At 65.4% G+C, this 57243-nt stretch carries 53 protein-coding genes and 1 tRNA gene (1 of these 54 only partly in view); 40 read left to right on the top strand and 14 right to left on the bottom strand.

What is annotated here, in order from left to right; genetic code table 11:
* A protein-coding gene (locus QK287_RS13780; protein ID WP_282360437.1) for an HIT family protein crosses the window boundary here: on the top strand, positions 1–256 show its 3' portion. Its footprint begins 173 nt before the window's first position; only the last 256 of its 429 coding nucleotides appear in the window; its start codon lies off the left edge, out of view; its stop codon occupies positions 254–256.
* Between the two features lie 51 nt (positions 257–307).
* On the opposite strand, the gene hrpA is transcribed toward QK287_RS13780, so the two are convergent.
* Complete coding sequence (hrpA, locus tag QK287_RS13775) at positions 308–4333, bottom strand: ATP-dependent RNA helicase HrpA (protein WP_282360436.1); 4026 nt, start codon at positions 4331–4333, stop codon at positions 308–310.
* 111 nt (positions 4334–4444) lie between these two features.
* Here hrpA and QK287_RS13770 point away from each other — a divergent pair, with 111 nt between their 5' ends.
* Both QK287_RS13770 and QK287_RS13765 read left to right on the top strand, forming a co-directional pair.
* Positions 4445–5110, top strand: a complete 666-nt coding sequence (locus QK287_RS13770) for an SDR family NAD(P)-dependent oxidoreductase (RefSeq protein ID WP_253032418.1) — start codon at positions 4445–4447, stop codon at positions 5108–5110.
* Positions 5111–5191: 81 nt separating this feature from the next.
* On the top strand, positions 5192–6022 hold the full coding sequence (locus tag QK287_RS13765; RefSeq protein WP_282360435.1) for an SDR family oxidoreductase: 831 nt from the start codon (positions 5192–5194) through the stop codon (positions 6020–6022).
* Positions 6023–6080: 58 nt separating this feature from the next.
* Here QK287_RS13765 and QK287_RS13760 read toward each other — a convergent pair whose 3' ends face one another.
* On the bottom strand, positions 6081–6248 hold the full coding sequence (locus tag QK287_RS13760) for a hypothetical protein (protein WP_282360434.1): 168 nt from the start codon (positions 6246–6248) through the stop codon (positions 6081–6083).
* A gap of 81 nt (positions 6249–6329) precedes the next feature.
* Here QK287_RS13760 and QK287_RS13755 point away from each other — a divergent pair, with 81 nt between their 5' ends.
* Positions 6330–7298: a helix-turn-helix domain-containing protein gene (locus tag QK287_RS13755; RefSeq protein WP_282360433.1), complete on the top strand. Its 969-nt coding sequence runs from the start codon at positions 6330–6332 to the stop codon at positions 7296–7298.
* Positions 7299–7311: 13 nt separating this feature from the next.
* Here QK287_RS13755 and QK287_RS13750 read toward each other — a convergent pair whose 3' ends face one another.
* The 6 genes from QK287_RS13750 to QK287_RS13725 all read right to left on the bottom strand — a co-directional run bounded on the left by QK287_RS13750 (position 7312) and on the right by QK287_RS13725 (position 12048).
* Positions 7312–7623, bottom strand: coding sequence for a protealysin inhibitor emfourin (locus QK287_RS13750; RefSeq protein WP_282360432.1), 312 nt, complete (start codon positions 7621–7623; stop codon positions 7312–7314).
* Between the two features lie 107 nt (positions 7624–7730).
* On the bottom strand, positions 7731–8789 hold the full coding sequence (locus QK287_RS13745; RefSeq protein ID WP_226774438.1) for a M4 family metallopeptidase: 1059 nt from the start codon (positions 8787–8789) through the stop codon (positions 7731–7733).
* 229 nt (positions 8790–9018) lie between these two features.
* Positions 9019–9091, bottom strand: a tRNA-Arg gene (locus QK287_RS13740).
* A 78-nt stretch (positions 9092–9169) separates the two neighbouring features.
* Positions 9170–10705 (bottom strand): oxidoreductase, encoded by a 1536-nt coding sequence (locus QK287_RS13735; RefSeq protein WP_282360431.1) that lies wholly within the window; start codon positions 10703–10705, stop codon positions 9170–9172.
* Entirely contained in the window at positions 10702–11574 is an 873-nt protein-coding gene (locus QK287_RS13730; RefSeq protein ID WP_226774440.1) for an FAD:protein FMN transferase, read from the bottom strand. The genes QK287_RS13735 and QK287_RS13730 overlap by 4 nt, the downstream gene beginning before the upstream one ends.
* A 36-nt stretch (positions 11575–11610) precedes the next feature.
* A complete protein-coding gene (locus QK287_RS13725) occupies positions 11611–12048 on the bottom strand; it encodes a hypothetical protein (RefSeq protein ID WP_226774441.1) in 438 nt (145 codons plus the stop codon).
* Positions 12049–12233: 185 nt separating this feature from the next.
* Here QK287_RS13725 and argS point away from each other — a divergent pair, with 185 nt between their 5' ends.
* The 27 genes from argS (at position 12234) to QK287_RS13590 (ending at position 41595) form a co-directional block, all read left to right on the top strand.
* Complete coding sequence (gene argS / locus QK287_RS13720; protein WP_282360430.1) at positions 12234–13883, top strand: arginine--tRNA ligase; 1650 nt, start codon at positions 12234–12236, stop codon at positions 13881–13883.
* 5 nt (positions 13884–13888) lie between these two features.
* Positions 13889–15391 carry a diaminopimelate decarboxylase gene (gene lysA / locus QK287_RS13715; RefSeq protein ID WP_282360429.1) on the top strand — a complete coding sequence of 501 codons (1503 nt, stop codon included), beginning with the start codon at positions 13889–13891 and terminating at the stop codon, positions 15389–15391.
* Positions 15392–16738, top strand: coding sequence for a homoserine dehydrogenase (locus QK287_RS13710; protein ID WP_226774444.1), 1347 nt, complete (start codon positions 15392–15394; stop codon positions 16736–16738).
* Entirely contained in the window at positions 16739–17845 is a 1107-nt protein-coding gene (gene thrC, locus QK287_RS13705) for a threonine synthase (RefSeq protein ID WP_282360427.1), read from the top strand.
* Positions 17846–17847: 2 nt separating this feature from the next.
* Positions 17848–18834, top strand: coding sequence for a homoserine kinase (thrB, locus tag QK287_RS13700; RefSeq protein ID WP_226774446.1), 987 nt, complete (start codon positions 17848–17850; stop codon positions 18832–18834).
* A gap of 40 nt (positions 18835–18874) precedes the next feature.
* Entirely contained in the window at positions 18875–19090 is a 216-nt protein-coding gene (locus tag QK287_RS13695) for a hypothetical protein (RefSeq protein ID WP_226774447.1), read from the top strand.
* A 69-nt stretch (positions 19091–19159) separates the two neighbouring features.
* Positions 19160–21361: a transcription termination factor Rho gene (gene rho / locus QK287_RS13690; protein ID WP_282360425.1), complete on the top strand. Its 2202-nt coding sequence runs from the start codon at positions 19160–19162 to the stop codon at positions 21359–21361.
* Between the two features lie 105 nt (positions 21362–21466).
* Positions 21467–22540: a peptide chain release factor 1 gene (prfA, locus tag QK287_RS13685; RefSeq protein ID WP_226774449.1), complete on the top strand. Its 1074-nt coding sequence runs from the start codon at positions 21467–21469 to the stop codon at positions 22538–22540.
* A gap of 17 nt (positions 22541–22557) precedes the next feature.
* Entirely contained in the window at positions 22558–23469 is a 912-nt protein-coding gene (gene prmC, locus QK287_RS13680; RefSeq protein WP_282360497.1) for a peptide chain release factor N(5)-glutamine methyltransferase, read from the top strand.
* Positions 23466–24233, top strand: coding sequence for an L-threonylcarbamoyladenylate synthase (locus QK287_RS13675; protein ID WP_282360424.1), 768 nt, complete (start codon positions 23466–23468; stop codon positions 24231–24233). Before prmC ends, QK287_RS13675 begins: the two co-directional genes overlap by 4 nt.
* A gap of 1 nt (position 24234) precedes the next feature.
* On the top strand, positions 24235–25143 hold the full coding sequence (locus tag QK287_RS13670) for a glycosyltransferase (protein ID WP_282360423.1): 909 nt from the start codon (positions 24235–24237) through the stop codon (positions 25141–25143).
* Between the two features lie 6 nt (positions 25144–25149).
* A complete protein-coding gene (locus tag QK287_RS13665) occupies positions 25150–26106 on the top strand; it encodes a glycosyltransferase (protein WP_226774452.1) in 957 nt (318 codons plus the stop codon).
* A 174-nt stretch (positions 26107–26280) separates the two neighbouring features.
* Positions 26281–28155: a nucleoside-diphosphate sugar epimerase/dehydratase gene (locus QK287_RS13660; RefSeq protein ID WP_226774453.1), complete on the top strand. Its 1875-nt coding sequence runs from the start codon at positions 26281–26283 to the stop codon at positions 28153–28155.
* Positions 28155–29177 (top strand): UDP-phosphate glycosyltransferase, encoded by a 1023-nt coding sequence (locus QK287_RS13655; RefSeq protein WP_226774454.1) that lies wholly within the window; start codon positions 28155–28157, stop codon positions 29175–29177. Before QK287_RS13660 ends, QK287_RS13655 begins: the two co-directional genes overlap by 1 nt.
* Positions 29178–29295: 118 nt before the next feature.
* Positions 29296–29781, top strand: coding sequence for a hypothetical protein (locus tag QK287_RS13650; RefSeq protein ID WP_282360422.1), 486 nt, complete (start codon positions 29296–29298; stop codon positions 29779–29781).
* Positions 29774–30103 (top strand): hypothetical protein, encoded by a 330-nt coding sequence (locus tag QK287_RS13645; protein WP_282360421.1) that lies wholly within the window; start codon positions 29774–29776, stop codon positions 30101–30103. Before QK287_RS13650 ends, QK287_RS13645 begins: the two co-directional genes overlap by 8 nt.
* Before the next feature lie 91 nt (positions 30104–30194).
* The gene (atpB, locus tag QK287_RS13640; RefSeq protein ID WP_226774457.1) at positions 30195–30995 is read left to right on the top strand and encodes a F0F1 ATP synthase subunit A; all 801 of its coding nucleotides are present in this window, start codon (positions 30195–30197) and stop codon (positions 30993–30995) included.
* Positions 30996–31072: 77 nt separating this feature from the next.
* On the top strand, positions 31073–31276 hold the full coding sequence (atpE, locus tag QK287_RS13635; RefSeq protein ID WP_226774458.1) for an ATP synthase F0 subunit C: 204 nt from the start codon (positions 31073–31075) through the stop codon (positions 31274–31276).
* 58 nt (positions 31277–31334) lie between these two features.
* The gene (locus QK287_RS13630; RefSeq protein ID WP_226774459.1) at positions 31335–31883 is read left to right on the top strand and encodes a F0F1 ATP synthase subunit B; all 549 of its coding nucleotides are present in this window, start codon (positions 31335–31337) and stop codon (positions 31881–31883) included.
* Entirely contained in the window at positions 31883–32707 is an 825-nt protein-coding gene (locus tag QK287_RS13625) for a F0F1 ATP synthase subunit delta (protein ID WP_282360419.1), read from the top strand. Before QK287_RS13630 ends, QK287_RS13625 begins: the two co-directional genes overlap by 1 nt.
* Before the next feature lie 82 nt (positions 32708–32789).
* Positions 32790–34427, top strand: a complete 1638-nt coding sequence (gene atpA / locus QK287_RS13620; protein WP_282360496.1) for a F0F1 ATP synthase subunit alpha — start codon at positions 32790–32792, stop codon at positions 34425–34427.
* Positions 34428–34503: 76 nt separating this feature from the next.
* Complete coding sequence (locus QK287_RS13615) at positions 34504–35397, top strand: F0F1 ATP synthase subunit gamma (protein WP_226774461.1); 894 nt, start codon at positions 34504–34506, stop codon at positions 35395–35397.
* A 78-nt stretch (positions 35398–35475) separates the two neighbouring features.
* The gene (gene atpD, locus QK287_RS13610; protein ID WP_226774462.1) at positions 35476–36930 is read left to right on the top strand and encodes a F0F1 ATP synthase subunit beta; all 1455 of its coding nucleotides are present in this window, start codon (positions 35476–35478) and stop codon (positions 36928–36930) included.
* Position 36931: 1 nt separating this feature from the next.
* Positions 36932–37216, top strand: a complete 285-nt coding sequence (locus tag QK287_RS13605) for a F0F1 ATP synthase subunit epsilon (protein ID WP_226774463.1) — start codon at positions 36932–36934, stop codon at positions 37214–37216.
* Positions 37217–37226: 10 nt separating this feature from the next.
* Positions 37227–37658 carry a DUF2550 domain-containing protein gene (locus tag QK287_RS13600; protein ID WP_226774464.1) on the top strand — a complete coding sequence of 144 codons (432 nt, stop codon included), beginning with the start codon at positions 37227–37229 and terminating at the stop codon, positions 37656–37658.
* A 5-nt stretch (positions 37659–37663) separates the two neighbouring features.
* Complete coding sequence (locus QK287_RS13595; protein ID WP_282360418.1) at positions 37664–39046, top strand: alpha/beta hydrolase-fold protein; 1383 nt, start codon at positions 37664–37666, stop codon at positions 39044–39046.
* A gap of 41 nt (positions 39047–39087) precedes the next feature.
* Positions 39088–41595 carry a DUF2156 domain-containing protein gene (locus QK287_RS13590; protein WP_282360495.1) on the top strand — a complete coding sequence of 836 codons (2508 nt, stop codon included), beginning with the start codon at positions 39088–39090 and terminating at the stop codon, positions 41593–41595.
* A 123-nt stretch (positions 41596–41718) separates the two neighbouring features.
* On the opposite strand, the gene QK287_RS13585 is transcribed toward QK287_RS13590, so the two are convergent.
* Together QK287_RS13585 and nucS are read right to left on the bottom strand one after the other, a co-directional pair.
* Complete coding sequence (locus tag QK287_RS13585) at positions 41719–41922, bottom strand: cold-shock protein (protein ID WP_069952225.1); 204 nt, start codon at positions 41920–41922, stop codon at positions 41719–41721.
* Between the two features lie 279 nt (positions 41923–42201).
* On the bottom strand, positions 42202–42897 hold the full coding sequence (nucS, locus tag QK287_RS13580; protein WP_226774466.1) for an endonuclease NucS: 696 nt from the start codon (positions 42895–42897) through the stop codon (positions 42202–42204).
* 59 nt (positions 42898–42956) lie between these two features.
* On the opposite strand from nucS, the gene QK287_RS13575 reads away from it, so the two are divergent.
* Both QK287_RS13575 and QK287_RS13570 read left to right on the top strand, forming a co-directional pair.
* A complete protein-coding gene (locus QK287_RS13575; protein WP_282360416.1) occupies positions 42957–43325 on the top strand; it encodes an ATP/GTP-binding protein in 369 nt (122 codons plus the stop codon).
* A gap of 34 nt (positions 43326–43359) precedes the next feature.
* Complete coding sequence (locus tag QK287_RS13570; protein ID WP_226774468.1) at positions 43360–44157, top strand: alpha/beta fold hydrolase; 798 nt, start codon at positions 43360–43362, stop codon at positions 44155–44157.
* A gap of 48 nt (positions 44158–44205) precedes the next feature.
* Here QK287_RS13570 and QK287_RS13565 read toward each other — a convergent pair whose 3' ends face one another.
* Positions 44206–45498 (bottom strand): AI-2E family transporter, encoded by a 1293-nt coding sequence (locus QK287_RS13565; RefSeq protein WP_282360415.1) that lies wholly within the window; start codon positions 45496–45498, stop codon positions 44206–44208.
* A 200-nt stretch (positions 45499–45698) separates the two neighbouring features.
* Here QK287_RS13565 and QK287_RS13560 point away from each other — a divergent pair, with 200 nt between their 5' ends.
* From QK287_RS13560 to QK287_RS13530, 7 genes are all read left to right on the top strand, one after another.
* Positions 45699–47546, top strand: a complete 1848-nt coding sequence (locus QK287_RS13560; RefSeq protein ID WP_282360414.1) for a hypothetical protein — start codon at positions 45699–45701, stop codon at positions 47544–47546.
* Positions 47547–47633: 87 nt separating this feature from the next.
* The gene (locus QK287_RS13555; RefSeq protein ID WP_282360413.1) at positions 47634–48623 is read left to right on the top strand and encodes a tetratricopeptide repeat protein; all 990 of its coding nucleotides are present in this window, start codon (positions 47634–47636) and stop codon (positions 48621–48623) included.
* Positions 48623–49723, top strand: coding sequence for an NADH:flavin oxidoreductase/NADH oxidase (locus tag QK287_RS13550; protein ID WP_282360411.1), 1101 nt, complete (start codon positions 48623–48625; stop codon positions 49721–49723). Before QK287_RS13555 ends, QK287_RS13550 begins: the two co-directional genes overlap by 1 nt.
* Before the next feature lie 72 nt (positions 49724–49795).
* Positions 49796–50602 (top strand): ABC transporter ATP-binding protein, encoded by an 807-nt coding sequence (locus QK287_RS13545; RefSeq protein WP_282360409.1) that lies wholly within the window; start codon positions 49796–49798, stop codon positions 50600–50602.
* Positions 50584–52155 carry a transporter gene (locus QK287_RS13540; RefSeq protein ID WP_282360408.1) on the top strand — a complete coding sequence of 524 codons (1572 nt, stop codon included), beginning with the start codon at positions 50584–50586 and terminating at the stop codon, positions 52153–52155. Before QK287_RS13545 ends, QK287_RS13540 begins: the two co-directional genes overlap by 19 nt.
* Positions 52156–52232: 77 nt before the next feature.
* Positions 52233–52562 carry a DUF3039 domain-containing protein gene (locus tag QK287_RS13535; protein WP_226774474.1) on the top strand — a complete coding sequence of 110 codons (330 nt, stop codon included), beginning with the start codon at positions 52233–52235 and terminating at the stop codon, positions 52560–52562.
* A 202-nt stretch (positions 52563–52764) separates the two neighbouring features.
* Positions 52765–54552 (top strand): DEAD/DEAH box helicase, encoded by a 1788-nt coding sequence (locus tag QK287_RS13530; RefSeq protein WP_226774475.1) that lies wholly within the window; start codon positions 52765–52767, stop codon positions 54550–54552.
* A 73-nt stretch (positions 54553–54625) separates the two neighbouring features.
* Here the strand turns inward: QK287_RS13530 and QK287_RS13525 are convergent, their stop codons facing one another.
* The 3 genes from QK287_RS13525 to QK287_RS13515 all read right to left on the bottom strand — a co-directional run bounded on the left by QK287_RS13525 (position 54626) and on the right by QK287_RS13515 (position 57084).
* Complete coding sequence (locus QK287_RS13525) at positions 54626–54973, bottom strand: hypothetical protein (RefSeq protein ID WP_226774476.1); 348 nt, start codon at positions 54971–54973, stop codon at positions 54626–54628.
* A 108-nt stretch (positions 54974–55081) separates the two neighbouring features.
* The gene (locus QK287_RS13520) at positions 55082–55756 is read right to left on the bottom strand and encodes an isochorismatase family protein (protein WP_226774477.1); all 675 of its coding nucleotides are present in this window, start codon (positions 55754–55756) and stop codon (positions 55082–55084) included.
* Entirely contained in the window at positions 55756–57084 is a 1329-nt protein-coding gene (locus QK287_RS13515) for a nicotinate phosphoribosyltransferase (RefSeq protein ID WP_282360406.1), read from the bottom strand. The genes QK287_RS13520 and QK287_RS13515 overlap by 1 nt, the downstream gene beginning before the upstream one ends.
* Positions 57085–57243: the final 159 nt, after the last annotated feature.

The raw sequence follows: 57243 nt of genomic DNA, 5'->3' as shown, positions 1-57243 counted from the left end.
CCGCGTGATGCAGGTGGCCCAGACGATCGGGGCAGTCCAGGTCGGGGTGTTCGACGCGGCACGCGCCGGCCTCATTGTGGCCGGCTACGAGGTCAACCACCTCCATGTCCATGTGTGGCCGTCCCGCACGATGGCGGACTTCGACTTTGGCTCGGTGGACCAGAATCCCGATCCGGCCCGGCTGGACGCCAACGCCAAAAAGCTCCGCGAAGGGCTCCGGAAAGCCGGACACTCGGCACACGTTCCGGACGCCTGAGGCGTCGCCGCTCCGAGCCGCTGGCACCGGCCTGACGGCCCCAACGGGTCGTCAGGCCGGTGCCAGCGCCTTGTTGAGCACAGCGCGGATCCGCTTTTCCGAGACGGAATAGGCTGTCCCCAGCTCGACGGCGAAGAGGCTCACCCGGAGCTCCTCGATCATCCAGCGGACCTGGGTTAACTCGGTCCCGGCCCGCCTGCCCGGCAGCAGTGCCGACGCGGCGTCGTCGTAATCGTCTTCCAGTGCCTGGACGGCGGCCATGTGCTGGGCGTCCCGCGAGACGTTCGTTGGGAGTTTCTCGAGGCGCTTCTCGATCGCCGCGAGGTAGCGCGGCAGCTGGCTGAGCTGGCTGTAGCCGGTGCGTGCCACAAAACCGGGAAACACAAGCTGCTCCAGCTGGCTCTTGATGTCGTTGAGTGCGCTGATCAGGGCCAGGCTCGTTGTGCCTTTGAGCGCCCGCTCGATCCGCCGGGTGCTGGCGAGAATCCGCTCCACGACGGCGGTAACCGTAAAGACGGTATCGATGAGGTCCGCCCGGACTTTCTCGTACAGGGCGTTGAACGATCCTTCGTCCCACGGCAGAGCGGCAGGGGTGAGCTTGTCGATGGCGGCGAGGGCGCAGTCGGCAATCAATGCCGTCACGGAGCCGTGCGGGTTTTGGCTGAACGTCAGCTTTTCCGTGTTGTTCAGGTGTTCCAGGACGTAGCGGTCCGGCGGCGGCACCCTCAGTGCGAGCAGGCGGATGACGCCGCCGCGCATGGCCTGCTCTTGTTCGGAGCTGGTCTGGAAAAGCCGGAGTGCCACCGACGCTCCCTCATCCACGAGCGCAGGGTAGCCGGTGACGGTGTGGCCCTTCACGGTGCCCCGGACCTCGCGCTGCACTGTTCCGAAGGACCAGGAGGTCAGTGCCGCCTTCTCGGCGAAACCGGTCGAGGCTGCGGCCTCCCCGGAGGCCGCAGTTGTGGACGCCGTGCCGGCAGCCTGCGCTGCCCCGGTGCCGGCCACCGTGTTCTTGGACGTGCCGTGGCCCGTAATGCCGGACCGCGGCGCCGTTGTTGCGGGCGTGGCGCCCAGCGACTCCGCGATGGCGCGGCGGGTAGCCGGTGCCAGCCGATCCTGCAGCACTGAAAGGTCCTTGCCTTCCTCCAGTACCTTTCCGCCGGAATCCACCACGCGGAAGCTGACCCGCAGGTGCGGGGGAACAGCGTCCCAGCTCCAGGAATGCGGCGGGATGACCTGGCCGCGGATCCGGCGCAGGACCAGCTCGAGGGAGGCCTCCAGCTCGTCGGCGGCCGGATCGAAGTCCGCCTCGAGGGCTGCGACGGCCTGCCGGGCGACGTCCGGTGCCGGCACGAAGTTCTTACGCACCTGCTTGGGCAGCGACTTGATCAAGGCGGTGACCAGCTCCACGCGCTGGCCCGGAATGAGCCAGCGGAACGCCGCGTCGTCCAGCTGGTTCAGGAACAGCACGGGCACCTCGGCGGTGACGCCGTCGGACGGGTTGGGCGGCGACCCGGGGGCGACGGGATGGAACTCGTAGCTCAGCGGCAGCTCAAAGCCCTTGTGCAGCAGGGTCTTCGGGTAGGCCGAGTCATCCAGGGCATCGGCGTCCTCACTGATCAGCAACGCCTGGTCGAAATCGAGCAGCGCCGGGTCCTGCTGCCGCGCGTCCTTCCACCACTTGTCGAAGTGGCGCTCGGAGACAACGTCCTTGCCGATCCGGGCGTCGTAGAACTCGAAGAGCGTCTCGTCGTCCACCAGGATGTCCCGGCGCCGCATCCGTGCCTCCAGCTCCTCGACCTCGTGCAGCAGGGCCCGGTTGCGGTGGAAGAACTTGTGGTGGGTCTGCCAGTCGCCCTCGACGAGGGCATGGCGGATGAACAGCTCCCGGCAGAGCTCGGGGTCCACCTTGCCGTAGTTGATCCGGCGGCTCGGGATGATGGGCACGCCGTACAGCGTGACCTTTTCATGGGCCATCACCGAGCCCATCTTTTTGGACCAATGCGGCTCGCTGTAGCTGCGCTTGACCAAGTCCGGCGCCACCTGCTCCACCCAGAGGGGATCGAACTTCGCGGCCACCCGCGCCCACAGTCTGCTCGTCTCCACCAGCTCAGCGGCCATCACGAAGGTGGGGGATTTCTTGAACAAGGCCGAGCCCGGGAAAATCGCGAAGCGGCTGCCGCGGGCGCCGGCGTATTCGCGCTTGCGCTCGTCAAGGATGCCAACATGGCTCAGCAGGCCCGAGAGCAGGCTGATGTGGATGCCCTCATGGTGGCCCACCGGATCGGCGAGGCGTTTGTTGTCCAGGCTGATGCCGAGCGGCCGGGCCAGCTGGCGCAGCTGGGCGAAGAGGTCCTGCCATTCGCGGACACGCAGGTAGTTGATGAACTCGGCCCGGCAGAGCCGGCGGAACGCAGTGGAGGAGAGCTCCTGCTGCTTTTCCTGGAGATAGTTCCAGAGGTTCAGGAAACCGGTGAAGTCCGAGTTCTCGTCCCGGAACCGTGCGTGTTTCTCCGCGGCGAGCTGCTGTTTGTCGGTCGGGCGCTCGCGCGGATCCTGGATGGTGAGGGCCGCGGCAAGGATCATGACCTCACGGACGCAGCCGCGCTTGCCGGATTCGACGATCATCCGGCCGAGCCTCGGGTCCACCGGCAGCTGGGCAAGCTGCTGCCCGACGGCGGTAAGCCCGCCGCTCCTCCCGGCGGTACCGGCCGGCGGCCGGCGGCCGGCGCGCTCACCCGTCTCCTCCGGCGCGCGTGCTGTGCTCAGGGCACCGAGCTCGCGGAGGAGCGAGACGCCGTCGTTGATGGCCCGGGAGTCCGGCGGCTCCACAAACGGGAAGTTTTCGACATCCTTCGGCCCGCGGGCGACTCCCATAGCGGTCATCTGCAGGATGACCGCGGCGAGGTTGGTGCGCAGGATTTCCGGATCGGTGAATGGCGGCCGGGACTGAAAGTCCTCCGCCGAGTAAAGCCGGATGGCAATGCCGTCGGAGACACGGCCGCAGCGCCCCGAACGCTGGTTTGCCGAGGCTTGGGATACCCGCTCGATCGGCAGGCGCTGGACCTTGGTGCGGTGCGAATAGCGGGAAATGCGGGCGGTGCCGGTATCGATGACGTATTTGATGCCGGGGACGGTCAGGGAGGTCTCGGCAACGTTGGTGGCCAGCACAATCCGGCGCTTGGCCCCGGGGTGGAAGACCTTGTGCTGTTCCTGCAGGCTCAGCCGGGCGAAGAGCGGGAGCACCTCGGTTCCGGCGAGCTTCCGGTTGGACTGGATCCTGCCGTTGAGGGCCTCGGCGGCGTCGCGGATTTCACGCTCGCCGGAGAAAAAGATGAGGATGTCGCCGGGCGCTTCCTGCGCGAGTTCGTCGACGGCGTCGCAGACGGCGTCCAGCGGGTCACGGTCCTCTTCCAGTTCATCGTCGGAGGCCCCGTCCGCGTCATCGCCGGTGGCTCCGCCGGCCGGCTGGGAGAGCGGCCGGTAGCGGATTTCGACCGGGAACGTCCGACCGGAGACCTCGATGATCGGCGCCGGTACGTCCTCGCTGCCGAAGTGCTTTGCGAAGCGCTGCGGGTCGATGGTGGCCGAGGTGATGATGATCTTCAGATCCGGCCGCTGCGGCAGGATCCGCTTGAGGTAGCCGAGGATGAAGTCGATGTTCAGGCTGCGCTCGTGGGCTTCATCGATAATAATGGCGTTGTATTTCCGCAGCAGCTTGTCGCGCCGGATCTCCGCCAGCAGAATGCCGTCGGTCATAAGCTTGACCTTGGTGTTGCGGCCGACCTCGCCCGTGAACCGGACCTGGAAGCCGACCTCCTGGCCGATCTCCACGCCGAGTTCCTCCGCGATGCGTTCGGCCACGGTGCGGGCCGCGAGCCGCCGCGGCTGGGTGTGACCGATCAGGCCGTTCTCGCCCAGGCCAAGCTCCAGGCACATCTTGGGAATCTGGGTCGTCTTACCTGAGCCGGTCTCGCCGGCAATGATGGTCACCTGGTTGGCCGCAATGGCCGCCATCAGGTCCTCGCGGCGCTCGGAAACGGGCAGCTCGGCGGGGTAGGAAATATGAAAAGTCATGGCTTCAGACAGTCTACTGGGAACTGTCGGGCCAGCGCCGCCAGTGCCGTCCGCGCGAAGAAACTAAGCGTGCTGAGGAATATGTCGGTGCCTGATGGTCTTGGCGTAACTATGACTACTATCGCAATCATTGGAGCAGGATCCGGACTCGGCAAGGCGGTCGCGCGGCGTTTTGGCGCGGAAGGCTTCGCCGTCGCGCTGATTTCCCGTCACCAGGGAAACGTTGATGCCCTGGCCGCGGAGCTTGCCGGCGACGGCATCGAAGCCCGGGGCTTCGCCGCAGATGTCCGTAATCCCGAATCGATCACGAAGGCACTGGAACGCGCCACCGAGGCACTCGGCCCGATTGAGGTCCTGCAGTACAGTCCGCTGCCGCAAAAAGACTTTATGCGACCGGTGCTTGAGACGACCCCGGCGGACCTTGTGGGTCCGGTGGAATTCTCCATCTACGGTCCGGTCGCGGCAGTGCACCAGGTCCTTCCCGGAATGCGCTTCTTGGGCAAGGACAAGGGGACGATCCTTTTTGTCAACGGCGGTTCGGCCGTGAAGCCGGGACGCAATGTCACGGGTACCTCGGTCGCCTTTGCGGGGCAGGCGGCCTACGCCCAGCTGCTCAACGAAGTCCTGGGCGAGGAAGGCATCCAGGTGTCGCAACTCATTATCGGCGGGCGCATCATCGAAGGGGACCCGGAGAAGGACCCGGCAGTGCTTGCCGGCCATTTGTGGGAGCTGCACAGCAAGCGTGACCGGTTCCGCCTCCAGATCAGTGCCGATTAGGAGGTCAGGCCACGGGCTCGACCGTCGCAAAAGAGTGTTTTCGAATGGAACCGGTATTGGCCGGGGTAAGGACGTTTGCAGATGAGTACTAAAACTTGGTTCATTACCGGATCGTCCCGCGGATTCGGGCGGGAATGGGCTCTCGCGGCGCTCGGGCGCGGTGATAACGTCGCGGCTACGGCGCGCGATACGAAGGCACTTGCGGACCTTTCCGCCGAGTTTGGCAACCAGGTCCTGCCGATCCGGCTTGATGTGACTGACCGGGAAGCGGTCTTTGGGGCTGTGGCCAAGGCACAGCAGCACTTCGGCCGGCTCGACGTTGTGGTTAATAACGCCGGCTACGGCCAGTTCGGGACGGTCGAGGAACTTAGCGAGTCAGAGGCCCGGGACCAGATAGAGACGAATCTTTTTGGTGCGCTGTGGGTAACCCAGGCTGCGTTGCCGTTCCTGCGGAGCCAGGGCAGCGGCCACATCCTGCAGGTGTCCTCCGTGGGCGGCGTCTCGGCATTCCCCACTGTGGGCATCTACCACGCCTCCAAGTGGGCGCTGGAGGGTCTGAGCCAGTCGCTTGCGCAGGAAGTGGAAGGCTTCGGCATCAAAGTGACATTGATCGAGCCAGGCGGCTTCGCTACGGATTGGGGCGGCAGCTCGGCGCGCCACTCCAACGCCCTGCCGGCCTACGACGCGGTGCGGGAGCAGGCTGCCAATCGGCCCAGCCGCCGCGGAACGCCGGGAGACCCCGTGGCTACGAGGGATGCCATCCTGACGCTGGTGGACTCTGAGGCACCCCCGTTGCGCATCTTCTTCGGCGAGGCGCCGCTGGGGATCGTGACGGCCGATTATGAAGCGCGGCTGGCTGCCTGGAACGAATGGCAACCACTCTCCGTAGCCGCCCACGGCGGACGGAGCTAATAAAAGGAGGCCCCGCTGCCGGTCCGTGGACCGGCAGCGGGGCCTCCTTTCGTCCGGCTCAGAAGATCCGAAGGGTATGGCTGACGCTGGGCAGGTCCCGTGCGGACCAGGAGTCGTCCGAACGGACCGGCGGGTTGTGGCCCGGCCCGTCCCTGCGCAGTGCGGAGACGGTGGCGCCGATGCCAACGACGGTTAGGATAACGACGGTGATTCCGACGAGTTCCATAGCTCCATGGTTCGCCGGTCCGGGGGTCAAACAAAGTGGCAGAAACGCCTATAAAGACATAATTTCTGCCATGCTTGCTTGATGATCAACTCAGTGGCGATGATCGTGGTGCCGCGCTTTTCAATCTTCGAATTCGCGACGGCCTTCGAAGTGTTTGGCGTCGATCGCTCGGAGCGCGGAACCGGCGTGCCGGTTTTTGATTTTCGGGTCTGCACTCCGGTACCCGGCGATGTCCCGATGAAGTCAGGACTGTCCATGCGGATAGATTTCGGGCTCGACGCCGCGGCGGACGCGGACCTCGTGATCATGACCCCCTACGACCGGGACGGGGACCTTCCCGAGCCCGTCCTTGAGGCGCTCCGTGCCGCGCACGCCCGCGGTGCCTGGGTGATGTCCATCTGTTCCGGGGCTTTTGCGCTGGCCCGGGCTGGACTGCTGGACGGCCGCCGCTGCACCACCCACTGGCACTTTTCCCGGGAGCTCGCCGGACAGTACCCTGCAGTTTTGGTCGACGAGGACGTCCTTTACGTCGAAGACGGCCGAATCATCACGAGTGCCGGCACGGCCGCAGGTATCGACGCCTGCCTGCATTTGGTCCGGGTGGAATTTGGGGCCGCCGTCGCAGCGGCCATCGCCCGGGACATGGTGGTGCCGCCGCACCGGGACGGGGGCCAGGTCCAATTCATCGACCGGCCAATACCGGCCTGCGGCTCCGCGCCCATGGAGGAATTGCTGCAATGGATGCTCCGCCATCTGGGGGAGGAGCATCCGGTCAATGAACTTGCCGCCCGCGTCCATATGTCACCCCGGACGTTCGCCCGTCGGTTTCGTTCCGAAACGGGCGCCACCCCTGCTGCCTGGCTCAATTCCCAGCGTGTACTCCGCGCCCAGGAGCTGTTGGAGACCACTGACCTCACAATTGACGAGATCGCCCGCGCCTCAGGTTTCGGCCATTCGGTGCTGTTGCGGCACCACTTCGCCAAGGTGCTTGACACCAGCCCGCGGTCCTACCGCCGTACTTTCCGCGGACACCTGTCGACTGCTGTCTAACGGACCCGCTGAGTCATCGAAGCGGCGCGGTCACCCCGCCCGACGTTGGCTCCGCCGCAGCTTTGGCCGTTTCCACGAGGTCCCGCCACGGTCCGGTGACGGCGTTCTCCGGCAGGATGGCGCGCCGCTGTCCGGCCCGGATGTTGTACAGGAACCGGTCGGGCTGCCCCCCGTCGGCTCCCCGGGCCGCAGCCGGGACCGTGTCCCAGGGGCAGGCCTCGATCAGCGGTTGCCAGAGATCCGTATCCTCCGGCGGCGCGGGTTGCACGGTCCACGTCCGCTTTATGCCGGCAATGCCACCGCTGCGCTGGACAGTAATCTTCACTAGGCACCGGCTTGAATCGAAAACGGGTTTGGTAGGACGGCCATTTGCATGGACCTCGAATTTTTAGGGCGGTGACGTTCACGGGATCCGGAGCGGGACCGGGAAGTCTACCGCCGGACGCCAGTGAACTTTACCTTCACAGTTTCCCACGCGGAGAGCACGGCGTCATGCTCTTTGGATTCGGCTCCGAAAAGCTCCCCGGCCGAGGCCGCAGTGGCCTTGGCGAATGCGCCGAAGGTGGCATCCGGAGCCAGGGTGCCGCCCGTCAGCGTTTCGTACCAGATCCGTCCCGGCGCCTCCCAGGCGTTGCCGCCCAGCGCCGCCGCCACGAGGTAGAACGCCCGGTTGGGGATGCCGGAGTTGATGTGCACGCCGCCGTTGTCGGCACTGGTGCGCACATAGCCTTCCATCGAGCCCGGCTGCGGGTCCTTGCCGAGAACGTCGTCGTCATACGCAGTGCCGGGGTCTTTGAGGGAACGCAGGGCGGCCCCCTGGACCTTGTCCGTAAAGAGGCCCTCGCCGATCAGCCAGCTGGCCTCCGCCGTCGTCTGCTTCCCGAGAAACTGCTCAACCAGGGCGCCGAAGACATCTGACATTGATTCGTTCAGTGCGCCTGCCTGGTTGCGGTAAACCAAGCCGGCCGAGTACTGCGTGACGCCATGGGCGAGTTCGTGGCCGATCACACTCAGGGACTTTGTGAACCGCTCGAAAACCTCGCCGTCGCCGTCGCCGAAGACCATCTGCCGGCCGTCCCAGAAGGCGTTGTCGTACAGGCGGCCATAGTGAACCGTGGCATCAAGGTGAAGTCCATTGCCGTCGATGGAGTTCCGGCCGAAGGCCTCGGCGTAGAGCCGGTGGGTGTGGCCCAGACCGTCGTAGGCCTCGTTGGCTGCGGGGTCGTTGACGGGTGGCTCACCCTCCTTGCGGACCATGCTGCCGGGGAGTTGCTCGGCTGATTTGGCGTCATAGACTGTCCGTTCCGGTGGGGACGGCCTAAGTTCGCGCAGGGCGGGATGGCTGCCTGGCCCGGGTGTGGCACGGGAAGCCTGAAACCCCGGGACGTGCAGCAGGGCTTCCTTGGCTGCACGCGCTACCGCGGAGTGTTCGGGTCCGTGCTGGGCTGCCAGGCGGCGGAGCAAATACGGAGGAATGATGGTGCAGTACATGTGAGACCCCTTTGCGCTTCGGCGGGATCCGGTAGTGGTGCGGTGGCCGCACCCGGGCAGGCCACCGCCTCCAGCCACCAGGCCGAGACCCCGCTGCCGATGCACCCAGCCTACGAGCGGGCACCGACAAATGGCAGGGTGGCGCGCCTTGAATGGCCCGTCCGCCTGCCCGTTGCGTCGAGATGCAAAGAACCCCGCCGTTTCAATGAAACGGCGGGGTTCTTGTTTGTGCCCTCGATTGGAATCGAACCAACGACCTTCTGCTCCGGAGGCAGACGCTCTATCCCCTGAGCTACGAGGGCAGTCAGGGTTCCTGCCGTTACCGGCGGGACGTCCTAGAGCTTAGCAGGAAGGGGGCCTCCAAGGGAAAATCGACGCGCTCAGTAGCCGGAGAAGGAGTCCACGTGGATCCTCCGAGCCCCGGACCGGCGGGCAGCGGCGCTGAGTGAGCGGACACTCGCCGGCGAGCCCGACACGTAGACATCCCGGTCCGCGACGTCGGGAACAAGATCTTTCAGCGAGGCACCATCGATCCGGACGGCGCCCGCGTCCTGCATAAACGCCGGCGGGGCGGACCCGTCGGCCAGGCGGGCGATAACCCGGACGCCGGTGCGTTCGAGCTCATCGGCGTAGGCGAGTTCGGCGGCACTCACGGCGAGGTACAGCAGGACCACGTCCCGCGCACCGGCGGAAGCCCCGGTCAGCTGGGCCAGATACGGGGTGATGCCGATACCGGCCGCGATCAGCAGCACCGGCGCTCCGGCCGCCCGCGGCAGCACAAAGTCGCCGCCGATGCTGGTGGCCGTCAGTTCTTGGCCGGGTTCCAGGGCCAGGAGCGACTGTTTTGCCGTGGAGAGCTGACCGCCCGTCCCGACCCCGATCGTCAGCGCGGTCGAGTCCGGCGGATTGGTCAGGCTGAAGACCCGCCGCCGGCCTTTGTGGTCGGCCTTCGAATGCGGCAGGTTCAGTTCGATGTACTGTCCCGGGGTGAAGCGGAGCGGGCGCTCCGGCTGGAAGCTGAATTCCGTCGTCGTCGGGGTCAACGGACGCGAGCCCCGGAAGCGGAGCAGCACACGGCCGCGCTGGCCGGCGGCAAAAGCGAGGGCGTTCCCTGCCAGCAGCGCCAGTTCGGGGGAATTGGCCACGAAGCCCAGGTTGTACGGGACGGCGAACAGCAGCCCGACGACGGCGGCCAGCGCCAGCTGCTGCCACCGCCGCGGCGGCAGGGTGAGCGGCTCGGTGAGCATAAAACCGACGAAGAACAGCACCGGGCGCTGTGCCAGGGTCTGCCACAGCGCCTCGCCCGGCAGCATCCCGGTGCGCAGCAGTTCCACGGCTGCAACTGACACTGCAACCAGCGTGAACACGGACGCCATCAGCAGCTTCCGGACCCGGTAGAGCACCAGCAGGACCCCGGGCAGCATCAGCCAGAGCATTGCCGGGGTGGCGGCCCACCAGGTGGCGATGTTGAGTCCGGTCAGCCCGGTGAGGAACGCCCCCGCCGCCGCCGGGTTGAAAAGGTGGCGGCCGCGCCAGGCCAGCGCGTATTTAGATACCGAGGCCAGCACGCAGGCGAGGGCGACACCGGCCAGATCCAGGTACTGCAGCCCGGCCGAGAACTGCGTCGGCCAGAACAGGAAGTACAGCAGCAGCCCGGTAATCAGCGCCGACTCGGAGTGCGGCCGCACATGGAACACTGCTGCGAGGCCCCGGTTGGAGGCATAGCTCAAGCCCAGGCAGAGGACCAGGTGGGCGGTCATCTCCGGGAGCCCGAACGTCAGCCAGCCGAGCACATCGAGCAACAGGCTGTAGCCGGCCAGCACGGCCAGGACCCACAGGACCAGCCGGTACATCGTAAACCGGCCCAGGGCTGCGTCCAGCCGTGAGCTGAGAGGTGTCGGGATTGTGGTGGTCATGGGAACAGCACCCCTTCAAAATCGGCTGAGTACTCGGCGTGGCCGTCCGAGTGGACCGTCAGCCAGGCGACGTCGAATGTCTCCTGCAAACGGGATCCCTCGACGAAAAACAGCGCAGTTGCCAGTGCATCGGCGACCATGGCCGTCGCAGCCATGGCCCAGCTGGCAACGACGGTGCGCACCGGCACCCCGGTGGTTCCGTCCAGCACGTGGTGCAGTCCGTCGCCCCAGGCCCGCCGGTTTGCAGCGGACCCGCAAAGTGCGCCGGATCCCAGACGCACGATGCCGATGGCCCGGTCAGGATCATAAGGATGCTCAAGGCCCACATCCACACCCAGGGCGCCGGCATTGAGCAAATCACCGCCGGCATCGATGAAATGTTCCTCGATCCCGGCGTCGCGAAGTACTGCGGACATCAGGTCCGCCAGCTGGCCTTTGCCGGCGGCCCCGACGTCGATCACCACCGGGGCGCTGATGGTCAACACCCTTCCCTGCCAGTTCAGCACCTCGTCCCAAACCGGGGCAGGCAAGGGCACCCCGACCGGGCGCAGGGAGTACCCGGCGTTATAGCCGAGCTGTTCGAGGCTGGCGCCGATGAGCGGTGTCATGGCACCGCCGGTGAGCGTATACAGCGTCTGATAGAGCGGCCCCAGGGTGGCTGCCTCGGCCGGCAGGACGTAGCGGCCCGGCCGCCTCGCCGCGGCAGAGATCAGGGAGTCCGGCCGGAACCGGGACCAGGCGCTGTCGTAGTCCGAGAGGGTGGCGAGCAGCCGGCGGCGGAGCGCGTCCGGAAGCGGTGCGGGTGTTGAGATCTCCCAACGGGTACCGATTCCTTCGAAACGGAAACCGGTCCAGCCCGGATGCGCCACGTTTCCTCCTGCCGGCTGCTGGCTATGACTTGCTGGTCATGACGCGGCCTCGGCCTTGATCTTCTCGACAGCCTGGTTGAAGCCGCCGCTGGTCAGCGAGGAGCCCGCCACTTTGCTGACCTTGATCTCGTCGAGCCTTTTGCCGGAAATCTGGGCCTTGATGCCACTGGCGAATTCGCCCTGGAACTTCTTGGTGTTGGGGTTGGATGGGTGGGGGGTGATCTGGACATCGGATACTGCACCGGCGGCCAGTGTCAGTGTCACGCCGACGGTCTCGGTGCCGTTGGGCGAGACATAGCTGCCGTCGGCGCTGTACGTGCCGTCCCTGTAGGCGGCGGTGCCTGCCGCGGCGGACGGTGCGGTCCCGGTCGCGGCGGTTCCGGCGGCCTGTCCGGGTGCGCAGCCCGCCGCGGAGCCCACCAGGGAGAGTCCGGCGATGCCAACGAAGACGCTTTTCCGGAACGAGGTGGTCATACGGCTGCTCATTTCTGTAGCGACGATCGGAGGCGGTGGTGACGGAAGGCTGCGTGCATTGATCGGCGCCCGCCGCCGTTACCCCATAACAACGTATATTTCAGCGTAGTGGTTCATCCCGCGATCCGGGCCGGTCCAACAGTCGCCAAATTCCCGTCACACCACCGCCCCGGTAGGCTGGAACCGTGACCCCTGAAGAACTCTCCCTCGCCATATCCGCCTGCCTGAAAGACGCCGTCGCCGCCGGTGAAATCGGCCTTTCCGCATCCGACGTCCCGGATGAGGTGCGCGTTGAGCGTCCGAAGAACCGGGACCACGGCGACTGGGCCACCAACATTGCCCTACAGCTGGCCAAGGCCGCGGGCACCAACCCGAGGGAGTTTGCTTCCCTGCTCAGTGCCCGGCTGACGTCCATTGCCGGGGTGTCCGCCGTCGAGATCGCCGGGCCGGGGTTCCTGAACATCACCGTGGATGCCGGCGCTGCCGGCGCCCTGGCCAAGGCCATCGTCGAAGCTGGAGCCGGTTACGGCACCAATACCGCGCTCGCCGGCCACACGATCAACATGGAATTCGTTTCCGCGAACCCCACCGGCCCGCTGCATATCGGCCATACCCGGTGGGCCGCGCTGGGCGATGCAATCGCCCGCGTCCTCCGGGCCTCCGGCGCCGATGTCACGGCCGAGTACTACGTCAACGATGCCGGCTCGCAGATGAACGTCTTTGCCGATTCAGTGCTTTCCCGGCTTCGCGGCCGCGGAGTGCCCGAAGGCGGCTACCCGGGCGAGTACATCGCGGATCTGGGCCATGAGGTACTGACCCGCCATCCGGACATCCGCGAGCTGACCGACGTCGCCGCCCTGCCGGTGATCCGGGGCGCGGCGTACAAGGCCCAGCTGAAGGACATTCAGCGGACCCTGGCCGATTTTGGGGTCGACTTCGATGTCTACTTTTCCGAACAGGAACTCCACGACGCCGGCGCCATTGGGGACGCCGTAGCGCGGCTCCGGGAACAAGGACACGTCTACGACGACGGCGGCGCGGTCTGGCTGCGCACCACCGACTTCGGTGATGACAAGGACCGCGTGATGATCCGCGCGAACGGCGAACCCACCTACTTCGCCGCCGACGCCGCTTACTACCTGTCCAAAAAGGACCGCGGCTACACCGAGAAGATCTACCTGCTCGGTGCCGACCACCACGGCTACATCAACCGGCTCAAGGCCATTGCTGCCGCTGCCGGGGACGATCCGGAGGTCAACATCGAGGTCCTGATCGGCCAGCTGGTCTCGGTCAACGGCGCCAAGCTCTCCAAACGCGCCGGGAACATCATCGAGCTCAAGGACCTCATCTCCTGGCTGGGCAAGGACGCGGTCCGTTACTCGCTGGCGCGCTTCCCTGCTGACTCACCACTGACCCTGGACCCGGAACTGCTGAAGAAACACAGCAATGAGAACCCGGTGTTCTATGTCCAGTACGCGCACGCCCGGTCCTGCGGTACGGCCCGCAATGCCGTCGCCGCCGGAGTGGACCGCAGCGCTTTCGAGGCGTCCCTGCTGGAACACGCCACCGAAAATGAGCTGCTCTCCTACCTCGGCAGTTACCCTTCGATTGTGGCCAGGGCCGCTGAACTGCGCGAGCCGCACCGCGTGGCGCGCCACCTGGAAGTCATCGCCGGCGCCTACCACCGGTGGTATGACGCCTGCCGTGTGGCGCCCCAGGGCGACGAACCGATCACCGACCTTAACCGCACCCGGCTGTGGCTCAACGACGCCACCAGCCAGGTGCTGGCCAACGGACTGGAACTGCTGGGCGTCTCGGCGCCGGAACGGATGTAACCGTTATGACCACCAACCCTTCCATCACCTCCGGTGCGGCCTCCCCGCTCGCGCCGGACTGGCTGGCCGTCCCCGCGGACCTCAACGCCCTGCACAAGCCGTTGTGGGCCGGCGGGGTGGCCCGCAATAACAGCGGGGAGCTGACCATAGACGGGCTGGCCGTCAGCGAACTGCAGCGCGAGTTCGGTACTCCGCTGTTTGTGTTGAGCGAGAGCGACTTCCGGGCCCGGGCCAGGGCTTTTTCCGATGCTTTTAATAACGCTTTCGCCGACATCTGCGGGGGAGTGGACGTCTACTACGCGGGCAAGTCCTTCCTGTGCACCGCGGTGGTCCGCTGGGTGGAGGAGGAGGGGCTGCGCTTGGACACGGCCTCCGGCGGCGAACTCGCCGTCGCGGCCCGCGCCGGGATCCCCGGCGCGGACGTCGCGCTGCACGGCAACAACAAGTCCGACGCCGAGATCCACCGTGCCCTGGACATGAAACTGGGCCGGATCGTCATCGACAGCCTGGCCGAGCTGGACCGCGTAGCGAAGATCGCAGACGCCCGCGGCGAAACGGCGAAGGTGATGCTGCGGCTGACCCCGGGCGTGCACGCCCACACCCACGAATTCATCGCCACCGCCCACGAGGACCAGAAGTTCGGTCTTTCCATGGCCGGGGATTCCACCGAACTGGCCGGGCTGTCCGCGGCCGAGGAAGCCGTGGCTGCGGCTTCGGGCTACCCGGGCATTGAACTTCTGGGCCTGCACTGCCACATTGGTTCGCAGATCTTCGAGCCGGACGGATTTGCCCTTGCCGCGGAGAAGCTGCTCGACTTCCTTGCCGCGATGCAGGAAAAGTACTCGATAGTGCTGCCCGAGCTCGACCTTGGCGGCGGCTACGGTATCGCGTACACGCCTGTGGATACGCCGCGGCCGGCCGCCGAGATCGCGCAGGCGATGGCCGCCGTCGTCCGTTCCAAATGCGAGCAGCTGGGCATTACGGCCCCGAGGATTTCGATCGAACCTGGCCGTGCGATCGTTGGCAGCACCACCTTCACCTTGTATGAAGTAGGCACCCTAAAGACGGTCCGGGTGGATGCGCCGGCCGCCCGCACCGACGTTTCCGGTGCACCGGGCGAAAACTCAGGGAAAAACGTTACGTACCCGCGACGGTATGTGTCGGTGGACGGCGGGATGAGCGACAACCCCCGCCCGGTGCTTTACGACGCGGATTACTCGGCAATCCTGGCCTCGCGGGCCACCGCCGCGGCTCCGCAACTGTCCCGCGTGGTGGGCAAACATTGCGAGAGTGGCGACATAGTTGTTAGAGATGTATACCTGCCCGAGGACGTGGCAGCCGGTGATCTGCTCGCTGTACCGGGGACCGGCGCCTACTGCTGGGCCCTGTCCAGCAACTACAACTATCTGGCCCGGCCGGGCGTTGTCGCTGTGTGCGACGGATCTGCCCGGCTCATTGTCCGCGGGGAAACCGAAGAAGATCTGCTGAACCGCGACATGGGAGTCTGAATGACTGAATTGCGAACCCTGAAAGTAGCCCTCCTGGGCTGTGGCAATGTTGGGGCCCAGGTTGCGCGGATTCTCCTTGACGACGCCGACATGCTGGCCTCGCGTTCCGGTGCCCGCCTGGAACTCGTTGGTATTGCCGTGCGCAACACCGACGCACCACGGGATGTTGAACTTCCCCGGGAACTCTTTACCACCGACGCCGGCGCTCTGGTTAAGGACGCCGACCTGGTGATCGAGCTGATGGGCGGCATCGAGCCGGCGCGCAGCCTGATCCTGGCTGCCATGCGGAACGGCGCTTGCGTCGTCACCGGCAACAAGGCACTCGTTGCCAAGGACGGCCCGACGCTTCACGAGGAAGCGGATAAAGCCGGCGTCCAGCTGTCCTATGAGGCCGCCGTCGCCGGCGCCATTCCCATCCTGCGTCCGATCCGGGACAGCCTTTCCGGCGACCGGATCACCCGCGTGCTCGGCATCGTTAACGGCACCACCAACTTCATCCTGGACCAGATGGATTCGACCGGGGCGCAATTCGCCGATGCCCTGGCCGAGGCCCAGCGCCTGGGCTATGCGGAGGCCGACCCCACCGCCGACGTTGAAGGCCACGACGCCGCCTCCAAGGCCGCGATCCTGGCTTCGCTGTCCTTCCACACGAGGTTTTCCCTCGATGATGTGTACTGCGAGGGCATCAGCTCCGTCACCGCCGCCGACATCGCCGCGGCGAAGGACGCCGGTTTTGTCATCAAGCTGCTCGCGATCGCCGAAAAGTTGACGGCCGCAGGCGGGGAAACCGGCACGGAAACCGACGCCGCAGGAACCACCGGTGTCTCGGTTCGGGTCCACCCGACGCTGCTGCCGCGCGAACACCCGCTGGCAGCAGTACGCGGTGCATTCAACGCCGTTTTTATCGAGGCCGAAAACGCCGGCGAGCTGATGTTCTACGGGCAAGGTGCCGGCGGCAAGCCCACGGCCTCCGCAGTTATGGGGGACCTTGTCTCGGCAGCCCGCAGCATCGTCCTGGGCGGCCCGGGCAGGGCCGAGACCACCACGGGGAAGGTATCGGCGCTTCCCATCACTGCCGCTGCCACCAGCTACTACATCGGCCTGGACGTCGCGGACCAGCCCGGTGTGCTGGCCAAGATCGCCCGGCTTTTCGCCGACCACGGCGTCTCCATTGAAATCATGCGGCAGACCACTCATCGCGATGCTGATTCCAACATCGAGTCGGCGGAACTCCGGATCGTCACCCACCGCGCAAGCGAGGCCGCATTGGCGGCCACCGTCGAGGCCGCCAAGGGCCTGGACGTTATCAATTCCGTTACATCCGTCCTTCGGGTAGAAGGAGTCTAAGTGGCTCACCAATGGCGCGGCGTTATCCGCGAGTACGCTGAACGTCTTCCGGTCACCGAGGCAACCGAGGTGATTACCCTGGGGGAGGGCGGCACTCCGCTCGTTTACGCCCAGCAGCTTTCTGCGCTCACAGGCTGCGAGGTCTACCTCAAGGTCGAAGGCATGAACCCAACCGGTTCGTTTAAGGACCGCGGCATGACGATGGCCATGACGGCCGCGGTGGCCGCCGGCGCCAAGGCCGTTGTGTGTGCCTCCACAGGCAACACCTCCGCGTCCGCCGCCGCTTATGCGACCGCGGCCGGGCTGAAATGCGTTGTGCTGGTGCCGGAAGGCAAGATCTCCATGGGCAAGCTCAGCCAGGCGATCGCCCACGGCGCAACCCTGTTGCAGGTCGACGGAAACTTCGACAACTGCCTCGACATCGCCCGCAAACTGGGGGAGTCCTACCCGGTTTTCCTGGTCAATTCGGTCAACCCGGCCCGGATCGAGGGCCAGAAAACCGGCGCCTTCGAGGTGGTTGACTGGCTCGGGGACGCTCCCGACTTCCATGTGCTCCCGGTGGGCAACGCCGGCAACATCACCGCGTATTGGAAGGGCTACAAAGAGTACTGCTCGCCGTTTGAATCCACCACCGCCGGCACACTCGCCGCCGTTTCCACCAGGACCCCGGTGATGTGGGGCTTCCAGGCAGCCGGCGCGGCACCCTTTGTCGCGGGCCATCCGATCACCGAGCCCGACACGATTGCGACAGCCATCCGGATCGGCAACCCCGCCTCCTGGGACAGTGCCATTGCGGCGCGCGACGAGTCCGGCGGCGTGATCGAAGCCGTGTCCGATGCGGAAATTCTGGCAGCCCACCGCTGGCTCTCCGCCCGTGAGGGTGTATTTGTGGAACCCGGCTCGGCTGCGGGCGTCGCCGGGCTGATCAAGAAGCACACCGCCGGCGAGGTGCCGGTTGGCAAGACAATTGTCATCACCGTAACCGGCCACGGCCTCAAGGATCCGCAGTGGGCGCTCCGCGCGGAGGACGGCAGCGAAGTGCAGCCCGTCAAGGTCGCCAACGACGTCGTCACCGTAGCCACAGCCCTCGGACTGGAAGAAAAATAGCCGTGGAAACCACCCTCACCGTCCCGGCAGAGTCCGCCGCCGACGCCCCGGAGATACCGGCCGGGCAGCTCGTGACGGTCCGGGTGCCGGCCACCAGTGCGAACCTTGGCCCCGGCTTCGACAGCCTGGGTTTGGCGCTGTCCCTGTTCGACACCCTGTCGGTGGAAACCCTGGACAGCGGCGAGCTGGAATTTGAGCTCAGCGGAGAAGGGGCGGAATCCCTGCCCCGTGATGCCAGCCATCTGGTGGTGAAGGCAATCACGGAGGCCCTGCACCGCCTGGGGTTCCGGCACGGCGGGCTTCGGATCACGGCAGACAATGTCAACCCGCACGGCCGCGGTTTGGGCTCCTCAGCGTCAGCCGTGGTCGCCGCCGTCACCGCCGCCAATGCGCTGGTTCCCGAAGCATCGCGCCGGGGCAAGGACTGGGTCCTGCAGCTCACCAGTGAGATGGAAGGCCACCCGGACAACGTCGCACCCGCAATTTTCGGCGGACTGGCGCTCTCATGGCAGGACAGTGACCAGTACAGCAGCACGTGCGCGGCCGTCGCTGCGGCGGTTGTTCCGGTGGTCGCCGTGCCGGACTTTGAACTATCCACCGAGACGGCGCGTGCCCTGCTGCCGGCCTCGGTGGGCCACCACGCCGCGGCGATGAATTCCGGACGTGCGGCCCTGCTGATCCACGCGCTGACGCAAAAACCGGAGTTCCTCCTTGCCGGCACCGAGGACTACCTGCACCAGAGCTATCGTGCCGAGGCCATGCGGCCCAGCGCCGACTTGATCGCGGCTTTGCGGCGGGCTGGCTTTGCGGCCGCCGTGTCCGGGGCCGGGCCCACGGTGCTGGTCCTGGCCAATGGGGTGCGGCAGGCAGAGGCTGCCGTCGCGTTCATCAACGCTTTTACGGCTGGCAACACGCCGGACGTCGGCTGGCGCGTGATGAAGCTGGCTGTGGACGTCGAAGGTGCTAAAGTGGAAGTGCACCGGCGGTAATCACGCAGGCGGTAATTCAGTTACTGTTCAAAAGACCGCGATGTTGGCCTTGTTGCCTCTCTCATCTTTCACTGCGAAATATTGCCCGGTGCCGCCTGCTTTTGGTCTGACGCAGGAATCCGCAGAAAATATCCCTGCACCCCTGAAGAGTCAGCCCGCCGTTTCTCATTTCTTTGGAACGCGCCAGGCGATGCAGTATCTGGCCGTGCTGGCCAATTTCCATCCGGCAAGGCCGAAATCCCGGCTGCAAATCTGAACTGCAGCCCAGATCAAATCATCGCGTCCAGCTCCTAGCCTGGCCGCCGTCGAGGGGGAAGGATCCTTCGTGACCGAAACCACTGAGCTGTCTTCAGCTGTGGAAACATCATCTTCTGCTGCCGGATCGTCAACGGCCGCACCCGCCAAGAGCAGTGGCCTTGCAGGCCTCAAGCTCGCCCAGTTGCAGGCTCTCGCCAGCCAGCTGGGGATTTCCGGCGGTTCCCGGATGCGGAAGGGCGATCTTGTCTCTGCAATTTCGGCTCACCGCGCCGGTACCCCGGTGTCCAAGGCGCCGGCCCGCGGCGCTGAAACGGTGAACGGCAACGGCAGCGCCCCACAGGCAGCGGCGCCGGTCGCTGCTCCGGCTGCCGCCGTCGAATCCGAGGCTCCGGTCCAGGAAAATCCGCGTGCCCGGGGACGTGGCCGCAGCCGCCGCGCCGGCAGCGACGGCGTCATCACTGCTACTGCCACCGAGGCCCCCGCCCAGGCCGCTCCCGCAGCGGAGGCTCCGGCAGCTGCCGAATCCAACGCCGTCGAGTCCGGCTCGGTTGCTGCCTCGGAAGGCGCCGACCGTGCCCGCCAGCCGCGGACCCGCAACCGCCGCCGCGGCGAAGCTGCTGCCCAGGCACCCGAGCAGGCTGCAGCCCAGTCCGCACCCGTCGTCGAGGCCCCCGCCGAGCAGCGCCAGGCAGACCAGGGCAGTGAAGACGGCCAGCGCCGGGAGAACACCCGCAGCCGCGGCGGCCGCGACGAGGTTGCTGCCAGCCGCGATAACGCGGGCAACCGCGATAACAACCGGGACAACGCAGCCAACCGCGAAAACGCCGGTAGCCGGGACAACGCAGCCAACCGCGATAACGCCGGTAGCCGGGACAACGCAGCCAACCGCGATAACAACCGGGACAACGACGACAGCGATGGCGGCAGCCGGCGGAACCGCCGGAACCGGCGTGACCGCAACGACCGCAATGACCGTTCCGGCGGACAGGACAGCCGCGATAACAACGCGCGCAATGACCGTTTCCGCGACCGCAATGACCGGCGTCGGGGACGCGCCCAGGGCCCGGACGTCGACGACGTCGAGGTCACCGAGGACGACGTCCTGCTGCCGGTCGCCGGCATCCTGGACGTACTGGAGAACTACGCGTTTATCCGCACCTCCGGTTACCTGCCGGGCCCGAACGACGTATATGTCTCCCTAGCCCAGGTCAAGAAGTACAACCTGCGCAAGGGCGACGCAGTCGTCGGGGCCATCCGTGCACCGCGCGAAGGCGAGTCCCAGCAAACGAACCAGCAGCAGACCGCCCGCCAAAAGTTCAACGCGCTGGTCCGCGTCACCTCGGTCAACGGCAAGACGCCTGAGGAACTCAAGGACCGCGTTGAGTTCGCGAAGCTGGTCCCGTTGTACCCCTCCGAGCGCCTGCGCCTGGAGACGGACCCCAAGAAGATCGGCCCCCGCGTCATCGACCTGGTCGCCCCGATCGGCAAGGGCCAGCGCGGCCTGATCGTCTCGCCGCCGAAGGCCGGCAAGACGCTCATCCTGCAGTCAATTGCCAACGCCATCACCACCAACAATCCTGAGGTCCACCTCATGATGGTGCTTGTTGACGAGCGCCCCGAAGAAGTCACGGACATGCAGCGCACCGTGAAGGGCGAGGTCATCGCCTCGACCTTCGACCGCCCCGCCGACGACCACACCACGGTGGCCGAACTCTCCATCGAGCGCGCCAAGCGCCTCGTGGAAATGGGCATGGACGTTGTGGTCCTCCTGGACTCGATGACCCGTTTGGGCCGTGCCTACAACCTGGCGGCACCGGCTTCCGGCCGTATCCTCTCAGGTGGCGTCGACTCCGCCGCGCTGTACCCGCCGAAGCGGTTCTTCGGTGCCGCCCGCAACATCGAAAACGGCGGCTCGCTGACCATCCTGGCAACCGCGCTAGTCGAGACCGGTTCCAAGATGGACGAGGTCATCTTCGAAGAGTTCAAGGGCACCGGCAACATGGAACTGCGGCTGTCCCGCCAGCTCGCGGACAAGCGCATCTTCCCGGCGGTAGATGTCAACGCCTCAGGCACGCGCCGTGAGGAAAACCTGCTCTCGCCCGAGGAAGTCAAGATCATGTGGAAGCTGCGCCGGGTCCTGTCCGGACTTGAAACGCAGCAGAGCCTTGAACTGCTGACCAACAAGATCCGGGAGACCCAGAGCAACGTCGAGTTCCTGATGCAGGTGCAGAAGACGACGCTTGGTGCGAAGTCCGATAACGACAAGTAGCTGAGTCAGGGGCGGGGCCGTCGCATATTTGCGGGCCCCGCCCCTTTGTCGTTCCACCCAACGCACGGCATTACTAGACTTGTAGAAGTCGAAAGAGGTTTTGAAATGTTTGAGTCCGTACAGGGCCTGTTGGATGAGCATGATGCCATCCAGGCGCAGCTTGGGGATCCTGCTGTCTACGCTGACCAGAAGCTTGCCCGAAAGCTGGGGCGGCGCTCGGCCCAGCTGAACGGCATTGTCGAGGCGTACCACGCCTGGCACGGTATCGAGGATGACCTTGCCGCTGCCAAAGAGATGGCGGACGAAGACCCGGAGTTTGCTGCCGAGGTTCCGGTCCTGGAGGCCGGGCTGGAGACGGCGGCGGCCAAGCTTCGCCGGCTCCTGATTCCGCGGGACCCCGACGATTCCCGCAATGTGATCCTTGAGGTCAAGGGTGGTGAAGGCGGCGACGAGGCTGCCCTTTTTGCCGCCGACCTGCTGCGGATGTACACCCGGTACGCGGAAACCCGGGGTTGGAAGACCGAGATGATTTCTGCCAACGAATCCGACCTGGGCGGCTACAAGGACGTCCAGGTGGCGATCAAGGGCAACTCGAGCGACCCGGCAGAAGGTGTCTATGCGCGGCTCAAGTTCGAAGGCGGCGTGCACCGGGTGCAGCGCGTTCCCGTGACGGAATCCCAGGGGCGCATCCACACCTCCGCTGCCGGTGTGCTGGTACTTCCCGAAGTGGACGAACCCGAAGAACTTGAGATCAACCAGAACGACCTCAAGATCGACGTCTACCGTTCGTCCGGCCCCGGCGGCCAGTCCGTGAACACCACCGACTCCGCTGTCCGGATCACCCACCTTCCCACCGGCATTGTGGTGGCCATGCAAAACGAAAAGTCGCAGCTGCAGAACCGTGAAGCCGGCATGCGTGTCCTGCGTGCCCGCATCCTGGCGCACCAGCAGGAGCAGATTGATGCCGAAAACTCTGCCCAGCGCAAATCACAGATCCGCACCATGGACCGCTCGGAGCGAATCCGCACGTACAACTACCCGGAAAACCGGATAGCGGACCACCGCACCGGATACAAGGCGTACAACTTGGACCAGGTTATGAACGGCGACCTGGAACCGGTCATCCAGTCGGCCATCGAGATGGACGAACAGGCCCGCCTCGACGCTATCGGCGACTAGCCGGGCCCGGCGTGGTGATACCAGAAGGAGCCGGCCTGAGCCTTGCGGACGCCGTCCGCGAGGCCACCGCAGCGCTGGCCGCCGCGGGGGTCCCGAGTCCGCGAGCCGACGCGGAACTGCTCGCAGATCATCTGCTGGGCGTTGGCCTCGGCCGGCTCCGTGCGCTGATGCTCGGTGACAGCCCGGCACCGGTTGGCTATCAGGAGCTCATCGCCGAGCGGGCCCGGCGCGTTCCGCTGCAGCACATCACGGGCGTTGCGCATTTCCGGTACCTGGAGCTGGCAGTCGGGCCGGGAGTGTTTATTCCCAGGCCGGAAACCGAAACCGTGGTGCAGCTTGTCATCGACAGACTGCAGGGACAGGCGCATCCTAAGGTGGTCGATCTGGGCACCGGGTCGGGAGCCATCGCCGGGTCGATCGCGCACGAGATTCCCGGCGCCGAGGTCCACGCCGTCGAATTCAGCGAGTTCGCGCACGCGTGGGCCGCGAGGAATCTGCTGCCGCTCGGCGTTCACTTGACCCGTGGTGATCTGCGTGATGCGCTGCCCGCGCACAACGGCACCTTCGACGTTGTGGTCTCGAACCCGCCCTACATTCCTGCCGGCGCGATCCCCAACGAACCCGAAGTAGCGCTGCACGACCCGCCCGAGGCACTCTACGGCGGGGGAGCGGACGGTATGGAGCTTCCGGCGGCGGCAGCGGCTTCCGCCGCCAGGCTCCTGCTCCCCGGGGGATATTTTGTGATGGAGCACGCCGAAGTCCAGGCCGGCTGGATCGCCGCGATGCTGGAGCGCTCCGGACGTTGGTCCCGCGTTACCACACATCGTGACCTCAACGGCAGGGACCGGGCCACGAGTGCCGTCCTTGCCGACCGGCTTCCGCCTGGTGGCCGGGGCAACTCATCCAGTGATGAAAGAATGGGCCAGTGACGACTAGCTACGATTGCACGGCGGCTGAGCAGCGCGCCGCAGGACTTGAACACGCCCAGCGGGCCATCCGGGAGCACAAGTGTGTGGTCTTCCCGACGGACACCGTGTACGGGATCGCCGCCGACGCGTTCTCACCCCTCGCGGTGACCTTGTTGCTGGCATCGAAAGGGCGCAGCCGCAAAATGCCGCCGCCCGTGCTCATCCCCAGGCTCAATGCCCTCGACGGCCTCGCAACGGACGTTCCGGCCGAGGCCCGGCGCCTGGCAGAGGCATTCTGGCCCGGCGCTCTCACCCTGATCCTGCATGCCCAGCCGTCCCTTGACTGGGACCTCGGCGACACCAGAGGCACCGTCGCACTCCGGCTCCCGGCCGATGACCTCGCCCAGGACCTCCTAACGCTGACCGGTCCGCTGGCAGTGTCCTCGGCGAACCGCACCGGACAGCCGGCGGCCCAGACCGCTGCGGAGGCCGAAGCCCAGCTGGCGGAATCCGTGGAGGTCTACCTGGAGGGCGGCGCGCGGCCGGTCGAGGGGTCCGATGCGCTGCCGTCCACCATTGTTGATGCCACCTCCGTGCCGCTGCGGGTGGTACGCAAGGGTGCCATCAGCCTGGAGCGGCTCCGGGAGGTTGTGCCGGAATTGCTCGGTGCCGGCGAGGAGCCCGCCGCCGTTGATGCCCCGGACACCACCACTGCCACCCCGTCACACAGCACCGCTGAGGACAGCGCTACACCCGCCGCCGACGACGATTCTCCGAGGAACTGACATGCACCCCAAAGTCGCCGTCGCGGCAGTAACTTTCGACCGCCACGAGGAACTCACCCTCCTGCTCAAGGGCCTGGCCGACCAGACGGCTCCCATCCACTCGATCGCTCTCGTGGACTCCGGCACCGTCCCGGCGACCGCGATCGTCAACGCGGGCGGGGAGAACATCAACTACCTGCGCTCCGAGGCGAACCTCGGCGGTGCCGGAGGGTTCGCTTATGCGATTCTGGCTGCGATGGCCAGCGGCGCGGAGTGGATCTGGATGATGGATGATGACGGGCACCCCGAGGATAAGAGCTGCCTCGCCGAACTGCTCAAGTGCGCCGAAGAGCACCAGCTCGACATTGTGAGCCCCCTCGTCGCCGCAACGTCCGATCCCAACCGGCTCTCATTCAATTTCCGGATCAACGGGTTCCTGACCAACGACCGCTCCAGGCTCGCGTCGATGGGCTACCTTCCGGACATGGTGCATTTTTTCAACGGCGCACTGATCCGCACGGAGGTGTTCTACAAGATCGGCATCCCTGACGTGAAGTTCTTTATCCGCGGCGACGAGGTCGACTTCCTGTCGCGGGTCAAGAAGGCCGGCCTCAAATACGGCACCCTGGCCACCGTCGCCGTCCAGCACCCGGCTACCTGGACGGAGATGAAACCCGTCTTCGGCGGGTTCCTTACCCCCGTTATTCCCGAGGGCGAGTTCAAGCGGTACTGCTATTTCCGCAACCGCGGCTACCTCACCCGGAAGTACCGGAACCTGCGCTGGTTCGGCGCCGACATCGTCGGGTTCCCTTACTTCTTCCTGAAAACCGGTGACGTCAAGGGCCTCGCGCGGTGGTTCCGGGCTTACTCCACCGGCTTCCGCGGTCAGGGCTTCGGCTCGCCCGCACAGCTTATGCCGACCAACAGCTAGGCCGGCGTGGAGAAGCTGTTCGCCGTCGTTGTCACCTACAACCGTGCCGACTTACTGCAGAATCTGCTCGAGTCCTTTAGCCGGCTGGGCACCCGGCCGGACCGGATCGTGGTGGTGGACAACGCCAGCAGCGATCACACCCCTGACGTTATTGCCCGAGCAATGGCCTCCGGTGCAGTGCCGATCCAGTACGAACGGCTTTCCGCGAACGCCGGCGGCTCCGGCGGCTTCTCCCGCGGTGTGGAGCTTGCCCTCGCGGCCGGTGCCGAATGGCTTTGGCTGATGGACGACGACGTCGAGGTACTCCCCGGGGCGGTCGAGGCGCTTGACAAGTTCACGCCGGACTACTCGTGCATGATAGGACGCCGCTACGATGCCGCCGGCAAGCCGTTCTTCTGGCAGCACCATTTTGTTGAATCACTCGGCGTTTTCCTGCCCGTCTCCGGGGATGTCTTCGGTACCTCGGAGGTCTTTCGGACCAACGTGGGAAATTTCGAGGGCATGCTGATCAAGGCCTCGCTGGCCCGCACCATCGGCCTGCCGGATCCGCGGTTCTTTATCACCTGGGACGACCTCATTTACGGCTGGCTCGCGGCGCAGCAGACCCCGGTGGTCTATGTAAACGCCTTTGTTATCAAAAAGGTGCGGGCCCAGCGCCAAGTGGATCTGGGCGTCCGCCACCTCAATGATTCGAGTGACCTGAGCCGCCGCTACGTGATGCGCAATCGGGGCCATGTGGCGCAGTACCTTCGTGCCTACGGCAAGTTCAACAGGCTGGGTTTTGGTGCCGGAACGGCACTGACTTATTTGAAGGAAGTTGCTCGGCTGGTGCTGGTGGAGCGCAGCATCAGGGGAGCCGGGGCGCTGTGGAACGGCTGGCGCGAATCGCGGGCCATCCTGGCCGACCGCAACTGGCAGCCGATGCCGCCGGTGCCCGGTCCAGCTCCCCGTAAGGAGGGCTGAGGCAGGTGCAGGTCCGGACGAACCCGTCCCGCCGGACCCCTAAGGACCCGGGGTTCCCATCCGGGAGCGATTAGTATCGTGGGAGAACCGGGTACTGTCCGGCAGTTGCAGGGCGGGTAATTATTGAAACAGGCGGATGGCCGCCGTGGTAGTGGAAGTCGGTTGCAATCTCTGTTGACTACGAAATCTGAAGCGCGCGAACCCGCCGCAGCACTGGAGGAGACAAAGCCTCCGCTCTGGATCTGGATCCAGCTCTTCCTGGACTCAATGTCGTGGGTCGTCGCGATCGTCCTGGCCCTGCTGCTGCGCTATGAAATGGGCATCAGGGAAGAACAGCTTGTCAGTGCCCTGATCATCATGGCCATCGCCATAGTGGTGCAGGCCCTGGCAGGCTATGCGCTGGCGCTGTACCGCGGCAGGTATCCGTTCGGAAGTTTCCAGGAAGCCAAGGCGCTGGTCTTTGTCACAGTGATTGTCGCGGCCTCCATCACGCTGAGCCTGCTGGTGCTCTATGAAGCCATCGGAATCGGCCGCAGCGTGGGGCTCATCGCCTTCCCGTTCGCCTGCCTCTTTATGGGGGCCGCCCGCTATGCCAAGAGGCTCTATGTTGAGGGCAAACACCGTCCCGGCGACAGCGCCCAGAATACCCTGATCTATGGCGCGGGTTTCCTCGGCAACTCGCTGCTGACGCGGATGCTGCAGGACGCCGAATCGCCGTATTATCCTGTTGGACTGATTGACGACGATCCCACGAAGAAGCACCTGCGGCTCTCCGGCGTGCAGGTCCTGGGCCGCGGCGACGACCTGCCGGCCATCATCCGGCGCACCCGCGCCACAGTGCTGGTACTGGCGTTTGCCAATGTGGAGGCTTCCGTGGTCCGGCGGATTTCCGACGCAGTAGCCGGAATGAATGTTCGGGTGCTGGTCCTGCCGCCTTTGCGCGACATGCTCGGCGGCGGGGCGCCCCAGGGCTTCTCCGACTTCCGCGAAGTGGCTGTCGAGGACCTGATCGGGCGGCGCCCGGTCGATATCAAAGTCGATGAGATTGCCGGCTACATCAAGAGCAAACGCGTCCTTGTCACCGGGGCCGGCGGATCCATCGGGTCCGAACTGTGCCGGCAGATCGTCCAGTTCTCGCCGGCCGAGCTGATCATGCTTGACCACGACGAAACCGGGCTGCAGCAGACCCAGATCACCATTACCGGACGGGGACTGCTTGCTGGCCGTGACACCGTCCTGGCGAGCATCCGCGACGCGGACGCGCTTCAGGAGATCTTCCAGGACCGCCGCCCGGAGGTGGTGTTCCACGCTGCCGCCCTCAAACACGCGCCGTTGCTGCAGCAGTATCCGATCGAGGCCTGGAAGACGAACGTCCTGGGCACCCTCAACGTCCTGCGTGCCGCAAAGCACGCCGGGGTATCGCACTTCGTGAATATCTCCACGGACAAGGCGGCAAACCCGACGACGGCGCTGGGCCACTCGAAGCGCGTCGCCGAAAAGCTGGCCGCGTGGATGGCGGGCCAGACCGGCCGCAAATTTGTCTCCGTCAGGTTCGGGAACGTTATGGGCAGCCGCGGCTCGATGCTGCCGCTCTTTACGGAGCAGATCCGGGTGGGCGGTCCCGTGACTGTCACCGACCCCGAGGTCACCCGCTTTTTTATGACGATTCCGGAAGCGTGCCAGCTGGTCATCCAGGCCGGCGCGATCGGACGCGGCGGAGAGGTGATGATCCTTGACATGGGGGAACCGGTGAAAATCCTGGACGTTGCCCAACGCATGATCGCGATGTCCGGCAAGAAGGTTGAGATCGTCTACACCGGGCTCCGGCCCGGCGAGAAACTCCACGAGGAACTCGTTGGAATCGGCGAGCTCGACGAACGCCCGCTGCATCCGAAGATCTCCCACACGCAGGCCCACCAGCAGGACCCGTCCGGGCTGGACCTCGACGACTGGCTGGCCCGCTGCGAGGCGGAGCAGGGTCTGGACATCGCTTCCATCCCGGACGATGAAGCGGACGAACCGGGCGAGCACACAAGGGTTGCATCCTGATGCTGATCTTCCTCACTGCCGCCGTCACCCTGCTAGCGAGCGTGCTGCTTCCGTTTGCCGTAAAGCCGTGGCTGGTGAAGATGGGCGTCGTTGACGTTCCCACGGCCCGGTCGTCCCACGGCGCAACCACCATCCGGGGCATGGGAGTGGCCGTTTCGGTGGCCACCGCCATCGGCTACGGGGCCGCCGGCCTGCTGGGAGCGGTGACGGTGGACCGTTCGGTCTTCCTGGTGGTGCTGTGCATCATCGTTGCCAGCGCAGCGGTGGGATGGATTGAAGACCTCCGTGGTCTCTCCATTCGGGGCCGGGCGGCCGCCCAGCTGGGGATTGGTGCCGCGGGTTCCGCAGCTCTGCTCCTGCTCACCGGCCAGTCCTTCTGGTGGTTGCCGCTGGCGGCGCTGGCAATTGCTGCGTACATCAACATCGCGAACTTCATGGACGGCGTCAACGGGATTTCGAGTTTCCACGGCGTCCTGGCGGGCAGCGCCTACGCGGTGGCAGGGGTCTTGGCGGAACAGCCGTGGCTTACCGCTGGTGGGGCGGTGCTGGCCATGTCCTTCCTGGGCTTCCTGCCGTGGAACTTGTCCAGGGGCTCCGTTTTCCTGGGCGACGTCGGCAGCTACCTGCTGGGTGCCTCGGTGGCTGCCTTGGCCGTGGCGGGGTTCTTCAGCGGTGTCTACGTGGAATATGTCCTGTCGCCGATCCTCGTCTATGTTGCCGACACCGGCTACACCCTGCTGCGCCGGATTAATGCCGGTGAACGCTGGTACGCGTCCCACCGGGAGCACGTCTACCAGCGGTTGACCGACGTCGGATTTTCGCACCTTCAGTCGGCAGGCACCGTCGCGGCGTGCACGGCGGCAGTGATCGTTTTCAGCTTCATCGCCGCCACGGCTACCCTGCCTGTGGTGGTGCTCTGCGTCGCCGGAAGCCTGGCCGTCCTTGGGCTTTACCTGGCGTCACCGGACCTGATCCGACACTTCGGGAGGCGCCGGAAGGTTACCAGGTCGCCGGTAACCTAAGCGGGCCGGCGCCCGCGGCGCGGCACGGGACGCCGCCATGTTCTATCTCGTGTAGAATTTAGGGGCGGGTTGACGCCGCGACTTCTACCAGCACCCGCCCCGCGACGATTGGGATCCCATGACCTCCAACGCCGATCCCGGACCCGTCTCCGGCAACGGATCTGTTGGTGCCTCCGGCCCCACACCAGCCCTGTGGCTGCGTTTGCTGGGAATAAGTTCGGCAGTCAGCGGCGGAGCCCTGCTGCTGGTGGCTGTGGCGGCAGTGCTGCTGGCTTCGACGGCAGCTGCCTTTTCCTGGCTTCTCGGCGGAGCCCTGGTCGCCGTCTTTTTCGCCATCAGCCTGCTGATCGGCCACTTCGCCGGACGTAACAACCCCTCGGGTGCAATTGGCCTTTTCGCCGCAACATACTTCATCAAGGTCGTTGGCTTTGCCGTGGTGCTTTTTGCCATCGGCACCCCCGACTGGCTTTCCCGGGGCTGGTTCCTGGCCGGCGCCGTCGTGACAGTTGTGTTGTGGCAGGCCGCCGAGATCTACGGTTTCAGCACGGCCCGGCTGCAGATCTACAACGACCCCAAGACCTCCGAAGGCGGCACCGATGTCTAGCCGCAAAGACGGACGCGCAAACAAGCCCAGAACCCACAAAACCACTGGCGGAGCCCCCGGTGTATCCGAGAACGGCAGGGACGGCGGATACAACGCCGGAATAGCCGTCTTCAGCTACATTGTTGGCGGAATCATCGTCTGGAGTTTGATAGGGTGGGGTCTGGATAATCTGTGGGGAACCCGCTGGATTGTGCTCGCAGGCGCCCTGCTTGGAGCCGCCGGAGGTTTCTATCTTTCTCACATGCACGGCCTCACCAGCCCGGAGCATTCCGCCGGCGGGGACAATGCCGCACGTGGCCCGTCCGTGGACGAGGATCAGTAATGCCAAATAATTTCACAGGGGGAGAGGCCGGCAGCAACGCCGACTTTCCCCGACCAACGCCCAATGATGGACACTGCAGAGAGGAAACGCGTTGATCGCGCTTGCGCTCCCGGCCCAAGATTCAGGACCTTTTTCGCCTCCTGGAATTGAAGAAATGCACCTGCCGGCAATCCTGCCGTGGGGGGCGGCCGACGGATTCTCCAAGCAGATGCTGCTGGTAATCCTTTCGGTCGTTATTATCGCCACATTCTTTCTGCTAGCTGCCCGCAAGGGCCAGCTTGTCCCCGGCAAACTGCAGTTTGCGGGTGAAGCCGCTTACGGCTTCGTCCGCAATGGCATTGCCAAAGACATCATCGGCGGCAAAGACTTTATGAAGTACGTCCCGCTGTTGTTCAGCCTCTTCTTCTTTATCCTGGTGAACAACATCTACGGTGCCATTCCGGTCATCCAGCTCCCGACGTTCTCACACGTCGGCGGCGCCTATGTGATGGCCGCGATTGTGTACATTACCTGGATCGTCATCGGCGTCAGGAAAAACGGACTGCGCTACTTCAAGCTGGCCACCGTTCCCTCCGGAGTCCCGGGCTACATTCTTCCGATCGTTATCCCGATCGAGATCATCTCCAACTTCCTGGTCCGCCCGGTGACGCACAGCCTGCGTTTGTTTGCGACGATGCTGGCGGGGCACCTGATCGTGATGATTGCCGGTTCCGGCATCGAGTACCTCGTGATGAATGAAAACCTCCTGCTGAAGGGCACCTCGGTGCTCGTTCTCGCCGGCGCAATTGCGATGTACATGCTCGAAGCGCTGATTATGGTTCTGCAGGCATACGTGTTTACGCTGCTGACCGCCATCTACATTGAAGGCGCGCTGCACGCGGACAGCCACTAGGCACCCCAAACTTCCCCTTGCGGGATGAAGCAACCCAAACAACCTGCCGCACAGACGGCATCTTGAAAGGAAGAAAAATGAACGGCTCTCTCAACCTCGTAGGTTACGGTCTGTCCGCAATCGGCGGTGGTATCGGTGTTGGTCTCGTGTTCGCCGCGTACATCAACGGTGTTGCACGCCAGCCGGAGGCACAGCGTGTGCTCCAGCCGATCGCCTTCCTCGGCCTCGCGCTGACCGAAGCCCTCGCCATCCTCGGCCTGGTCTTCGCGTTCGTTCTCTAGTCTGAACCATAGAACTAAAGCGAACATCCAGAACCGAGTAGATAAGGACGGGTGAATTATGAATCAGCTGATCATCTCAGCCGCCGTTGAAGGCCAGTCGCCTTTGCTTCCCAATGTCTGGGAAATGGGCGTCGTCTTGGCCGGCTTTGCTGTCCTCATGTTCATCGTGGTCAAGTATGTTGTCCCGATGTTCGAGAAGACCTTCGCGGAGCGTGCCGAGGCCATCGAAGGTGGCATTGCCAAGGCTGAAAAGGCCCAGGCAGAGGCTTCCGCCGCGCTCGAAGAGTACAAGCAGCAGCTTACGGACGCCCGTGCCGAGGCCAACCGCATCCGCGAGGAAGCCCGTGCCGAAGGCGCCCAGATTCTTGCGGACCTGAAGGAGAAGGCGGCTGCCGAGTCTGCTCGCATCACGGCGCAGGCACACGCAGCCATCCAGTCCGAGCGTCAGGCGGCCGTTGTGTCGCTCCGCTCGGAGGTCGGCACGCTTGCCACGACACTGGCTGGCCGCATCGTCGGCGAGTCCCTCGAGGACGACGCGCGTTCGGCCCGTGTGGTTGACCGTTTCCTGGCAGATCTGGAGAACCAGAACGCAGGTGCAGCTAAGTAATGGCAGGTGTATCGAGCGGATCGCTGACCGCGGCCTTGGCGGCTTTGGAAGTCAAACTTCCTTTCGCCTCGCTGCAGCTGGCTAAAGAACTCTTCGGAATTCTGGGCACGGTAGACAGCTCGGCTGGCTTGCGACGCGCCCTGACTGACCCTTCCCGCAGCGGCGCGGACAAGTCGGCGCTGGTCAAGCAGCTCTTTGGCGGGAACGTCTCCGCGGAAGCTGTGGACATCGTGAGCGGACTGGCCGGCTCGCGCTGGGCGTCAGCCCGGGATATCGGCGATGCTCTCGAGACTCTTGCCGCTTCGGTGGTCATTGCCGTTGCTGAGAACAAGTCGGCTGCCGCTGCCTCAGGCATCAGCGGGCTGGAAGCGCTGGAGAACGACCTGTTCTCTTTCAACCAGGCCGTCGATTCCAATCACGAGGTCCAGCGTGCTGTGTCCGAACCGCAGGCCAGCGCGGCTGCCAAGGTGACCCTCGCTGAAAAGCTTGTACCCAGTGCAAGCGAGGAAGCGAAAGTCCTGATTGGACAAGCAGTTTCGCAGCCCCGCGGCCTCAAGGCGACCAAGCTTGTTCGTCGTTTCGCGGAGCTTGCAGCAAAGCGCCAGCAGCGCTGGATTGCAACAGTCAGCGTCACCCGTCCGCTGACGGAGACACAGACCAGCCGTCTGCAGGAGGGCCTGAACGCCCTGTACGGACGCGAGCTCAAGATCAACATGAACGTTGACCCGGCACTGATCGGTGGCATCCGGATCCAGGTAGGGGATGAAGTGGTAGACGCTTCTGTCCTCGCCCGCCTGGGCCAGCTCCACCGCCAGCTTGCTTAGCCAGCCGGACCAGCACAACTAAACGAAACCCCGGTCATCGTGAGCAACGATGATCACGAAAACAGGAGAGCAGGGACTGCAGATGGCCGAATTGACCATCAACGCCGACGACGTCCGTAATGCGTTGAACGAGTTCGCGGCGTCCTACGAACCCGGAAACGCTGAGCGCGTAGAGGTCGGCCGTGTAACAACCGCAGGTGACGGCATCGCCCGTGTTGAGGGCCTTCCCTCGGTCATGGCGAATGAGCTGCTTCGCTTCGAAGACGGCACGCTGGGCCTGGCCCAGAACCTCGACGTTCGCGAAATTGGCGTTATCGTCCTCGGCGACTTCACCGGAATCGAAGAAGGCCAGGAAGTTCACCGCACCGGACAGGTTCTGTCCGTACCGGTGGGCGACGCCTTCCTCGGCCGGGTTGTTGACCCGTTGGGCGAGCCCATCGATGACCTTGGCGAGATCAAGGCCGAAACCACCCGTGCGCTTGAACTTCAGGCCCCCGGCGTGACCCAGCGCAAATCGGTCCACGAGCCGATGCAGACCGGCCTCAAGGCGATCGACGCCATGATCCCGATCGGCCGCGGCCAGCGTCAGCTGATCATCGGTGACCGCCAGACCGGCAAGTCCGCCATTGCCATCGACACGATCATCAACCAGAAGGCCAACTGGGCTTCCGGGGATGTCAACAAGCAGCTGCGCTGCATCTATGTAGCCATCGGCCAGAAGGCATCGACGATCGCGGCCGTCCGCCAGACCCTCGAGGACAACGGTGCGCTGGAGTACACGACGATCGTGGCTTCCCCCGCATCCGACCCCGCAGGCTTCAAGTACCTGGCTCCGTACGCCGGTTCGGCCATCGGCCAGCACTGGATGTACGGCGGCAAGCACGTCCTTATCGTGTTTGATGACCTCTCCAAGCAGGCCGAGGCTTACCGTGCTGTATCCCTGCTGCTCCGCCGCCCGCCGGGACGCGAAGCCTACCCGGGCGACGTCTTCTACTTGCACTCCCGGTTGCTGGAGCGTTGTGCCAAGCTCTCCGACGAGCTCGGTGCAGGGTCGATGACCGGCCTGCCGCTCATCGAAACCAAGGCAAACGACGTCTCCGCCTACATCCCGACCAACGTGATCTCCATTACCGATGGCCAGATCTTCCTGCAGTCGGACCTCTTCAACGCCAACCAGCGTCCGGCCGTCGACGTGGGTGTCTCCGTTTCCCGCGTTGGTGGCGCCGCCCAGGTCAAGTCCATGAAGAAGGTCTCCGGTACCTTGAAGCTGGAACTGGCCCAGTACCGCGATATGCAGGCTTTCGCAATGTTCGCGTCGGACCTCGACGCCGCATCGCGCCAGCAGCTGACCCGCGGTGCACGCCTGATGGAACTGCTCAAGCAGGGCCAGTACTCACCCTTCCCGGTCGAGAACCAGGTTGTGTCCATTTGGGCCGGTACCAACGGGCACCTCGACGACGTTCCGGTTGAGGACATCAGCCGCTTCGAAACCGAGTTCCTGGACCACCTCAAGCACAAGTCCTCCATCCTGACGACGCTGGCCCAGACCAACGTGATGAGCGATGACACCGCAGAAGCACTGAAGACCGCGATCGTGGACTTCAAAAAGGGCTTCTTCGGCGAGGGAGACAGCCTCCTTGTTGGTGCAGGGCACGAAGAGCATGCAGCCATCGACGAGGCACAGGTCGACCAGGAAAAAATCGTCAAGCAGAAGCGCTAGTTTCGCTGGCCGGGACTGCCGGAACCCCACCGGGTTCTGGCAGTCCCGGCCACCGGGATCTTAGGAAAGGATAAGTATGGGAGCCCAGATTCGGGTCTACCGCCAGAAGATCAGCTCGACGACGTCGATGCGCAAGATCTTCAAGGCGATGGAACTGATCGCTACCTCGCGCATCGGCAAGGCCCGAGCACGCGTAGCAGCTTCACTGCCTTACGCAAACGCCATCACGCGTGCCGTTTCTGCTGTCGCAAGCCAGAGCGAAATCGACCACCCGCTGACCACCGAGCCGGAGCAGATCCGCCGGGCCGCCGTCCTGGTAATCACCTCGGACCGTGGCCTTGCAGGGTCGTACTCCGCGAGTGTGCTCAAGCAGGCGGAAGGCCTCCACGAGCTGCTCGTCGAGGAGGGCAAGGAAGTCAAGATGTACCTGGTCGGCCGCAAGGCGCAGGCGTACTTCGACTTCCGGAACCGTCCTTACGGGCGTGTCTGGACCGGCGGTACGGACGCACCGGAGTTTGCCACGGCACAGGAAATCGGCGAAGCATTGCTGGCCGACTTTGCGACGGACTACGCAGAGGGAGGCGTCGACGAAATCCACGTCGTCTACACCCGCTTCAAGTCCATGGTGACCCAGGAGCCGACGGTTGTCCGTCTTCTCCCGCTGGAGGTTGTCGAAGAGCAGGCGGCGTCCGAATCGGATCTGCTGCCGCTCTACGAATTCGAACCGGAAACGGAACAGGTTCTCGACGCTCTGCTGCCGCGCTACATCGAATCACGTATCTTCGCCGCGATGCTGCAGGCAGCAGCTTCAGAGCTTGCTGCCCGCCAGCGGGCAATGAAGTCCGCCGGCGACAATGCCACGGATCTCATCAAGAAGTTTACGCGTCTGCGCAACACCGCCCGCCAGGCTGAAATTACGCAGGAGCTTTCCGAAATCGTGGCCGGTGCCGACGCGTTGAACGCGTCCTAGCCGCACGAATCCGGATCCAGCTGTACCTGCACCAAAAGAAACTTAACCCAACGCCATCTACTGAGTGAAGTGAGAGAGATGACTGCCACAGCTACCGAACACGTAGCCGCGACGACCGGTGCTACCGGCCGTATTGCACGTGTTATTGGCCCGGTTGTCGACGTCGAATTCCCGGCTGACGCAATCCCCTCGATTTACAACGCACTCACCACTGAGATTACTCTCAACGGTGAGACCAAGACGATCACGTTTGAGGTTGCTCTGCACCTCGGCGATAACGTCATTCGCGCCATCTCGCTGCAGGCGACCGACGGACTTGTCCGCGGTACCGCTGTAGTGGACTCGGGTGCCCCCATTTCCGTGCCTGTCGGCGACGTCGTCAAGGGACACATCTTCAACGTCCTCGGCCAGCCGCTGGACGTGCCTGAGTCGGAACTCGAAATCACCGAGCGCTGGCCCATCCACCGCAAGGCCCCGGCCTTCGCGACGCTCGAGGGTTCCACCGAGATGATGGAAACCGGCATTAAGGTCATTGACCTTCTCACCCCGTACATCAAGGGTGGCAAAATCGGTCTGTTCGGTGGTGCCGGCGTTGGCAAGACGGTACTGATCCAGGAAATGATCACCCGTGTTGCCCGCAACTTCGGCGGCACCTCGGTCTTCGCCGGTGTCGGCGAGCGTACCCGTGAAGGTAACGACCTCTGGGTTGAAATGGAAGAGGCGGGCGTCCTTAAGGACACCGCCCTTGTCTTCGGCCAAATGGATGAGCCGCCGGGAACGCGCCTGCGCGTTGCACTGTCCGCGCTGACCATGGCGGAGTACTTCCGCGATGTGCAGAACCAGGACGTGCTGCTCTTCATCGATAACATCTTCCGCTTCACCCAGGCAGGTTCCGAGGTTTCCACCCTCCTCGGCCGGATGCCTTCGGCCGTGGGCTACCAGCCCAACCTGGCTGACGAGATGGGTCTCCTGCAGGAGCGCATCACGTCCACCAAGGGCCACTCGATCACCTCGATGCAGGCCATCTACGTACCCGCAGATGACTACACCGACCCGGCTCCGGCCACGACCTTCGCACACCTCGACGCGACCACGGAACTGTCCCGTGAAATCGCTTCCCGTGGTCTGTACCCGGCCGTTGACCCGCTGACGTCGACGTCCCGCATCCTGGATCCGCAGTACATCGGCAACGACCACTACAACACGGCCGTCCGCGTCAAGCAGATCCTGCAGAAGAACAAGGAACTTCAGGACATCATCGCCATCCTCGGTGTTGACGAACTCTCTGAAGAAGACAAGATTGTTGTCTCGCGTGCCCGCCGCATCCAGCAGTTCCTCTCGCAGAACACCTACACCGCCAAGCAGTTCACCGGCGTCGAGGGCTCCACCGTGTCCATCAAGGACACCGTTGAAGGCTTCACCGCAATCTGCGACGGCGAGCTGGACCACATCGCAGAGCAGGCGTTCTTCAACGTCGGCGGCCTGGATGACGTCGAGCGCCAGTGGGCCAAGATCCAGGAACAGACCAAGTAATATGGCTGAGCTTGAGGTTGAGATTGTCGCAGCGGACCACTTCGTGTGGTCCGGAGCGGCCACCATGGTCAAGGCCCGCACCAGCGATGGTGAAATCGGAATCCTGCCCGGCCACTCGCCCCTGCTGGCGATACTGGCCGAAGGTGAGCTGGCCATCCAGCCGGTCTCCGGTGACCGCATTTCTGTAGTGGTCGACGGCGGCTTCTTCTCCGTCGACAACAACCGGGTCGTCATTGTTGCTGACAACGCCCAAATGGGCGACGCGGTTACTGCGGGGATCCGCTAGCACGACCTTGATGAACGATACCGTTTTTCCGTTCATCGTCCTGGCAACGGTCTTTGCGTTGCTGGTATTTGCACTGTGCCTTTCGGGGGTGCGCCGCATCACCCTGCGGCGCACCCTGGGCACAGTGGACGCCTCCATTTGCACGGCCGGAAACGGCTGGCAGATGGGGGTTTGTCGTTATCAGGACAACGACCTGGAGTGGTTCCGCCTTGCCTCGCTGAGCACGCGGCCCAAGTACACTTTCCGCCGGAGTTCGCTCGAGCTGATCGCCAGGCGCCAGCCCAGCGAATCCGAGCTCGTCGAAGTCCAGCCCGGGGCCGTGATTGTAGAGCTCCGGTACGAGGGGCAGGACGTCCTGCTCGCGATGCGGTTCGACGCCTACACCGGGCTGTCATCCTGGCTTGAGGCCGGGCCGGTCATCGGCGTCGGGACCTGGCGCTAGCGCCGATGTCTTTTCTGGAAGAACTCCGGCTAGTGGACGGGCCGGTGCTGTGGTTCGCCTGGCTTGCCGGCACCGCGGGCCTGGCCTACCTGTTCTGGCAGCCCGGGAGCCAACGCGCCCGGAGCACCGCAGCCCGTCCGTGGCTGGCTTTCCTGCTTCCGCGGGCCGCCGTTGTGCTTGTTGCGGCGGCATTGCTTGCCGCTGCGCACTGGCTGATGATTTACGCCGTTCCGGTGTTCCCTGACGAACTCCCCGCCGAGGTCCTTGCCTGGTCGTTGCCTGCGGTCACGGCCCTGCTGCTCTGGATGATGCACCTGTGGATCACCTGGCGGGCCGCGGGCCGCCGGAGCCCCGCGCCGGGCGGCACCCGGCGTCCAGCCCGCGCGACGGCTGCGTCCACGGGCGCCCTGCTCGGTGTTGTGCTGCTCTCGGCCGTGCAGGTCAACGCCTATTTTGGACTCAACCACACGGTGAGCGACCTCGCCGGCACAGCCGTGGCACGGATTCAACCGCTGGACGACGGGCTGAAACGCGTTCCCGGTGCTGCCCCCGGGGTGAGCCTGTCCGCGTGGAAACCGCCGGCGGACCTGCCCGACGCCGGTGTTATGCGGCGCGCCGCCATCCCCGGGACCCGTTCGGGCTTCCAAGGCCGCGAGGCGTACATCTATCTTCCGCCCGCGTACCGGACCTCGCCCCGGCCGGCACTTCCCGTCCTGGTGCTTTTCTCCGGCCAGCCCGGAGGACCGGCAGACTGGCTCACGGGCGGGGCGCTGCGCAGCCGCATGGACCAGTATGCGGCAGCGCACCATGGTGTTGCTCCGGTGGTGGTGGTAGCGGATCCGAACGGTTCCGCCGCAGCGAATACACTCTGCATGGACAGCCGGATCGCCCGGGCGGACACGTATCTGGCCGAGGACGTGCCGGACTGGATCAACCAGACACTGGATGTGGATCCGGACCACAAACAGTGGGCCGCCGGCGGATTCTCCTTTGGTGCGACCTGCGCGATGCAGATGGTGACGCGCCATCCGGACATCTATGGCTCAGCACTGGCGTTCTCAAGCGAAAAGGAGCCCGCGCTTGCGAAGGAGCGGGACAAGACGATTGCGGCCTCCTTTGGCGGCGACGCCGAAGCCTTCGACCGTTTGACGCCGCTGCGGCTGATGACGGACCGCCGCTTTGACGGGCACGCCATCTATTTTGGCGCCGGCGAGCGTGATCCCGAGTTCATCGGCTACATGGAGCTCCTGTCGACGGCTGCACGCGATGCCGGCTTTACCGTGGCGACCCGCCGGATACCCAAGGCCGGGCATTCCTGGGAGACCGGGTCCAGGGGCCTGCCCGCCGGGCTGGACTTTCTGGGGGACCGTTGGGGGATCACCCGGTGAGCCCGGCAGACCCGGCGCGGCGGGGGTCCGACGCCGCCTCCCTGGCTGGTCTTGTCCTGGCGGGCCTGCGGCAGTCGCTCGGCCATCTGCGCGCCATACCCTTCACCCTCGCCGTCCTCGCGGCTTTCCTCCTGGTCGGTGCGGCCACCGGAAGCTTTCTCGCCGGGCCGCCGGAATCGTTGCTGAATCTGGCTTCCGTCAGCGCCCCGGGCCTGAAATCCGGGGCCTGGTGGTCGATGTTTACCTCGATGTTCTTCGCCACGAACCTGCTGGCATATGCCGCAGCCGCTCTAATGATCCTGCTCCTGCTGGGCCTCACCGAGCGGCAGCTTGGCAGTCGACGCACGGCAGTGTTCTATTTTGCCGCACAGTTCGCTTCGGTGACGCTGTTTCTGCTGCTGACTCAACTCGCCCGGTATGCCGACGACGGCTGGCTCGGGCGAATGGTGGATGCGCGTCTTATGGGCCCGTATGCTGCCGTGCTGGCCGTCGCGCTGGCGTCAAGCGGCTTGCTGCCCACACTCTGGCAACGCCGGCTGCGCACGGCGGTGGTCGGTGTTTCACTGATGCTTGTGCTGTATGTCGGGCATGCGGAGACGGTTGTGGGGTTGGCCGGTGCCCTGTCCGGGCTGGCCGCCGGCTGGTGGATCCAGGGCGACAAGGGCACGCTGCAACGCCACCGTTCCACCGGACGTGAAACCCGGAACCTGCTCGCGCTCACCGTGGCGATTTTCGCCGTCGGGCCCATCCTCACGGCCACCGTCAGGGCTCCCACCGGGCCGCTGGCACTGCTGCGGGACGTCGTCCTGAACCCGTTGCCCACCCTGAACCAGCTGGAACAGTATTGCGGCGGCACCATCGACGTGAGCTGCCTTGAGGCCGGGCGGGCCGGTTTCGCCGGACCGCTGGGCCTGGCGCTGGCGGTGGTCCCGGTGGTGCTGCTTCTGATCTGCGCTGACGGCATGCGGCACGGACGAAGGCTGGCCCTCCGGATCGCGATCACCGTCCAGCTCGCGGTGACGGCCTTGGCGGCCGTCTACCTTTCGCTGTTCGCCCGGATCCCGCCGTACGCCGGCCGGCCGCGAACCGGTGTGATGGGCTCAAGTATTGTCCACGTGCTGCCCCTCGTGGTGGTTCCCCTGATGCTGGTTCTCCTGCTCGTGGCCAATCGGCGCCAGTTCCGGGTCGAAACCAGTCCTCGGGCACGTACGGCCCTCGCCGCTGTGGTGGGCGGAACGCTGCTGGTGCTGGCCTCCGGCTACACCGCAGTCTGGCTGTCCGACGGCGGCATGGACCGTGACGGCGGGCTCCTCGGCCTGGCCGCCGAGCTGTCCCGCCAGTATCTGCCGATTCCCATCCCCGGAATATACAGCCGCCTCTTCCAGGGCCGTGATCCCGTTGAGGCCTTCCTTTTCGCCACGTCCGGCATCATCTTCTGGGCCGTTGCGCTCACCGCTGTGTGGCTGGTCCTGCAACGTCGGCAGCACCGCACCGACGCCGGGGCAGATGACCGCGGCGTGGCCCGCAGCCTCATCCGCCAAGGCGGAGACTCCTTGTCTTGGATGGCGTTGTGGGAGCCCAACAAGTATTGGTTCGCCCCGGAGCGCCGCGGGGGAGTGGCCTACCAGCAGCACGGCAATGTCGCACTGACACTGGCAGGTCCCTTCGGCCCCGCGGCTTTCCGTGCGGAGACGGCAGCGGGTTTTATCCGTTACTGCGCCGAACACGCCCTCATTCCCTGCTTCTATTCGTGCACTGACGAGATCTGGCCACTGCTGGCGGGCCGTGGCTTCCGGCGGGTGGCGGTGGCGCAGGAAACCCGGCTGGCCGTCCGCTCGCTGGAGTTTAAGGGTAAGGACTGGCAGAACGTCCGCACTGCCCTAAACCGTGCCGCGAAGACCGGGGTGCACGCGGTATGGGGCCGTTACACGGACTTTGCGCCGGCAGTAAGGGCCCAGCTCAGCGAAGTCTCGGAGGAATGGGCCGCCCAGAAGTTCATCCCCGAGATGGGATTTACCCTCGGCGGCATCGACGAGCTTGAAGACGAGGAAGTGCTGTGCTGCCTGGCAATGGACGCCGGGGGCCAGGTGCAGGGCGTCACCAGCTGGCTTCCGGTCCACAGCGACGGGCGCCTGGTCAGCTGGACCCTGGACTTTATGCGCCGCCGTCGTGATTCCATCCCCGGTGTGATGGAGTTTCTGATCGCCTCCGCGGTCCGGGAATTCCGCGACTCGGTGGAGGTGATTTCCCTGTCCGGGTCGCCGTTGGCGAAGGACACGGCTGCCATGGCTGACGTTGCCGGAGATGATTCCGGCTCCGAGTCGCTGGCACGGATTCTGGACGTTGTGGGGAAGGCGCTGGAACCCGTGTACGGCTTCAGGTCGCTGGCAACCTTTAAGTCCCGTTTTCAGCCGGAGTACCGGACGCTGTACCTGTATTACCAGGATCCCCTGCAACTGCCAGCCATGGGCAGGGCGCTAAGCCGGGCGTATCTGCCAGGCCTGTCGATGCGGCAAAGTGCGCGGCTTCTACGGGGCCTGGTGCGCTGAGTCCGCGGACCGTCCAAGTGGGGTTTGCTGCCTGCCGGCCGTGGGGGCAAAAAAATGATCCCCGGCTCGGAAGCCGGGGATCATTCTGCGCGGAACCGCCGGAGGCAGTCCCCGCTGTGGGTACTAGACCAGCGTCACGCCGGTTGCCTGCGGGCCCTTGGCGCCCTGGCCGATTTCGAACTGAACGCGGGCGTTCTCGTCGAGGGTTTTGAAGCCGCCGGTCTGGATCTCCGAGTAGTGAACAAAAACATCGCCGTCGGCGTCGTCCGGGGTGATAAAGCCGAAGCCCTTTTCAGCGTTGAACCACTTGACAGTTCCCTGTGCCATGTAAATCTCCTCGTTCTGAATCTTGTTTTAAACCCGGCACACTTCGTGCCGCGCTTGGTCACTCCGCGAGAAGCATTTGAGGCTGTGGGACCGGAATACCCGGGCTTCGGCGGCAGGCGCTTCACGCTCGCAACATGTCTTGCGAGCATAAAAATACCTACACAAAGACTCCCATAAGAATTTCATGTGAGCTGCGTCAGGTCAACGGGCGAGGCCCACAATTGGCATAAATTTTGTACAAAGAATCGACGAACGCAGCCAGCGCCGAATTCCGGCCGCTTAGAAAAGCCGGGATTCGACGTCGTCGACGCCGCGCATGGCATCGTAGTCGAGGGTGACACAGTCGATGCCGCGGTCGGCCGCCAGCACCTTGGCCTGCGGCTTGATCTGCTGGGCCGCAAAGATCCCGCGGACCGGAGCCAGCAGCGGGTCGCGGTTGAGCAGTTCGAGGTAGCGGGTCAGCTGCTCGACGCCGTCGATGTCGCCGCGGCGCTTGAGCTCAATGGCCACTGTGGCGCCACCGGCGTCCCGGGCCAGGATGTCCACCGGTCCGATAGCCGTATAGTACTCGCGGCGGATAAGGGTAAATCCGGTGCCCAGGAGTTCAATCTGGTCAGCCAGAAGCCGCTGCAGGTCAGCCTCGACACCGTCCTTGATCAAGCCGGGATCCTGTCCGAGCTCGTGGGAGGTGTTGTGCAGCTGCTCATGGATGTTGATGATCAGCCGGTCATCCGTTTTGGCTGACTGGACGGTCCATTGTTCGATCACACCAATTTCGACGTCGACTTCGTCCGGGGTGGAGACCCGCAGCGACGCCGGCGGACTCATCCAGTTCAAAGGCTTGTAGGACCCGCCATCGGAATGGACCAGGACGGAACCGTCGGCCTTGACCAGCAGAAGCCGGGTCGCCAGCGGGAGATGGGCTTTGAGCCGGCCGACATAATCTACGGAGCAACGGGCTATGACTAAACGCACCCGGTCAACACTACCGCCTGCGGCGACAGGGGGCACCCGGACTGGGGCAGAATGGAACCATGCCCCGTTCCAACCGTCCCCGCCGGCCCGTCGCCGGGCGATCCGGATCAGGCAAGGCAGGGACCGGCAAAGCAACCAAGCCCGGTGTGAAGGGCGGTCCCGTGCCGGAACTGGACCTGGAGCGTGCGCGCACCGGCGTCGCGCGCCGGGAGAGTGCACCCGACGGAGAGTGGTCGGTCCGGTCCATCACCGCCGGCCGCGCCGAGAAGACCTACATTTGTCCAGGCTGCTCCACGGCGGTGCTGCCCGGTGTGGCACACCTCGTGGTGTGGTCCGAGGACCACCTCTTCGGGGCGGCCGCGGGACTCGCAGAGCGGCGGCACTGGCACACCAACTGCTGGACCTCACGCAGCTACCGCTACCGCTGACGCGGCCCCCGGTTGGTGTCGCTAAGCTGGACGCATGAGTTTTGACCCGGCGTCGTACGTCTTCAGCCAGCCTTCCGAACCGACAGCGATCCGTGCCTCCACAGTGCTTCCCGCCCACCGGGAGAACGTGGAGCTCATCACCGGCGACGGACACCGGCTCGTCGGCGAACTCGCGCTCCCCGAGTCCGGTGCGGTGAAGGCCACCCTGATCACCCTGCATCCGTTGCCGACGCACGGCGGGTTTATGGACTCGCACATCTACCGGAAAGCCTCCTACCGCCTTCCGGCCCTGGCCGGAATTGCAGTGCTCCGGTTCAACACCCGCGGCACCGGCTCGCCGAGGGGAACCAGCGAGGGCCAATTTGAGGAGGGCATCGGCGAACGCCTGGACGTCGAAGCCGCCGTGAAGTTCGCCGTGGACCGTGGCCTGCCGAACCGCTGGCTCGTGGGCTGGTCCTTTGGTACGGAGCTCGCGCTGATGTACGGGGCATCCGAACCGGTGGCCTCCGGGGTGGCCGGCGCCATCCTGCTCTCGCCGCCCCTGCACCGGGCCACGGAGGTTCACCTGAAGGAATGGGCGGCAGCCGGCAAACCGCTTAAGGTGCTGGTCCCCGCACTTGACGACTATCTCCAGCCGGTCGAGGCCGCGGAGCGTTTCGCAGTGGTGCCGCAGGCCCGCGTTATCGGCGTGGACGGTGCCAAGCACCTGTGGGTGGGGGAAAAATACGCCGGCCGGGTGCTTAACGAGATTGTCGACGAGGTGTTGCCGGGGGCAACTGCCACCCGGCTGCCGGAGGAATGGGACGGCCCGTTGGCCACGGCGCACGCCTAAGTGCACACCGGAGCCCGCCGGGCAGGTTGATGGTCGCGCACCCTTGGGTTAGTGCTTGTCCTGACGGACGATAAAAATTTCCTTGACCAGGAGCATGATGGCCGCGGCGGTGGGGATCGCTATCAGTGCACCGAGCACACCGAGGAGGCTGCCGCCGGCGATCACCGAGATGACTGCCACGGCACCGGGCACTGCCACGGCCTTCTGCATAATACGCGGGGAGATAAAGTAGGCCTCGAACTGCAGGTAGGCGAAGTAGCAGATGGCGTAGACCACTGCAGTCTGCCAGCCCGCGGTGAGCGCAATCAGCGTGACGATCACCCCGGCAATCAAGCCTCCGACCAGGGGAATGAACGCCAGCAGCGCCACCACAAAGGCCAGCAGCACGGCGAAAGGGACGCCAACGATGGACATCACGATGAATGAGTAGGCGGCGTTCAGGAGGGCGACGACCGCCTGCCCGATCACATAGTTGCCCACCGATCCGGTGATTTCCTCAGACAGGGCTTCCACCCTGGCCCGGCGGGACCGTGGAGCCAGGCGATAGCCCCATTTTTTCATCGCCGGCAGGGCAGCGAGGAAGTAGAGGCTGAGTACCAGGACGATCAGCGTCCCGAAGAGGCCGTTTGCCACAGTGGTGCCGAATCCGACGACGCCGCCAAAGATTCCACCCATCGCCTCCGGGTTGTTGACGAACTTCTCCAGCTCCTGGGTGATGCGTTCCCGCACCCCGTACTGGTTGTCGATGCTGCGGAAGAAGTCGGAGTTAATGAAGTCCGTGACCCAGCGCGGTGCTTCCTCGACGATTTGGGTGACCTGCTGGACGATGGTCGGGATGAGCGTGGCAAAAAAACCCGCAATGGCAAGGGCCAGGCTGGCCACGGCGATCACGATCCCGGCGGCGCGGGGGACCCTTTTCGTCTCAAGCCAGCGCACCACCGGATCCAGTCCCAAGGCGATAAAAAGCGCCGCCACGATCCACAGGAGCAGCTGTGTTGTGTTGGAACCGATCCAGTACACAAGCAGTGCCATGCCGACGCCGACAGTCCCCAGGAAGCCGACGTACAGGGGGTGCTGGGAGGACATTCGCGGCCCGGGATCGCCGAAGCGTGTGCTCGCCTCTGTCTCGGCCAGGATCTGGTCCTGCTCCGGGGGCATCTCGAAACGAAGCCGCGGTTGTGCTCCCGGAATGGGCTGGCGCAGGCGGTGGGCCAAGGAATTCAGCACCCCAGCGAGGGCGCTGCGGCGGGGGGAAACCAGTTCGTGCGCGGGCCCCGCCGTGCTGCCGGATTCCTGTTTTTCTTCCGGTCCTGAGGGGGACGAGTCCGTGTGTCCAGTCACTGCGTTGAAGCCCTTTATTGTCTGTATTTTCCCGGCGGAGAGGCGGTGCCGGCCCCGTGTGATGATCACCGCAAACACTATCAGCAGGCCTGTTAAGCGTGCGCTGGCGGCCGCTGCCGGCGCCTCCCCGGGGGTTGACAAACAGTCCGATCTGACTCCGTGGTAACAAAACGGTTACTATTAAGGCAAAGCGTCCGCTGATGATGGGTAATATTTTGCGTTTCAAGACTGCAGTTGCACTAGTGCTGCTGGGCCTCCTGACACTACTGGCCGGCATCGGGCAGAAGACCTTCTGGGCTCCGGCCGAGACCGTGACCGCCACAGCACCCGCCGGTGCCACCGCCGCGCCGCTGACGGTCTTTGACGAAAAGCTGCGCACCCTGCACGCGGGCACGGTGACTATTAACGTCAAGGGCGAAGGCAGCTTCATCCTCGCGGCCGGCCGGCCCGACGATGTCGCGGCCTGGGTGGGCAAGACTGCCCACAACACCGTCTCCGGCGTTTCGGAGGACGGCAAGGACCTGCAGTTGACGCATGCCGACGGAGAATCCACCGCGCCGTCGCCGGCTGGCTCGGACCTGTGGGCCAGCACCGAAAACGCCAGCGGCGAGCTGAAGTACAACTGGACCCCGCCGGCGGACGGTGACTGGTCCTTGCTGCTGGCGGCCGATGGCACCAAACCGGCCCCCGGTTCGATCACCATCACCTTCCCGAATGACACGTCCACCCCCTGGGCCGTTCCCTTTATGGTTCTCGGGGGACTGCTTATTCTGGCCGGCGCCGCGCTGCTGGCACTCAGGCCCAGGACCGGCGGGCGCACCGGCAGCGACGGTGCCGGCGACAGCACGGGCCCCCGCGGCGCCATGGCCAAAGCCGCGGCACGCAAAGCCAATGCACGCAAAGATGCAGCGGAATCCGCCGGTGCCACCGGGGGCGTCCCCGTGATCGGTCCGTCCGCGGGTGATCCGGAGCGCACCGATCCGAAGGGCGGCGCCGAGCAGTTCACCGCCCGGCTGTTCCCGGTGGCGCAGCGGCTCAGGCGCAGCGCAGCCGCCGTCGCGCTGCTGACCGCCACCGCTGTCGCAGGCAGCGGCACGGCCGCCCAGGCTAGCCAGACGCCGTCCCCGTCGCCGAGCACTTCGGCCGCCGGCGGGCAGGCTTCGGGTCTGCCGGTCCTGCTCGATGTGCAGTTCCGCCGCATCCTTGAACAGGTCTCCAGTGCCGTCGACGCAGGAGACGCAGCCCGGGACGCCAGCCAGCTGGCGGCGCGGGTGGCCGGACCCGAGCTCGAGGTGCGCACCCAGAACTACAAGATCCGGTCCCAGGTTGGTTCGTACGAGGCCCGGATGCCGGTCCGTGCGACCAAGCTCCTGACCACTGTCGTCACCGAGCAGCGCGCCTGGCCGCGCTCTGTGATGGCCGTTACCCAGGGCGAGGGCAATGTTGTGCCGCAGTTGCTCACCCTGACCCAGGCCTCTCCGCGGGAGAACTACAAGCTGGTCCTAAGCACGCCGCTGCAACCGGGAACGACCTTCCCGGGAATTGCCCGCGGGGGCACCGAGACGCTTGCGCCCACGGATAAATCTGGTCTGCTGTACAGCGGCGAGGAAGCCCTGGCAGGGCTGGGCGACCGGCTGAACTCCGCCGATTCTTCGTTCAAGGACAAGCTCACCGAGGGTGCCTCCTCGCCGTACATTGCTGACACGCTGGCATATCAGGGCGACGTCGTGAACTCCGGCGTCAACGGCACTTTCGCTTTCACCCACAAAGTGGTGCCCGAAAGCGTTGTGGTGTTCCGGACTGCCGACGGCGGTGCCTTGGCGCTGGGCCGGCTGAACTTCGCTTTTGATGGCACACCCAAGGCCGCCGGGGACAAACTGACAATCGGAGATGACGCAGCGGCGCTGGCGGGCGGCAAGGAGACCAGCACCGGAATGGTGTTGAACTTTGCCGAGTCTGTGGCTGTTTTCATTCCGCCGGCAGGATCCCAGGACCCGATGAAACTCGTGGCCGCCACCCGTGGACTTGTGGGAGCCTCCTTCAAGTAGTCCGTGCCTGGCCGGGGCCGGGTCCTTTCGCCCGGACGGTGCGACCCGCGTCGCACCGGCCGGGGCCAATGTGGCTAGAGTGGAACCATGACTTCGCCAGTTTCCCGCCCGGTCCCGCCAGCTGCCGCCAACCCGCTCAGCCTGCGGGGCGCCGTCGACCTTTCCGCCCTGAAACAGCGTCCCGCGCCGCCTGCCGCCGGATCACCACAGTTGCCCGGGGCCGCCGCCGGCGGCGAGGCGGAGCCCCCGGTCCGTCCGCTCCGGGTGGACATCACCGAAGCAAACTTCCAGGAACTCGTTGAGCTTTCGGCCCAGGTCCCGGTTGTCGTTGCACTCTGGGCTTCCTATTCGCCAGGTTCCGCTGACGTGGTGGACACGCTGGAACGGATCGTGGACAGCTACGAGGGCCAGCTGGTGCTCGGCGCCGCGGACGTCGAAGCATTCCCGCAGCTCGCCCAGGCGTTCCAGGTGCAGGCGGTGCCGACCGCCGTGGCGCTTGTCAAGGGCCAGCCGGTGCCCCTTTTCCAGGGCGGTGCAGAGGAACCACAGGTCCGCAGCCTGCTGGATGAGCTGCTTAAGGTCGCCGGTGCGAACGGCGTGGCCGGACGTGTCGGCGCTGGGGGAGCAGGAGCTGCCGAACCCGAAGCTGCGCCGCTGCCTCCGCTGCACCAGAAGGCGTTCGAGGCGATCGAAGCCGGGGACTTCGCTGCGGCCGCCGACGCGTACCGCCAGGCACTGTTGGAGATGCCGGCCGACTCCGAGGCCAAGACCGGACTGGCACAGGTAGGACTGATGGACCGGCTCCAGGCGCTTTCGTCAGCGGACACCGAGGCGCTGCGCCAGAAAGCCGCCGCCGGGCCGGATAACCTTGAGGCCCAGCTTGAGGTGGCGGACCTGGACGTCGCAGGCGGTCATATCGAGGACGGCCTCGGTAGGATCGTGGCGTTCATCGGCAGGAATTTCGGTCCGGAGCGGGAAACTGCGCGGATCAGGCTGCTGGAACTGTTCGATGTTGTGGGCCCGGCCGACGACCGCGTCGCGAAGGCGCGCCAAAACCTCGCTCGGGTGCTGTTCTGATGGCGTCGGCGCTTTTCACTCCGCTGGAACTCCGCTCCCTGACCCTGCAGCACCGCGGCTGGGTATCTCCGATGTGCCAGTACAGCTGCGAGCCGGAAACCGGGGAAGGTGTCCCCAACGACTGGCACCTGATGCATCTGGGCGCGTTCGCCACCGGCGGGGCAGCCCTGATCCTCACCGAAGCGGCGGCCGTGAATGCCGCCGGCCGGATCAGCCCGCGTGACGCCGGCCTCTACAACGACGACCAGGCAGCGGCCTGGGAACGGATCACCTCCTTTGTGCACCGGCACGGCACCGCGGAGGCGAAAATCGGCACCCAGCTTGCGCATGCCGGCCGCAAGGCATCCTCCTACTGGCCGTTCTCCGGCCACACGGGAACGGTCCCGGCGGACGACGGCGGCTGGCCCACCGTGGGACCGGGCACCGGGGCTTTTGATGGCTACGAGTCACCTTCGGCGATGACTGAGACCGAGATCGACGCCGTCATCGCGGACTTCGCCGCGGCCGCCGTCCGGGCCGTCGGAGCCGGCTTCGACACCATCGAAATACATGGCGCCCACGGTTATCTGCTGCACCAGTTCCAGAGTCCGCTCATCAACGACCGCACCGATCGCTGGGGCGGCGACGAGGCTGGGCGAAACCGGCTGACCCTCGCGGTGATAGATGCCGTCCGCGCGGTCATTCCCGACTCCATGCCCCTACTGCTCCGGATCTCTGCCTCCGATTGGGCCGAAGGCGGCATCGACGTTGCGGATTCGGTCCGTCTGGCCAAGGCAGCCGCGGAGCATGGTGTGGATCTCGTGGATGTTTCCAGCGGCGGCGCCGTGGCACACCAGCAGATCAAGGCAGGGCCCGGCTACCAGACCGGTTTCGCCGCGCGCATCCGGCGCGAAACGGGAGTCCGGACCGGCACCGTTGGCCTGCTGACCTCCGCCGGCCAAGCCGAACATGCCGTGGCGACCGGACAGGCTGACGGCGTGTTCATCGCCCGGGCAGCATTGCGTGATCCGCACTGGTGGTTGCGGGCCGCGTTCGAACTTGGCGATAACCTGGCGTGGCCCCCGCAATACGAACGTGCCATTCCCCGTCATTCCTTCTAGGGACCCGCTGGCGGCCAAGATTACGCCTCTCGGAGGATCCCTTCCGGGTACCGGGGCAGCTAGCCTAGCGTTATGAGTCTTCCCGAACCACATCCGCACGGCACTGGACACCAGCCGGGGCAGGAGGTTCCGGCGCTTTCGCTGCGCGGGCTCGCCAAGCGCTTTGGCGATAAAATCGCCGTCGACGGTATCAGCCTGGATATTCCGGCAGGCTCCTTTTACGGTATCGTCGGCCCGAACGGAGCCGGTAAGACCACCACGCTGTCGATGGCTACCGGGCTGCTGCGGCCGGACTTCGGCACGGCGCTGGTGCACGGAGTGGATGTCTGGCAACGGCCGCTGGCGGCCAAAAAACTCATGGGAATCCTCCCTGACGGTGTCCGGCTCTTTGACCGGCTGACCGGCGAACAGCTGGTGAGCTATGCCGGGCTGCTGCGCGGCATGGCCAAGGATGTGGTGTCCGCACGGGTCACGGAACTGTTGGCTGCCCTGGATCTGGGGGCCGATGCGGGAACGCTGGTGGTTGACTACTCCGCCGGGATGACCAAAAAGATTGCCCTCGCCTCCGCGCTGATCCACGCGCCCCGGCTGCTGGTCCTCGACGAGCCGTTTGAGTCGGTGGATCCGGTGTCGGCCGCCAACATCCGCGACATCCTGGACCGGTATGTGGCGTCCGGGGGCACGGTGATTATTTCCAGCCACGTGATGGACCTGGTCCAGCGGATGTGTGACCACGTGGCCGTTGTCGCCGCCGGGCGGGTCCTTGCGGCCGGGACGGTGGACGCGGTCCGCGGCGGCGGATCCCTCGAGGACCGATTCGTCCAACTGGTCGGCGGCCGCAACCACACGGAGGGGCTGGAATGGTTGCGCACCTTCTAAGGCTCAAGCTGACCCTGCTGCGCAACAGCGTCCGGCGCAGTCCCTGGCAGCTGGTGGGCCTTGGCGTCGGTGCCCTGTATGCGCTGGGGCTGGTGGCCTTGGGCGTCACTGCCCTGCTGCTGCTCCGCGGCGAGGACGTGCCCCTGGCGCAGACTGTTGTTGTGCTGGGCGGCTCCGCGGCGCTGCTGGGCTGGGCGCTCATCCCGGTTGCCGTCTCAGCCGCCGACATGACCCTGGACCCGGCACGGTTCACCACCTTCGCCGTGCCGATGCCGGCGTTGCTGACCGGGCTTGCCCTGGGCGGGCTGATCGGAATCCCGGGAATTGCGACCACACTGTTGGCGCTTGGCACCGTCGGGACCTGGTCACGGAGCCTCCCCGGCGCGGTGGGCGCCCTCATCGGTGCGGTGCTTGGCGTGCTCAGTTGCATTGTGCTTTCCAAGGTGGCCACCACGGCCACGGCCGGGCTGGCGGGTTCCCGCCGTTTCAAGGACGCCAGCGCCGTCGTCTTCCTGATCCCGCTGGTCCTGATGGGCCCGATTGTGGCCAGTGTCGCCGGGGGCATCGCCGGTTCCGGGCAATTCCTGACCGGACTCGCCGGAACGCTCTCGTGGACCCCGGCAGGTGCGGCGTGGTCCCTTGGCGGGGAACTCGCCGCGGGGAGCTATGGTGCCGCGGCGCTGAAGTTCCTGATCGCGCTGACCACACTCGCGGGACTGGCGCTGTGCTGGAAACTCCTGCTGCAGCGGGCCCTCGTGACGCCCCCGTATGCCGGCACCGCCAAAAAGCGCGCCGCAGGGCTGGGCTTCTTCGCACTGTTCCCGGGTACCCCGACGGGAGCAGTCGCGGCGCGGTGCCTGAGCTATTGGCTCCGCGACCCAAGGTACGCCGGCACTCTCGTGGTCGTCCCGCTGCTGCCGGTGCTGCTGCTGTTCCAGGCGACCCAGACCGGGGCCTACGGACTGCTGCTCTTTATCGGCCCACTGATTGCGTTCCTGCTCGCCTGGTCCATCTCAACGGATGTCTCCTATGACAGCACCGCCTTTGCCCTGCACCTTTCGACCGGAGTCAGGGGGAGCCACGACCGGCTTGGCCGCGCCCTGGCATGCCTGGTCTTCGCCCTGCCGACGGTGCTGGCGCTCAGCGTCCTGCCCTTCCTCTTCGGCGCCGACTGGACGCTGCTGCCCGGCGTGCTCGGGCTCTCCCTCGGGGTGCTGTTCAGCGGGCTGGGCCTGTCCTCGGTGGTGTCGGCACGCTACACCGTCGCGGTGCCGCTCCCCGGCGACAGCCCGTTCAAGAAGCCGCCGGGCAATATGGCGCAGGCGATGGCCGTGCAGTTCGGCGGCATGGGGGTGCTCCTGGTGCTGATGCTCCCCGAAGTCGCCCTGGTAGCGGCGCAATTAGTCACCGGCAGCACAGTTCCCGGCTGGATCAACCTGGTCCTGGGCCCGGTCCTGGGCGCGGCGTTGTTCGCCGCAGGAGTGCGGCTCGGTGGCAAATGGCTCGACGCGCGGGGGCCTGAACTGCTGGCCCAGCTCGCCGTCAACCGGTGAGGCGGGAGCCGCAGCCGGGACCCGAACAGCGGTGCCGATGCCGTCCCGTCGCACTGCCGTCACATCCAGCGGCTAAGATGGATGTTATGAACAGCATGACCGATCCTCTCGAAAACGACCCGATGCGCGAGCTCTCCGGAACCGGGACGTCGACGGCCACGATCGAGCGCGAGGAACTGCGCCAGGACGTTGAGCCCGGGGACCGGGAACGATTTTCGCACTACGTGCGCAAGGAAAAAATCATGGAGTCCGCGCTGTCCGGCGACCCCGTGATCGCCTTGTGCGGCAAAGTGTGGACACCGGGCCGCGATCCGAAGAAGTTCCCCGTCTGCCCCGAATGCAAAGAGGTCTACGAAGGCCTCCGTCCCGGCGGCGACGGCGGCGGCAAGGGCGACGGCGGCAAGTAGTCCGGCCGGGCAGCGCGGGACCGCGGCAGCATGTACCGCGTCCGGGAGTCCGGCCGCGCGTCGGGGTCCTGTCCGTCCGGCGAATGCTGCCCGGTCCCCGCTGGCCGGTAAGTACTGACGGTTCATCTGAAAAGATTGGTGTTTTTGTGTTTTATTGGGTTTTTCCGGCAGCGGCAGCAGTGCGCGAAATGGCGGGTCCCAGGTGACAGAGACACTCTTTGGCGGACCAGTGCTGCCCCCCGCGTATCCTGAGCGGGCAGCCTGGGGAACCGCGCCGAAGCTCCGCGCCTGGCAGCAGGAAGCCCTCGACAGCTACTTCACCTCTCAACCCAGGGACTTCCTTGCGGTTGCTACGCCCGGCGCCGGCAAAACGACCTTCGCGCTGCGGGTGGCATCCATGCTGATCGAGGCCAATATCGTCAACCGAGTCACGATCGTTGCGCCCACGGACCACTTGAAGCGGCAGTGGGCGGACGCCGCCGCCAAGGTGGGCATCGCCATTGATCCGAACTTTAAGAACGCCGACGGCCAGCACGGCCGGGGCTTCATCGGCGTCGCCGTCACCTACGCCCAGGTGGCGAGCAAGCCGATGCTGCACCGCGCCAAGACCGAGGCCGCACGCACGCTGGTGATCCTGGACGAAATCCACCACGGCGGCGAGGCGTTGTCGTGGGGGGACGGGCTCCGCGAAGCCTTCGAGCCCGCGGCACGCCGGCTCTCCCTGACGGGTACGCCGTTCCGGTCAGACACCTCGCCGATCCCCTTTGTGGAATACGCCGAGGACCGCGACGGGATCCGCCGCTCCAAAGCCGACTACACCTACGGCTACGGCAAGGCGCTCCGGGACCACGTGGTCCGTCCCGTGATGTTTATGGCCTACTCCGGGCAGATGCGCTGGCGCACAAGCGGCGGCGAGGAAATGGCGGCTTCCCTCGGCGAATCGGCAGTCACCAAGGACGTTACCTCCCAGGCCTGGCGGACGGCACTGAACCCAACAGGTGAATGGATTCCGGCGGTGCTGGCCGGGGCGGACAAACGCCTCAGTGAGGTACGCCGCACCGTTCCCGACGCCGGCGGGCTGGTAATCGCGACCGACCACGACGACGCGCGCGCCTACGCCGGGCAGCTGAAGAGGATCACCGGCGAATCGCCCACGGTCATCCTCTCCGACGACACCAAGGCCTCCAGCAAGATCGAGGAGTTCACGGCGAGCGAGAAGCGCTGGATGGTGGCCGTGCGGATGGTCTCCGAAGGTGTGGACGTCCCGCGGCTCTCCGTCGGTGTCTATGCCACATCCACCGCCACCCCGCTCTTCTTCGCCCAGGCCGTTGGACGTTTTGTCCGCGCCCGGAAACGCGGCGAGACGGCGTCGGTCTTCCTGCCTTCCGTGCCGCAACTGATGGCACTGGCGAACTCCATGGAGGCGGAGCGGGACCACGCCCTGGACCGTCCGGAGAAGGAGGACGGCGACGGCCTCTTCAACCCGGAGGACTCGCTGATGGACGAGGCGAACCGCGAGGAGAAAGCCTCCGATTCGTTGACCAAGGGCAAGTTTGAGGCGCTGGATTCGCAGGCCTCGTTTGACCGCGTACTGTTCGACGGCGGCGAGTTCGGCACCGGCGGCGAGGTGGGCTCGGAGGACGAACTGGACTTCCTGGGGATTCCGGGCCTGCTCGACGCCGAGCAGGTCGGCACGCTGCTGCGCCAGCGCCAGCACGATCAGCTCAACCGCAAAAACTCACGGTCTGCGCAGGGTGCGGCGTCCGCAGCACCGGTGCCCGCCATGCCGGACCACCGCATGCTGATGGACCTGCGCACCGAGCTGGCCAAGAACGTCGCGGCCTGGTCCGCGCGCACGGGCACCCCGCACGGCGTCGTCCACACCAAGCTCCGGACGGTGTGCGGGGGCCCGGCCGTGGCGCAGGCAAACGAGGAGCAACTGCAGACCCGGTTGCGGAAACTCCAGGACTGGTTTGTCGGCCGGAAGTAGCCGCTGACGGCATAAAAAAGGACCGGGCGACCCGGTCCTTTTTTGGTGGCCCTGGGCGGCCGCAGTCCTGCCGCTACTGGCCGCCGCCGGCGCAGAGCCCGCCGAGCGTCTGGCCCGCAGCCGTGTAGCCGGCCTGCATGTCCTGCAGTTTGGCGGAATCCGGGTTTTCCTTCGCTGTCTCGTCCAGGTATTCGACGATGGATTGCAGCGGAGCCTTGATCTCCCCGCCCGCGGTGGCCTCGATGGGCCGGAGCCGGTTGGCCAGGCGGATCATCCCTGCCTTGTCCTCGGCGGAGGTTGGTCCGGCGCCGACGGACTGGACCCGGGCGCAGGACTCCTGGGTGGTGTCTTGGGGTGCCGAGCAGCCGGCAGCGCCGAGCAGTGCACCGGCAGCGATCAGGACGGTCAGGGTCTTCTTCATGTTCTACTCCGGATTTTTTACGGGTCAGGCGATATTGGCAGGGATTTCGAGTCTACTTCGAGGGCATGGGATTTTCTGTCAGCGCTCCGGCCGGTGGGACGCAAGGGTTCAGGCGATGTCCACGCCGCCGAGTTCCATTTCCGCGAACGAGTCCTCAAGATCCTCGGCAATGCCCACGGTCAGGCCCCGCAGGACCGTCACTGAGTATCCGGCCTGGACGCCGTCAAGTGCAGTCGCCTTAACGCAATGGTCGGTGGCGATTCCGACGACAACAAGATCTTCGACGTCGTGGCTTTGCAGCCAGTCGTCCAGCCCGATCGCGTCCTCGCCGGGGGTGGAATCGCTGCCTGAAAAGGACCCGGCGCCGTCGGCACCACCGGCAGCGTCCCCCGAAAGGGGCATGGCTCCGGGCTTCCGGTCTCCGGTGGGCACGGCATCGTCCGGGGCCAGGAGTCCTTCGAACCCCGAGTAGGCGGCGGTGAACTGGCCCTTGCGGAAATAGGCCTGGATGTATTCCGGATCCAGGTCCGGATGCAGTTCGGCACCGCGGGTTCCGGCCACGCAGTGCCTCGGCCAGCTGTCAACGAAGTCCGGGTCATCGGAGAAGTGCTCACCCGGGTCCACATGCCAGTCCTGGGTTGCCAGGATATGGTCAAACTGTCCGTGGTGGGCGTCAACGTATTCGCTGATGGCACCGGCGAGCTCCGCCCCGCCGGTAACGGCAAGGGAGCCTCCTTCGCAAAAATCGTTCTGGACGTCGACGATGATCAGGGCGCGGGACATCAGTTCTCCTCGTAAATGGTCGGGATGGCCGCTTCGCCGCGTTGCAGCCGGTTGACGACAGCGGGAAGCTCCTTCATGGTGTCCGCGTGGCGCTGGCGGGCACGGAGCACACCTTCCGGGCCGGTCCAGCCAGGCACAAGTTCGCCGTTTTTGATGAACTGTTGGAGCAGGGGCCGGTCATTGCCGTCGTCGTCCGGGCGGTGGCCGACCCCGATAATTTCCTGCGTGGCGGTGCCGCGCTCGTTGAGCTTGCGCAGGGCGTACTTGCGCCCGCCCTTGCTGGTTTTGTTTTTTGCCGCCTTCGCGACGGCGACGAAGCTGCCGGTGTCGTCCGTGCGGCTCACCAGCTTGTAAACCATGCTGGCTGTCGGGGCACCGGACCCGGTCACGAGTGAGGTACCGACCCCATAGGAGTCCACCGGGGCGGACTGCAGGGCAGCGATGGCGAACTCGTCCAGGTCGGAGGTGACTATGATGCGGGTCCGCTCATTGCCCAGGTCGTCCAGGAACTGCCGCACCCATTGGGCCTGCGCCACGAGGTCGCCGGAGTCCAGACGCACCGCCCCGAGTTCGTCGCCGGCCAGTTCGACGGCGGTGCGAACGGCCGCCTCGACATCGTAGGTGTCCACCAGGAGCGCAGTGCCTTTGCCCATGGAGGCGATCTGCGCCTCAAAGGCCTCGCGTTCGGTGTCGTGCAGGAGGGTAAAGGAATGCGCGGCGGTGCCGACGGTCTTGAGCCCGTAGCGCAGGCCCGCGGCCAGGTTGGAGGTGCTGTCGAAGCCGGCGATAATCGCGGCGCGGGCGGCGGCAACCGCGGATTCCTCCTGGGTCCGGCGCGAGCCCATCTCCACGCAGGGCCGGCCGCCGGCCGCGGTGATCATCCGCGAGGCCGCCGAAGCGATCGCGCTGTCGTGGTTGAGGATCGAGAGGATGTAGGTCTCCAGAATGCAGGCTTCGGCGAACGTGGATTCCACAATCAGGATGGGGGAGTTGGGGAAGTAGGCGTCACCCTCCGCGTAGCCCCAGATATCACCCGAGAACGAAAATCCCGCCAGGTAGTCCAGCGTCTCCTCGTTGACCACCTTCGTCCGGCGCAGGAAGTCGATCTCGGCGCCGCCGAAGCGGAAGTCGGCGATGCCCTCCAACAGCCTGCCGGTGCCGCCCACGATGCCGTAGCGGCGTCCGTCCGGCAGCCGCCGGGCAAAGGCCTCGAACACTGACCTGCGGTGGGCGGCGCCGGAATGCAAAGCGGCCTGGAGCATGGTCAGTTCGTAATGGTCGGTGTACAGGGACGTGCGGGGACGGCCCCAGCCAGCTGATGAACTCACAAATTCACTCTAGTCCCCACCGGCTCCCGCGTCTCGCTTCGCTTCGCCGCGGGGCCCTCGCCGGCGTGGGCCCACCCACCGGCTCCCGCGTCTCGCTTCGCTTTGCCGCGGGGCCCTCGCCGGCGTGGGCCCACCCACCGGCTCCCGCGTCTCGCTTCG

The organism is Arthrobacter sp. AL05 (assembly GCF_029960715.1).
Lineage (GTDB): Bacteria > Actinomycetota > Actinomycetes > Actinomycetales > Micrococcaceae > Arthrobacter.
Note: the sequence above shows the minus strand (reverse complement) of the source record. Positions and strands in the feature narration are given on the sequence as shown.

What these genes read in the sequence shown, in the direction of transcription:
- QK287_RS13545 (WP_282360409.1), top strand. Translation starts at nt 49,796, where the DNA reads ATGAGTCTTCCCGAACCACATCCGCACGGCACTGGACACCAGCCGGGG.
- QK287_RS13655 (WP_226774454.1), top strand. Translation starts at nt 28,155, where the DNA reads ATGCTGATCTTCCTCACTGCCGCCGTCACCCTGCTAGCGAGCGTGCTG.
- QK287_RS13520 (WP_226774477.1), bottom strand. Translation starts at nt 55,756, where the DNA reads ATGTCCCGCGCCCTGATCATCGTCGACGTCCAGAACGATTTTTGCGAA.
- atpA (WP_282360496.1), top strand. Translation starts at nt 32,790, where the DNA reads ATGGCCGAATTGACCATCAACGCCGACGACGTCCGTAATGCGTTGAAC.
- lysA (WP_282360429.1), top strand. Translation starts at nt 13,889, where the DNA reads ATGACCACCAACCCTTCCATCACCTCCGGTGCGGCCTCCCCGCTCGCG.
- hrpA (WP_282360436.1), bottom strand. Translation starts at nt 4,333, where the DNA reads ATGACTTTTCATATTTCCTACCCCGCCGAGCTGCCCGTTTCCGAGCGC.
- QK287_RS13600 (WP_226774464.1), top strand. Translation starts at nt 37,227, where the DNA reads ATGAACGATACCGTTTTTCCGTTCATCGTCCTGGCAACGGTCTTTGCG.
- QK287_RS13540 (WP_282360408.1), top strand. Translation starts at nt 50,584, where the DNA reads ATGGTTGCGCACCTTCTAAGGCTCAAGCTGACCCTGCTGCGCAACAGC.
- QK287_RS13765 (WP_282360435.1), top strand. Translation starts at nt 5,192, where the DNA reads ATGAGTACTAAAACTTGGTTCATTACCGGATCGTCCCGCGGATTCGGG.
- QK287_RS13645 (WP_282360421.1), top strand. Translation starts at nt 29,774, where the DNA reads ATGTCTAGCCGCAAAGACGGACGCGCAAACAAGCCCAGAACCCACAAA.
- QK287_RS13550 (WP_282360411.1), top strand. Translation starts at nt 48,623, where the DNA reads ATGGCGTCGGCGCTTTTCACTCCGCTGGAACTCCGCTCCCTGACCCTG.
- QK287_RS13570 (WP_226774468.1), top strand. Translation starts at nt 43,360, where the DNA reads ATGAGTTTTGACCCGGCGTCGTACGTCTTCAGCCAGCCTTCCGAACCG.
- QK287_RS13770 (WP_253032418.1), top strand. Translation starts at nt 4,445, where the DNA reads ATGACTACTATCGCAATCATTGGAGCAGGATCCGGACTCGGCAAGGCG.
- QK287_RS13615 (WP_226774461.1), top strand. Translation starts at nt 34,504, where the DNA reads ATGGGAGCCCAGATTCGGGTCTACCGCCAGAAGATCAGCTCGACGACG.
- QK287_RS13650 (WP_282360422.1), top strand. Translation starts at nt 29,296, where the DNA reads ATGACCTCCAACGCCGATCCCGGACCCGTCTCCGGCAACGGATCTGTT.
- QK287_RS13625 (WP_282360419.1), top strand. Translation starts at nt 31,883, where the DNA reads ATGGCAGGTGTATCGAGCGGATCGCTGACCGCGGCCTTGGCGGCTTTG.
- QK287_RS13575 (WP_282360416.1), top strand. Translation starts at nt 42,957, where the DNA reads ATGCCCCGTTCCAACCGTCCCCGCCGGCCCGTCGCCGGGCGATCCGGA.
- QK287_RS13555 (WP_282360413.1), top strand. Translation starts at nt 47,634, where the DNA reads ATGACTTCGCCAGTTTCCCGCCCGGTCCCGCCAGCTGCCGCCAACCCG.
- QK287_RS13585 (WP_069952225.1), bottom strand. Translation starts at nt 41,922, where the DNA reads ATGGCACAGGGAACTGTCAAGTGGTTCAACGCTGAAAAGGGCTTCGGC.
- prfA (WP_226774449.1), top strand. Translation starts at nt 21,467, where the DNA reads ATGTTTGAGTCCGTACAGGGCCTGTTGGATGAGCATGATGCCATCCAG.
- QK287_RS13745 (WP_226774438.1), bottom strand. Translation starts at nt 8,789, where the DNA reads ATGTACTGCACCATCATTCCTCCGTATTTGCTCCGCCGCCTGGCAGCC.
- QK287_RS13525 (WP_226774476.1), bottom strand. Translation starts at nt 54,973, where the DNA reads ATGAAGAAGACCCTGACCGTCCTGATCGCTGCCGGTGCACTGCTCGGC.
- QK287_RS13710 (WP_226774444.1), top strand. Translation starts at nt 15,392, where the DNA reads ATGACTGAATTGCGAACCCTGAAAGTAGCCCTCCTGGGCTGTGGCAAT.
- QK287_RS13595 (WP_282360418.1), top strand. Translation starts at nt 37,664, where the DNA reads ATGTCTTTTCTGGAAGAACTCCGGCTAGTGGACGGGCCGGTGCTGTGG.
- atpE (WP_226774458.1), top strand. Translation starts at nt 31,073, where the DNA reads ATGAACGGCTCTCTCAACCTCGTAGGTTACGGTCTGTCCGCAATCGGC.
- QK287_RS13605 (WP_226774463.1), top strand. Translation starts at nt 36,932, where the DNA reads ATGGCTGAGCTTGAGGTTGAGATTGTCGCAGCGGACCACTTCGTGTGG.
- QK287_RS13630 (WP_226774459.1), top strand. Translation starts at nt 31,335, where the DNA reads ATGAATCAGCTGATCATCTCAGCCGCCGTTGAAGGCCAGTCGCCTTTG.
- QK287_RS13535 (WP_226774474.1), top strand. Translation starts at nt 52,233, where the DNA reads ATGGATGTTATGAACAGCATGACCGATCCTCTCGAAAACGACCCGATG.
- QK287_RS13725 (WP_226774441.1), bottom strand. Translation starts at nt 12,048, where the DNA reads ATGACCACCTCGTTCCGGAAAAGCGTCTTCGTTGGCATCGCCGGACTC.
- QK287_RS13670 (WP_282360423.1), top strand. Translation starts at nt 24,235, where the DNA reads ATGCACCCCAAAGTCGCCGTCGCGGCAGTAACTTTCGACCGCCACGAG.
- QK287_RS13560 (WP_282360414.1), top strand. Translation starts at nt 45,699, where the DNA reads ATGATGGGTAATATTTTGCGTTTCAAGACTGCAGTTGCACTAGTGCTG.
- QK287_RS13760 (WP_282360434.1), bottom strand. Translation starts at nt 6,248, where the DNA reads ATGGAACTCGTCGGAATCACCGTCGTTATCCTAACCGTCGTTGGCATC.
- atpD (WP_226774462.1), top strand. Translation starts at nt 35,476, where the DNA reads ATGACTGCCACAGCTACCGAACACGTAGCCGCGACGACCGGTGCTACC.
- QK287_RS13695 (WP_226774447.1), top strand. Translation starts at nt 18,875, where the DNA reads ATGTTGGCCTTGTTGCCTCTCTCATCTTTCACTGCGAAATATTGCCCG.
- QK287_RS13755 (WP_282360433.1), top strand. Translation starts at nt 6,330, where the DNA reads ATGATCAACTCAGTGGCGATGATCGTGGTGCCGCGCTTTTCAATCTTC.
- QK287_RS13735 (WP_282360431.1), bottom strand. Translation starts at nt 10,705, where the DNA reads ATGACCACCACAATCCCGACACCTCTCAGCTCACGGCTGGACGCAGCC.